At 36.0% G+C, this 46,703-nt stretch carries 66 protein-coding genes; 42 read left to right on the top strand and 24 right to left on the bottom strand.

What is annotated here, in order from left to right:
• The 3 genes from GA0061080_RS06200 to metC all read right to left on the bottom strand — a co-directional run.
• On the bottom strand, positions 1-252 hold a 252-nt coding region (locus GA0061080_RS06200), incomplete at its 3' end, for a helix-turn-helix domain-containing protein (RefSeq protein WP_141683102.1).
• 107 nt (positions 253-359) lie between these two features.
• Positions 360-1,670, bottom strand: coding sequence for a tRNA lysidine(34) synthetase TilS (tilS, locus tag GA0061080_RS06195; RefSeq protein ID WP_091122689.1), 1,311 nt, complete (start codon positions 1,668-1,670; stop codon positions 360-362).
• Positions 1,671-1,727: 57 nt separating this feature from the next.
• A complete protein-coding gene (gene metC / locus GA0061080_RS06190) occupies positions 1,728-2,909 on the bottom strand; it encodes a cystathionine beta-lyase (RefSeq protein ID WP_091122686.1) in 1,182 nt (393 codons plus the stop codon).
• Between the two features lie 120 nt (positions 2,910-3,029).
• On the opposite strand from metC, the gene GA0061080_RS06185 reads away from it, so the two are divergent.
• Positions 3,030-3,647 carry a 4'-phosphopantetheinyl transferase family protein gene (locus tag GA0061080_RS06185; RefSeq protein WP_091122682.1) on the top strand — a complete coding sequence of 206 codons (618 nt, stop codon included), beginning with the start codon at positions 3,030-3,032 and terminating at the stop codon, positions 3,645-3,647.
• Positions 3,648-3,699: 52 nt separating this feature from the next.
• Here GA0061080_RS06185 and ftnA read toward each other — a convergent pair whose 3' ends face one another.
• On the bottom strand, positions 3,700-4,218 hold the full coding sequence (gene ftnA / locus GA0061080_RS06180) for a non-heme ferritin (RefSeq protein ID WP_091122678.1): 519 nt from the start codon (positions 4,216-4,218) through the stop codon (positions 3,700-3,702).
• A gap of 106 nt (positions 4,219-4,324) precedes the next feature.
• Positions 4,325-5,098, bottom strand: coding sequence for a tyrosine-protein phosphatase (locus GA0061080_RS06175; protein ID WP_091122675.1), 774 nt, complete (start codon positions 5,096-5,098; stop codon positions 4,325-4,327).
• A gap of 95 nt (positions 5,099-5,193) precedes the next feature.
• On the opposite strand from GA0061080_RS06175, the gene pepB reads away from it, so the two are divergent.
• Positions 5,194-6,480 carry an aminopeptidase PepB gene (pepB, locus tag GA0061080_RS06170; protein WP_369332954.1) on the top strand — a complete coding sequence of 429 codons (1,287 nt, stop codon included), beginning with the start codon at positions 5,194-5,196 and terminating at the stop codon, positions 6,478-6,480.
• 138 nt (positions 6,481-6,618) lie between these two features.
• Here the strand turns inward: pepB and GA0061080_RS06165 are convergent, their stop codons facing one another.
• Positions 6,619-7,182, bottom strand: a complete 564-nt coding sequence (locus GA0061080_RS06165) for a peptidylprolyl isomerase (protein ID WP_091122667.1) — start codon at positions 7,180-7,182, stop codon at positions 6,619-6,621.
• Positions 7,183-7,380: 198 nt separating this feature from the next.
• On the opposite strand from GA0061080_RS06165, the gene GA0061080_RS06160 reads away from it, so the two are divergent.
• From GA0061080_RS06160 to robA, 3 genes are all read left to right on the top strand, one after another.
• The gene (locus tag GA0061080_RS06160) at positions 7,381-8,052 is read left to right on the top strand and encodes a phosphoribosyltransferase family protein (protein WP_091122663.1); all 672 of its coding nucleotides are present in this window, start codon (positions 7,381-7,383) and stop codon (positions 8,050-8,052) included.
• A 111-nt stretch (positions 8,053-8,163) separates the two neighbouring features.
• On the top strand, positions 8,164-8,739 hold the full coding sequence (gene nfuA / locus GA0061080_RS06155) for a Fe-S biogenesis protein NfuA (RefSeq protein ID WP_091122696.1): 576 nt from the start codon (positions 8,164-8,166) through the stop codon (positions 8,737-8,739).
• Between the two features lie 84 nt (positions 8,740-8,823).
• Positions 8,824-9,741 (top strand): MDR efflux pump AcrAB transcriptional activator RobA, encoded by a 918-nt coding sequence (gene robA, locus GA0061080_RS06150; protein WP_091122659.1) that lies wholly within the window; start codon positions 8,824-8,826, stop codon positions 9,739-9,741.
• A gap of 50 nt (positions 9,742-9,791) precedes the next feature.
• On the opposite strand, the gene trpR is transcribed toward robA, so the two are convergent.
• A complete protein-coding gene (gene trpR / locus GA0061080_RS06145) occupies positions 9,792-10,079 on the bottom strand; it encodes a trp operon repressor (protein ID WP_209435755.1) in 288 nt (95 codons plus the stop codon).
• A gap of 11 nt (positions 10,080-10,090) precedes the next feature.
• Entirely contained in the window at positions 10,091-12,028 is a 1,938-nt protein-coding gene (sltY, locus tag GA0061080_RS06140; RefSeq protein WP_091122650.1) for a murein transglycosylase, read from the bottom strand.
• 162 nt (positions 12,029-12,190) lie between these two features.
• On the opposite strand from sltY, the gene iscR reads away from it, so the two are divergent.
• The 35 genes from iscR (at position 12,191) to rplQ (ending at position 31,513) form a co-directional block, all read left to right on the top strand.
• Positions 12,191-12,646 (top strand): Fe-S cluster assembly transcriptional regulator IscR, encoded by a 456-nt coding sequence (gene iscR / locus GA0061080_RS06135; RefSeq protein ID WP_091122646.1) that lies wholly within the window; start codon positions 12,191-12,193, stop codon positions 12,644-12,646.
• A 38-nt stretch (positions 12,647-12,684) separates the two neighbouring features.
• Complete coding sequence (locus tag GA0061080_RS06130) at positions 12,685-13,899, top strand: IscS subfamily cysteine desulfurase (RefSeq protein ID WP_091122644.1); 1,215 nt, start codon at positions 12,685-12,687, stop codon at positions 13,897-13,899.
• Between the two features lie 15 nt (positions 13,900-13,914).
• Positions 13,915-14,301, top strand: coding sequence for a Fe-S cluster assembly scaffold IscU (gene iscU / locus GA0061080_RS06125; protein WP_034911174.1), 387 nt, complete (start codon positions 13,915-13,917; stop codon positions 14,299-14,301).
• Positions 14,301-14,624, top strand: a complete 324-nt coding sequence (gene iscA / locus GA0061080_RS06120; RefSeq protein ID WP_065561024.1) for an iron-sulfur cluster assembly protein IscA — start codon at positions 14,301-14,303, stop codon at positions 14,622-14,624. Before iscU ends, iscA begins: the two co-directional genes overlap by 1 nt.
• A gap of 15 nt (positions 14,625-14,639) precedes the next feature.
• The gene (gene hscB, locus GA0061080_RS06115; protein ID WP_091122640.1) at positions 14,640-15,158 is read left to right on the top strand and encodes a Fe-S protein assembly co-chaperone HscB; all 519 of its coding nucleotides are present in this window, start codon (positions 14,640-14,642) and stop codon (positions 15,156-15,158) included.
• Positions 15,159-15,194: 36 nt separating this feature from the next.
• Positions 15,195-17,054 carry a Fe-S protein assembly chaperone HscA gene (gene hscA, locus GA0061080_RS06110; protein WP_091122630.1) on the top strand — a complete coding sequence of 620 codons (1,860 nt, stop codon included), beginning with the start codon at positions 15,195-15,197 and terminating at the stop codon, positions 17,052-17,054.
• A gap of 14 nt (positions 17,055-17,068) precedes the next feature.
• Entirely contained in the window at positions 17,069-17,407 is a 339-nt protein-coding gene (gene fdx / locus GA0061080_RS06105) for an ISC system 2Fe-2S type ferredoxin (protein ID WP_065605936.1), read from the top strand.
• Between the two features lie 367 nt (positions 17,408-17,774).
• Positions 17,775-18,086 carry a 30S ribosomal protein S10 gene (rpsJ, locus tag GA0061080_RS06100; protein WP_006120582.1) on the top strand — a complete coding sequence of 104 codons (312 nt, stop codon included), beginning with the start codon at positions 17,775-17,777 and terminating at the stop codon, positions 18,084-18,086.
• A gap of 31 nt (positions 18,087-18,117) precedes the next feature.
• Positions 18,118-18,744: a 50S ribosomal protein L3 gene (rplC, locus tag GA0061080_RS06095; RefSeq protein ID WP_034911162.1), complete on the top strand. Its 627-nt coding sequence runs from the start codon at positions 18,118-18,120 to the stop codon at positions 18,742-18,744.
• A gap of 16 nt (positions 18,745-18,760) precedes the next feature.
• Positions 18,761-19,363, top strand: a complete 603-nt coding sequence (rplD, locus tag GA0061080_RS06090) for a 50S ribosomal protein L4 (RefSeq protein ID WP_034911160.1) — start codon at positions 18,761-18,763, stop codon at positions 19,361-19,363.
• Positions 19,360-19,662 carry a 50S ribosomal protein L23 gene (gene rplW, locus GA0061080_RS06085; protein WP_034885052.1) on the top strand — a complete coding sequence of 101 codons (303 nt, stop codon included), beginning with the start codon at positions 19,360-19,362 and terminating at the stop codon, positions 19,660-19,662. Before rplD ends, rplW begins: the two co-directional genes overlap by 4 nt.
• Before the next feature lie 18 nt (positions 19,663-19,680).
• Positions 19,681-20,505: a 50S ribosomal protein L2 gene (gene rplB / locus GA0061080_RS06080; protein WP_065561019.1), complete on the top strand. Its 825-nt coding sequence runs from the start codon at positions 19,681-19,683 to the stop codon at positions 20,503-20,505.
• A 19-nt stretch (positions 20,506-20,524) separates the two neighbouring features.
• Positions 20,525-20,803: a 30S ribosomal protein S19 gene (gene rpsS, locus GA0061080_RS06075; RefSeq protein WP_024496505.1), complete on the top strand. Its 279-nt coding sequence runs from the start codon at positions 20,525-20,527 to the stop codon at positions 20,801-20,803.
• 13 nt (positions 20,804-20,816) lie between these two features.
• Positions 20,817-21,149: a 50S ribosomal protein L22 gene (gene rplV, locus GA0061080_RS06070; RefSeq protein WP_034947997.1), complete on the top strand. Its 333-nt coding sequence runs from the start codon at positions 20,817-20,819 to the stop codon at positions 21,147-21,149.
• Positions 21,150-21,163: 14 nt separating this feature from the next.
• Positions 21,164-21,901 (top strand): 30S ribosomal protein S3, encoded by a 738-nt coding sequence (gene rpsC / locus GA0061080_RS06065; RefSeq protein WP_065561018.1) that lies wholly within the window; start codon positions 21,164-21,166, stop codon positions 21,899-21,901.
• Positions 21,902-21,913: 12 nt separating this feature from the next.
• A complete protein-coding gene (gene rplP, locus GA0061080_RS06060) occupies positions 21,914-22,324 on the top strand; it encodes a 50S ribosomal protein L16 (protein ID WP_034911153.1) in 411 nt (136 codons plus the stop codon).
• Positions 22,325-22,516 (top strand): 50S ribosomal protein L29, encoded by a 192-nt coding sequence (rpmC, locus tag GA0061080_RS06055; RefSeq protein ID WP_034902373.1) that lies wholly within the window; start codon positions 22,325-22,327, stop codon positions 22,514-22,516.
• A 1-nt stretch (position 22,517) separates the two neighbouring features.
• Positions 22,518-22,778: a 30S ribosomal protein S17 gene (gene rpsQ / locus GA0061080_RS06050; RefSeq protein ID WP_091122626.1), complete on the top strand. Its 261-nt coding sequence runs from the start codon at positions 22,518-22,520 to the stop codon at positions 22,776-22,778.
• Positions 22,779-22,973: 195 nt separating this feature from the next.
• Positions 22,974-23,345 carry a 50S ribosomal protein L14 gene (gene rplN, locus GA0061080_RS06045; RefSeq protein WP_025314392.1) on the top strand — a complete coding sequence of 124 codons (372 nt, stop codon included), beginning with the start codon at positions 22,974-22,976 and terminating at the stop codon, positions 23,343-23,345.
• Positions 23,346-23,355: 10 nt separating this feature from the next.
• Positions 23,356-23,670 (top strand): 50S ribosomal protein L24, encoded by a 315-nt coding sequence (gene rplX / locus GA0061080_RS06040; protein ID WP_065561017.1) that lies wholly within the window; start codon positions 23,356-23,358, stop codon positions 23,668-23,670.
• A 17-nt stretch (positions 23,671-23,687) separates the two neighbouring features.
• Entirely contained in the window at positions 23,688-24,227 is a 540-nt protein-coding gene (gene rplE / locus GA0061080_RS06035; protein ID WP_025314394.1) for a 50S ribosomal protein L5, read from the top strand.
• A gap of 11 nt (positions 24,228-24,238) precedes the next feature.
• Positions 24,239-24,544 (top strand): 30S ribosomal protein S14, encoded by a 306-nt coding sequence (gene rpsN, locus GA0061080_RS06030; RefSeq protein WP_025314395.1) that lies wholly within the window; start codon positions 24,239-24,241, stop codon positions 24,542-24,544.
• Between the two features lie 17 nt (positions 24,545-24,561).
• Positions 24,562-24,954 carry a 30S ribosomal protein S8 gene (rpsH, locus tag GA0061080_RS06025; RefSeq protein ID WP_034911147.1) on the top strand — a complete coding sequence of 131 codons (393 nt, stop codon included), beginning with the start codon at positions 24,562-24,564 and terminating at the stop codon, positions 24,952-24,954.
• Between the two features lie 11 nt (positions 24,955-24,965).
• A complete protein-coding gene (gene rplF, locus GA0061080_RS06020; RefSeq protein ID WP_091122623.1) occupies positions 24,966-25,499 on the top strand; it encodes a 50S ribosomal protein L6 in 534 nt (177 codons plus the stop codon).
• Positions 25,500-25,508: 9 nt separating this feature from the next.
• Positions 25,509-25,862, top strand: a complete 354-nt coding sequence (rplR, locus tag GA0061080_RS06015) for a 50S ribosomal protein L18 (protein WP_025314398.1) — start codon at positions 25,509-25,511, stop codon at positions 25,860-25,862.
• 14 nt (positions 25,863-25,876) lie between these two features.
• The gene (rpsE, locus tag GA0061080_RS06010; RefSeq protein ID WP_025314399.1) at positions 25,877-26,377 is read left to right on the top strand and encodes a 30S ribosomal protein S5; all 501 of its coding nucleotides are present in this window, start codon (positions 25,877-25,879) and stop codon (positions 26,375-26,377) included.
• A gap of 6 nt (positions 26,378-26,383) precedes the next feature.
• Positions 26,384-26,563 (top strand): 50S ribosomal protein L30, encoded by a 180-nt coding sequence (gene rpmD, locus GA0061080_RS06005; protein WP_025314400.1) that lies wholly within the window; start codon positions 26,384-26,386, stop codon positions 26,561-26,563.
• A gap of 5 nt (positions 26,564-26,568) precedes the next feature.
• Entirely contained in the window at positions 26,569-27,003 is a 435-nt protein-coding gene (rplO, locus tag GA0061080_RS06000; RefSeq protein ID WP_091122621.1) for a 50S ribosomal protein L15, read from the top strand.
• An 8-nt stretch (positions 27,004-27,011) separates the two neighbouring features.
• Positions 27,012-28,349: a preprotein translocase subunit SecY gene (secY, locus tag GA0061080_RS05995; RefSeq protein ID WP_091122617.1), complete on the top strand. Its 1,338-nt coding sequence runs from the start codon at positions 27,012-27,014 to the stop codon at positions 28,347-28,349.
• 26 nt (positions 28,350-28,375) lie between these two features.
• On the top strand, positions 28,376-28,489 hold the full coding sequence (gene rpmJ, locus GA0061080_RS05990) for a 50S ribosomal protein L36 (protein ID WP_025314403.1): 114 nt from the start codon (positions 28,376-28,378) through the stop codon (positions 28,487-28,489).
• A gap of 169 nt (positions 28,490-28,658) precedes the next feature.
• Positions 28,659-29,015, top strand: a complete 357-nt coding sequence (rpsM, locus tag GA0061080_RS05985) for a 30S ribosomal protein S13 (protein ID WP_091122614.1) — start codon at positions 28,659-28,661, stop codon at positions 29,013-29,015.
• 15 nt (positions 29,016-29,030) lie between these two features.
• Positions 29,031-29,420: a 30S ribosomal protein S11 gene (rpsK, locus tag GA0061080_RS05980; RefSeq protein ID WP_025314405.1), complete on the top strand. Its 390-nt coding sequence runs from the start codon at positions 29,031-29,033 to the stop codon at positions 29,418-29,420.
• Positions 29,421-29,461: 41 nt separating this feature from the next.
• Entirely contained in the window at positions 29,462-30,082 is a 621-nt protein-coding gene (gene rpsD / locus GA0061080_RS05975) for a 30S ribosomal protein S4 (protein WP_034948031.1), read from the top strand.
• 25 nt (positions 30,083-30,107) lie between these two features.
• Entirely contained in the window at positions 30,108-31,097 is a 990-nt protein-coding gene (locus GA0061080_RS05970) for a DNA-directed RNA polymerase subunit alpha (protein WP_091122610.1), read from the top strand.
• 29 nt (positions 31,098-31,126) lie between these two features.
• Positions 31,127-31,513, top strand: coding sequence for a 50S ribosomal protein L17 (gene rplQ, locus GA0061080_RS05965; RefSeq protein ID WP_091122606.1), 387 nt, complete (start codon positions 31,127-31,129; stop codon positions 31,511-31,513).
• Positions 31,514-31,705: 192 nt separating this feature from the next.
• Here rplQ and GA0061080_RS05960 read toward each other — a convergent pair whose 3' ends face one another.
• From GA0061080_RS05960 to fabI, 4 genes are all read right to left on the bottom strand, one after another.
• The gene (locus GA0061080_RS05960; protein ID WP_065635360.1) at positions 31,706-31,909 is read right to left on the bottom strand and encodes a SlyX family protein; all 204 of its coding nucleotides are present in this window, start codon (positions 31,907-31,909) and stop codon (positions 31,706-31,708) included.
• Positions 31,910-31,963: 54 nt separating this feature from the next.
• Complete coding sequence (gene radC / locus GA0061080_RS05955) at positions 31,964-32,635, bottom strand: RadC family protein (RefSeq protein WP_202112896.1); 672 nt, start codon at positions 32,633-32,635, stop codon at positions 31,964-31,966.
• A 171-nt stretch (positions 32,636-32,806) separates the two neighbouring features.
• Positions 32,807-33,379 (bottom strand): peptidylprolyl isomerase, encoded by a 573-nt coding sequence (gene slyD / locus GA0061080_RS05950; protein ID WP_091122598.1) that lies wholly within the window; start codon positions 33,377-33,379, stop codon positions 32,807-32,809.
• A gap of 167 nt (positions 33,380-33,546) precedes the next feature.
• Positions 33,547-34,335, bottom strand: coding sequence for an enoyl-ACP reductase FabI (fabI, locus tag GA0061080_RS05945; RefSeq protein ID WP_091122595.1), 789 nt, complete (start codon positions 34,333-34,335; stop codon positions 33,547-33,549).
• Positions 34,336-34,525: 190 nt separating this feature from the next.
• Between fabI and tehB the strand changes: the two genes are divergently transcribed.
• Positions 34,526-35,386, top strand: a complete 861-nt coding sequence (gene tehB / locus GA0061080_RS05940; protein ID WP_091122591.1) for an SAM-dependent methyltransferase TehB — start codon at positions 34,526-34,528, stop codon at positions 35,384-35,386.
• Between the two features lie 43 nt (positions 35,387-35,429).
• Here the strand turns inward: tehB and fmt are convergent, their stop codons facing one another.
• The 12 genes from fmt to GA0061080_RS05880 all read right to left on the bottom strand — a co-directional run bounded on the left by fmt (position 35,430) and on the right by GA0061080_RS05880 (position 46,311).
• Positions 35,430-36,392, bottom strand: coding sequence for a methionyl-tRNA formyltransferase (fmt, locus tag GA0061080_RS05935; protein ID WP_091122588.1), 963 nt, complete (start codon positions 36,390-36,392; stop codon positions 35,430-35,432).
• 247 nt (positions 36,393-36,639) lie between these two features.
• On the bottom strand, positions 36,640-37,035 hold the full coding sequence (locus GA0061080_RS05930) for a hypothetical protein (RefSeq protein WP_091122586.1): 396 nt from the start codon (positions 37,033-37,035) through the stop codon (positions 36,640-36,642).
• 80 nt (positions 37,036-37,115) lie between these two features.
• Positions 37,116-38,993 (bottom strand): SLC13 family permease, encoded by a 1,878-nt coding sequence (locus GA0061080_RS05925; RefSeq protein ID WP_091122693.1) that lies wholly within the window; start codon positions 38,991-38,993, stop codon positions 37,116-37,118.
• A gap of 140 nt (positions 38,994-39,133) precedes the next feature.
• Complete coding sequence (locus GA0061080_RS05920; protein WP_091122583.1) at positions 39,134-39,502, bottom strand: DUF6334 family protein; 369 nt, start codon at positions 39,500-39,502, stop codon at positions 39,134-39,136.
• Between the two features lie 102 nt (positions 39,503-39,604).
• The gene (locus tag GA0061080_RS05915; RefSeq protein WP_141683101.1) at positions 39,605-40,165 is read right to left on the bottom strand and encodes a hypothetical protein; all 561 of its coding nucleotides are present in this window, start codon (positions 40,163-40,165) and stop codon (positions 39,605-39,607) included.
• A gap of 147 nt (positions 40,166-40,312) precedes the next feature.
• Positions 40,313-40,891 carry a hypothetical protein gene (locus GA0061080_RS05910; RefSeq protein WP_091122576.1) on the bottom strand — a complete coding sequence of 193 codons (579 nt, stop codon included), beginning with the start codon at positions 40,889-40,891 and terminating at the stop codon, positions 40,313-40,315.
• A 253-nt stretch (positions 40,892-41,144) separates the two neighbouring features.
• Positions 41,145-41,477 (bottom strand): hypothetical protein, encoded by a 333-nt coding sequence (locus GA0061080_RS05905; protein ID WP_091122572.1) that lies wholly within the window; start codon positions 41,475-41,477, stop codon positions 41,145-41,147.
• A 2-nt stretch (positions 41,478-41,479) separates the two neighbouring features.
• A complete protein-coding gene (locus GA0061080_RS05900; protein WP_091122568.1) occupies positions 41,480-42,184 on the bottom strand; it encodes a HEAT repeat domain-containing protein in 705 nt (234 codons plus the stop codon).
• 5 nt (positions 42,185-42,189) lie between these two features.
• Positions 42,190-43,788 (bottom strand): polymorphic toxin-type HINT domain-containing protein, encoded by a 1,599-nt coding sequence (locus GA0061080_RS05895; protein WP_091122564.1) that lies wholly within the window; start codon positions 43,786-43,788, stop codon positions 42,190-42,192.
• Between the two features lie 121 nt (positions 43,789-43,909).
• On the bottom strand, positions 43,910-44,764 hold the full coding sequence (locus GA0061080_RS05890) for a hypothetical protein (RefSeq protein WP_091122560.1): 855 nt from the start codon (positions 44,762-44,764) through the stop codon (positions 43,910-43,912).
• Positions 44,765-44,806: 42 nt separating this feature from the next.
• Positions 44,807-45,655 carry a hypothetical protein gene (locus GA0061080_RS05885; protein WP_091122557.1) on the bottom strand — a complete coding sequence of 283 codons (849 nt, stop codon included), beginning with the start codon at positions 45,653-45,655 and terminating at the stop codon, positions 44,807-44,809.
• A gap of 95 nt (positions 45,656-45,750) precedes the next feature.
• Entirely contained in the window at positions 45,751-46,311 is a 561-nt protein-coding gene (locus GA0061080_RS05880) for a hypothetical protein (protein WP_091122553.1), read from the bottom strand.
• Positions 46,312-46,462: 151 nt separating this feature from the next.
• Between GA0061080_RS05880 and GA0061080_RS05875 the strand changes: the two genes are divergently transcribed.
• The coding region (locus tag GA0061080_RS05875) for a transposase (protein WP_141683100.1) at positions 46,463-46,703 on the top strand (241 nt) is incomplete at its 3' end.

The following is a 46,703-nucleotide window of genomic DNA, read 5'->3' as shown; positions in this document are numbered from 1 at the left end:
AGCTGGATATTCATAGGCCATATTGACAACGGCTTGTTCTATATGTGGCTCTACCCGATTTTTTTCGATAGGCTTTTTACGACTGATTTCTTGAAGCGCAAGCTCACCCCCTTGCTCATACAGTTTTTTAAAGCGATAATAGCTATCTCGACTGTATCCCATGACTTTGCAAGCTTGTTGAACGTTACCGAGTTGCTTAGCTAATTCTAGTAGTCCTAATTTAGGTTTAATGATTTTGGCGGTTTGATTCATTTCTGACTCTCCTTTTTGTGTTATAAAATAACTTAAATGTCAGATTAAGTAAAGACTATTACAAATCAAGGGGGCGAATTTGCCTCCTTATTTGTTTTGGTTTGATACTAGATGATTAGCTTAAAACCGATTTGTGAACCCAGCCCTTGTTTAGTAACAAAAACGCCTACTGCGCAAATCAGTTGTTCGTTGTAGTAAATCAGAGGGATTCGAGTTCGCATCCATGGTGGAATATTATGCTCTTGCCATAGTTTTTTTATTGATCGCGAACCATGACGATTAACAATTTGAAATTTTCCTTGAGCATGGAATCGTACGGTGATTTTTTCATCTGCTTGTGGTAATCGGCAACATAAATCAGTTTGATAATTAACTTGTAATTTACCAACATTATCTGGAAGTGTTAATGCCAATGCTAAATCCCAGTTTAGGATTTGCTGTTCAATATCTTGATATAATGGTAACAAATAGAGTTGATTTTGATAACGGCGAACTTGTTGGTTATTAAAGATAAATTGCGGATTGGCATCTTCTTTTGCTAATACAACGGTTTGCCAAATTAATGTTATTTGTTGGCGTGTTGGCATATTAATATGATTGTGTTTAAACCACATGCGTAAAATTGCATTTCGTTTATACTCGGAATAGTCCATTAATGGTGCAATAGCCAGTTGATTTTGTTCGGTGATAACTTGCTTAAACTCTGCCAATAATAACTCATTGATTAACGTTTCTTGTTGTTGACATAATTCCGCACTGCGTGCAACCATTTGCGAAAAATGTGGCCAGCGTTGATTAAGGATTGGTAAGACTTTTAAGCGTAAAAAATTACGGTCGTAGTGATCATCTTGGTTGCTTTCATCTTCTATCCAATTGAGTTGATGTTTATTCGCATAAGTTTCAATTTGTGATCGTGATATTGTTAATAAAGGTCGAAGATGTTGTTGATTTTCCTGTGGCATAGCGGACAATCCCGCAGGTCCACTACCACGTTTCAATGCCAAGAAGAAAGTTTCACATTGATCATCAAGATGTTGAGCTGTGCATAACGTTTCATTATCTTTTAGATGGCGATATATTGCTTGGTAACGTGCATTTCTAGCTTGCTCTTCAATATTACCCGCTATGGGATCAAGTCTGACTTTTTCAATAATTATTGGAACTTGCCATGTTTGGCATTGTTGCCAGCAATGCGTTGCCCAGTTGTCAGCATTGCAACTCAAACCATGATGAATATAGATCGCTCTTAGCTTTAAATTTGGTAACAATTGTTGTTTAAGCTTAACAAGCACATGCATTAATACCGTTGAGTCAACACCACCACTATATGCAACCAGTAGCGCTTTGTGGTGTTTTATATTATGAAAAACTGTTTGTTTTATTATTTCGTCACACGTGATTTGGTTTTGATTATTCATCTTCTACTTAATTATGCTAAACATTGGTAATGCATTGGCTTTATATAGATTCATTTTTTATTGCTTGATTCTGTCTAAACCAGCAGCAAGATCGGCAATTAAATCATCGGGATCTTCAAGCCCTATATGAAGACGAATTAAAGTTCCTTTAAAATCAATACCAGATACAGGTCTAATTTTTGCTAGTTCTTCGGGTTGATTAGCTAAAATTAATGATTCAAAACCACCCCATGAATAAGCCATTGAAAAATAAGTTAAATTGTCAATGAAATCAGATAATTGCTCGTCAGTTAATCGATCTTTGAGTACAAAAGAAAATAATCCACTTGCACCTGAAAAATCACGTTTAAAAAATTCATGCCCCTTACAACTTTCTAATGCTGGATGATTGACGGTAGCAACTTTAGGATGATTAGCTAACCATTTAGCAATTTTTATGCCACTTTCGTAATGTTGTTTTAATCGTATTGCTAATGTTCGCAATCCTCGTGTGGCTATATAAGCGGTATCCGCATCACACATTTGTCCCATTAAGTAAGAACGTTCGCGTAATTTTTCCCAACAGCGTTGGTTAGCAACAGCGGTGCCTATCATGGCATCAGAATGACCGATTAGGTATTTAGTACCTGCTTGTATTGAGATATCAATATCATGATCTAATGCTTTAAATAATACGCCAGCGCTCCATGTATTATCGATCATAATAATAATTTCTGGATTGACGCTGCGAATTGCTTTAACCATTGAAGGAATATCATGAATTTCCATCGTAATTGAGCTTGGTGATTCTAAAAATACGACTTTGGTATTGGGCTTAATTTGATTTTTAATATTGCGACCCACTAATGGCGTAAAGTAATCTGTTTCAACACCAAAATTTTTTAAAATTTGCTGGCAAAATTCTTGAGTAGGCTCGTAAGCGGCTTCAGACACTAATATATGATCGCCAGCTTGAACAAAAGCTAAAATGGCATTAGCTATGGCGGCTGCGCCACAAGGGTATAGATAGCAACCAGCTCCACCTTCGATTTCAACCATCGCATCTTGTAGCGCAAAATGAGTTAATGTACCACGGCGTCCATAAAATAATGCACCATTGGCACGGTTTTTGGTGGCTTCTTTTTTTGTTTCAATTGAATCAAAAACCAATGATGATGCACGTTGAATAACCGAATTAACAGCGCCTTGTGTATAACGCTTTTTACGTCCTGCATGAACTAATTTTGTTGGTAATGACATAATGATACACCCTTGCTACTATTTATTAAGGTTGATATTTTTATTAATTTTGATAACAGTTAGCATAGCATGCTGTTAAAATAGTAAAAAATAAATTTTATTAATATTTTCTTGCCAATTATGCTAATTGTTCAACTTGCTTGTCTTAAGGATGCTGACATTAATTTTTCACTGTTGCCTCAAACGCTTCTTAATGAAGCAAATAATTTAAGTGGACAACGTAAAAAACAGTTTTTAGTTTGCCGTTCAATTTTGGCTCATTTGCTTAAACAATACTGTGATATTTCGATGTTACCTGTTATTAAGGTTGGAGATAATGGTCGTCCCTCTTTTTTAGAGTCACACTTACCAGATTTTAATATTAGTCATAGCCAAGATTGGGTAGCAGTTGCGATTTCGTTAGTAGGTAAGGTTGGTTTAGATATCGAAGTAGCACGTCCACGAAAAAATTATTTGAAAGTAGCTAAAAATTTTTTTGCTGATGACGAATATCAATGGATGATTAAACAAGAGGATTCTTTAAAAGCTTTTTGGCAGCTTTGGACATTAAAGGAATCTGCATTAAAGTTATATGCTAAAGGCGTTTGGCAAATTAAGTCGGTTAATGTTGATTTAGATAAGAATATAATTAGTTCACCTTTTGCCAAGCATTTTTATTTTCAATATCAACAAATTGATGATGTTCACCTTGCAGTTAATTGTGATGTGCCAATTACACAATTGAAGTTGCAATCTTAAAGAATAGAACATTGCCACACCATTAATGTGGCAAATAGATACAATTTGTTGATTATTCGTTTGTGCTAAGCAAGCCTGACTCGCTTAAAGTTTTATTGAAATCCTTGTCCATAAAGAATAAATCGCGTTTATTTTCACCAACTAATTCAAGTTTATCGACAATACTTTTGAAGAGTTTTTCTTCTTCATGTTGTTCTGATACATACCATTGCAAAAAGTTAAACGTCGAAAAATCTTTTTGTGTTAAAGCATAATCAACCAACTCATTAATTTCTTTAGTAATTTTTAGTTCATGCTTATAAGCAACTTGGAAAACTTCTAATAATGATTTAAATTTTGATTCTGGTGCATCAATTTTGCCAATCAGTGCCAATGATCCACAATCTAAAACATAGTCAAATAAGCGTTCCATGTGTTGACGTTCTTCACCTGCGTGATCTCTTAAAAATTTACCAAAAGAAGGAAAATTTTGATCATCGCACCATGCGCTCATTTGTAGATAAAGATTTGAAGAATAGAATTCTAAATTTAACTGGTCATTGAGTTTTTTGACCATTTCTTTTGTTAACATCTGACTTACCTCACATTGCTATTTTTATTATTTCAATTTTCATTCACTTTTTTGAAAAGTCATCTTAAAATAAACCTAAGTTATTTACCTTCTTGGTTTAAATTTTTTAAATTAGATAAATATTTTGTAGGGTTTTTCTGTTGTTATTATCTAATTGATACTCCTGTGCTAGCCAATTATCTATGGTGTTATAACGTTGTTTGATTGCGGTAATGGCAGCGGTTAAATATTCTTTTTTGGCAGCAAAAATCATTTTTTGCTTTTCAAAATCTTCAGGTGTTAATTTACTTTTATATTGATTTAGTATTTCCTCACGAAAGTCATGTAATAGTTGTTCGGTGAGTAAATAATCTTGCATAACCTCTTCTTCGCTAACACCTAAAGCAAATAATACCAGTGCTACACCAATACCTGTTCTATCTTTCCCGACTGCGCAATGCTGCACTAGTGGTTGTCCTTCTGAGTTTAATAGTATTGAAACCAGTTGTCGATAAGCAGCATTATTAAAAGGTAATAGCTGATAAAGTGTTATCATAAAGTCGTAAGGTGACTTTTGCTTAAGTGTAAGAGAAGTGGTTTCTAACTCTGTGGTTAAGCTGGCAGTTACCGTATCATTTAATGGATTTGCGGGAACATTAATATAGTTGGCATTATGCCATAAATTATCAGGAAAACGGGCTAATTCGTCTTGGTCTCGGTAATCTAAAATATAGTGTATTTTTAGTTCATTAGATAAGAATGCTTGTTCGTCATCAGTGATGCGCGAAAACTCACCAGAGCGGTACAATAAACCCGATCGTATTTTGCGTCCATCCATTGTTTTTATTCCACCCAAGTCACGAAAATTAACACCATTTTTTATTGGTACAATCGATGCCATTACTTACCCTTATTTATTATTAACTTTGCTTGCTATATTAACATGTTTCTGATTAGAATTAAGTCATTGTTTTTGCTTTATCAATAATTGAGGTTATTACTATGTCAACGTTATCTATTTTACTTTCTGATAATCATGCTCCAAAACAATGGGGCTTAAATGCGCTACTGAGCTTTTCGGATGATACTATAACGGTTCACTATAAATCAAAAACTCGTTTAAGCGTAATTCAACAAGCAGGGCGCAAGTTAGATAACTTAGGCATTAAATCCGTTAAATTAAGTGGCGAGGGTTGGAATTTAGAGGCATGTTGGCATTTTTGGTTAGGTTATCGTAATGCCAAAAATAGTAACAAAGTTATGTGGGCAAAACTCAATAGCGAAGATAAGCAAGAATTGAAACACCGTTTGGCGATTATCGATTGGTGTCGAGATATTGTCAATCAACAAGCCGATACATTAAGTCCTGTTGAGTTAGCCACACGAGCAGCTAAGTTAATTAGTACTTACTCATCTGCTGTGACTTACAACATCATTTCAGGTGAAGCTTTAAGAGAGCAAGATTATATGGGTATTTATACGGTTGGAAAAGGTTCGGATCGACCAGCGGCTTTGCTTGAACTTGATTATAACCCGACCCAAAACCCTAATTCACCAATTACGGCCTGTTTAGTTGGTAAAGGTATTACCTTTGATTCAGGAGGATATAGTTTAAAACCAAGTAATTTTATGGAGTCAATGCGCTCAGATATGGGTGGGGCTGCGTTGGTAACAAGTGCATTAGCATTAGCCATTGCGCGCGGTTTAAATCAACGTATTAAGCTTTATTTATGTTGTGCGGATAATTTGGTGAGTGGCAATGCGTTTAAGCTAGGCGATATTATTCGTTACCGTAACGGTAAAACGGTTGAAGTTGATAACACGGATGCAGAAGGGAGACTAGTTTTAGCTGATGGTTTAATTTGTGCTGATAATGACCAACCTCATTATATTATTGATTGTGCAACACTGACTGGAGCGGCTAAGATTGCGGTGGGGAATGATTATCAGTCATTACTTTCGTTTGATGATAACTTTGCTAGCCAATTGTTAGCTAGTAGTGATATTGAGCATGAAGCTTTTTGGCGATTACCATTAGCCGAGTTTCACCGTTCGCAATTTCCATCATCATTTGCTGATATAGCAAATTCAGGTATACCTAATACTGCTGGGGCAAGTACTGCTGCGGCTTTCTTATCGCATTTTATTAAAAATTATCAAAAAAATTGGCTACATATTGATTGTTCTGCAACATTCCGTAAAAGTGCCACAGCTTTATGGGCAATAGGGGCAACAGGTGTTGGTGTGAGAACTTTGGCAAACTTACTAATAGCATTAAAGTAGCTTGGAGATGATAGTTGTAAATGTAGGCTAGCATTATTTGGATAAACACCTCTGCAGTTGTTTCATTTGCAGAGGTGTTTTGTTATTAGATCATTTCTTATTAAAAAAGTGCAATAATTATTTATAGTTGCTGTCTTATTATTCTTTAATAACAATGGTTTTTTTTATGTAAATTGACTCAATTGGAACATTTTGGTGAGGTCCTACGCGCTTAGTTTCTACGCCCACAATTTTGTCAACTACGTCCATTCCTTTAATAACTTTACCGAATACTGCATAACCATATTGCATTGGTGATTGGTAATTAAGAAAATCGTTGTTGGCGACATTGATAAAAAATTGGCTAGTAGCACTGTCTACTTCACTTGTTCTTGCCATAGCAATGGTGCCACGCTCATTTTTCAAACCGTTATTGGCTTCATTTTTAATTGCTGGATTAGTCTCTTTGAATTTTAATTGATCATCAGCACCACCTCCTTGAATCATAAACTCAGGTATAACGCGATGGAAAGTTAAATTTTCATAGAATCCACTATTTACATAATCAAGAAAGTTTTTGGTGGTAATCGGCGCATGTTCGCTGTCTAGTTCAATTTCAATGTCACCCATACTGGTTTGTAATAATACTTTGGTGTCAGCTAAAGTAATGCTAGAAAACAAAGTTAGCAATATGGTAATAAATAACAGTTTAATCTTTTTCATATATTAATTTCTTGCTCCAAAAAAAGGGTGGTTGATTATACCGAATATTTAATTATTTTGAATATTATTATGAAAAATCAGATGATTTTTTGTGTTATAGCTCGTAAAAATGTTGAATTGTATAAAATGGCAAAGCCAATTAGGTTATTGTATTGATGTTTCCTTAAACTTATTTTGCAAATAAATATATTGAATTTTATGCGATGTATTTTGTGTGATATGCCTTTATTTTTGCCTCATCACGGCATTTGTTGTCAATGTGTTAATAATTTACCAAAATTCAATAAAATTTGTCATCAATGCTGTCTGCCGCACTCTTTACCAACTGATATTTGTTATCGATGCCGTGTTAATAAGCCTTATTGGGATGAGCTTATTGCCGTTTCTGACTATGTTAATCCGTTAAAAAAATTAATTCATCATTTAAAGTTCTACAATAAAGTCGAATTAAGTACAGCATTAGCAAGATTGATGTTTTTAGCTTGGTATCAACGGCGAGAAAGCGATACTTTAGCTAAACCTGATTTGGTGACTTGTGTGCCTTTGCATCATATTCGTTATTGGTCTCGTGGTTTTAATCAAGCTGAGTTATTGGCAAAGCCAATTGCTAGATGGTTAAATCGTGATTTTTATCCTTATTTGTTGTTTCGGAATAAAAGTGGACAAGATCAAAAAAGGCTGTCTCTTACCGAACGGATTGGTAATGTTGACGCGCTTTTTATATGTCATCAAGATCTTTCAAATAAATCGATAATGCTTATTGATGATATTGTCACAACAGGTAATACAATAAATGTCATTAGCCAACAATTAAAAAAATGCGGTGCAACGAGCGTTCAAGTCGTTTGTTTATGCCGTACAGTATTGTAAAATCCTAAACAATGCCTATAATAACCAAGAAAGTTAGTCAACTATTATTATATTATAAATGATATTGGGTTTATTAATTACCTAATGACATTAAAGTGAGGGGTTATGTCTATTATTACTATTTCTGAGCCAGCTCAACAACACTTTAAAAAATTGCTTGCTAATCAACCTGATGGAACACAAATTCGGGTGTTTGTTATTAACCCAGGTACGCCTAGTGCTGAATGTGGTGTTTCGTATTGTCCTGCTGATACGGTGGAAGATAGTGATATTGAGGAAAAGTATACCGATTTTTCAGTTTATATTGATGAAATTAGTGCGCCATTTTTAGATGAAACTGTTATTGATTATGTGACAGATGAATTAGGTTCGCAATTAACACTAAAAGCGCCAAATTCAAAAATGAAAAAGGTCGCAGACGATGCTCCGCTTATTGAGCGTGTTAATTATGTAATCCAAGCGCAAATTAACCCTCAATTAGCTAACCATGGAGGGCATGTTAGTTTGGTTGAATTAACTGACGATAATTATGTTATATTACAATTTGGCGGTGGATGTAATGGGTGCTCAATGGTAGATTACACTTTAAAAGAAGGCATTGAGAAACAATTAATGGCAGAATTTTCTGAACTAGCTGGTGTAAAAGATATTACTGAACATCAATCTGGAACACATTCTTTTTGCTAAAATAAATTTTATTTAAGCCTTGCTTATTGCTAGGATTGAGTCATAATCGATCGGCATTTGCCATTGATATTGTGATGAGGTTTTATGAATCAAGTTAGTATTATTTCAGATCTTATCGTTTGGATTGAAAAAAATCTAGAGCAACCATTGTCTATCGATCATGTTGCCCAAAAATCAGGTTACTCTAAATGGCATTTACAACGTATGTTTAAAGAGGTAACTGGTCAGGTACTTGGTACTTATATCCGTCATCGCCGTTTAACTTATGCTGCGCTTGCTTTGCGCATGACAAGTAAGCCTATTTTAGATATTGCGATGCAATATCGTTTTGATTCTCAACAAACCTTTACTCGATCTTTTAAAAAACAATTTAATGAAACACCCGCAAGTTATAGGCGAGGTGAATTTTGGGATCCTACAGGATTAACACCTGCTATTGAGTTGAATAAAAATCAACTTTTATTACCTGAACCAAGATTTTTTAATATGCCCAAACAAACGTTTTGGGGTATTACATTTAAGAATAATTGTAATTTGAGCCAATTATTAGATGAAGAAAATAAGCTAAGAACTGAATTTTTTCATAATTATATATCACGCTGTAATAATAAATTTGAAAATCTACCTGATAAAATTTATGCTTTTAGTCGTATATTGAAAAGTAAAGATAATGCTAATGAACAAGAGTTATTTTATACAATTGCTTTAGATCATAATAATGATATTGAGCATATTGAGGAGTTTGTTAGTGAAGGGGGGATATATCTTTGTTTTAAATATATTGGTTCGCCAGACGAGTTTATTGATTTTATTTCTCGGGTACATTTATCGGCTATGCCAGCATTAAAAGTGCGTTTACGTTATTCTAGTTATATAATTGAAATTCATAAAAATCTTCATGATGGAGGTATCGAATCGGTTAAGGATATTAAACGTATGGAGTGCGATTATTGCGTGCCAGTTGTTGCTGATAGTGAAGTCAATATCCAATCAAGTTTATAACTATAATATGATATAAAAATCGGCTATTAGATATTGACTGAGTTATTTAGTTATCTGAGATTTAATAAAATCTTTTCTAACCACTTTTTAAATTCTGGAGTTGCTTCTTTTAGGCTATTAGAGCCTCTTGTTACTGTTGCAATACCAATTTTTAGTTGCTCTTTAAGTTGGCGTTGATTGATTGAACCATCAAGTAATGAATGTACGATTTTAACTCGAGTAATTAAAGCATCTCGCTCATCAGCGGTCATTAGTAATTTTAATATATCCAGTGAATAACCATCGTTAAATGCTTGGTGTAATAATTCAACTGTTTGTTTCCATTCGTTAGTTTTCATTATAATCACCATTAATATTGTTTATTAAATTCATTTGAACTAAGGAAATTGACACTTTTTTGCCCTAAGATTACTTGATAAATATAATCATATACCAATACGTTTTTGACGTAATTACGTGTTTCAGTAAACGGTATACTATCGATAAAAGCTACTGCATCAAGTTTTCCGTTACTCTTTTTTAGCCAGCGCTTAACATTATTTGGACCAGCATTATAAGAGGCTGAAGATAATATACGATTTTTATCATTTTGTAGATAAGCAGTGTTTAAATATGTAGTGCCTAACTGTATATTTGTTTGAGGATCAAACAATTGTGTTGATGAAATATAAGTTACTGAATTAACTTTTTTAGCTGTTTCTTTTGCAGTTGCTGGCATTAATTGCATTAACCCTCTGGCGCCGACAGGTGATTTGACAGTAGTATCAAGTGCACTTTCTTGGCGAGAAATAGCTAAAGCATAAGATAACCCAATAGCTTTATTTTTTAATGCATTGTTATATAAATCTTTGTACATAATTGGTAAACGTTCTGTCCAGTTATCCCAAAGTTTGCCAGCAATGGTTGCTTGAATACTAAGATCACCCCATCCTTTTTGTAAAGCATATTGAGCTAATGGCAAGTATTCATTTTTGTTTTTTTGATTATTTAGCATATATCGCCATTCGTAACTTGATTCTGAAAGCATTCCTAAATAACGTAATTCGTTAATTCTTTTTACATAAGGTTGATTATCGTATTTGTTTTTTAACGTTGATATTTCTGATTGTGTAATCTTTGGAGATTGGTTATTGATCGAATAAGGTTGATTAAGTGTTTGTGCACTTATCATGCCATAAAACCCACGTTTGGTTGTGAGTGTTTGCAAAATTTTGTTAGCTTCACTTTTCTTATTATTATTTAATAAAACTCTAGCTCGCCAATATTGCCAGTCTTCTTTTAGTTGATCTTCTGGCGATAGTTGTGCTATCCAATAAGCGATGTCATCGAAGTTATAGTCATCAATGGCAAGGCGGATACGCTTTTCAACTAAAGTTGTATCATGATATTTCGCTATATAGTTATCACGCCATTTTATTTGTTCGTCAGTTGTAGAATCTTTGAAGTAACTGTTAGCCAAACTTTTTTGTAATGCCACTTGCTCTGTTTTGTTTAAAGTTTGCTGTTTAACTAATTTTGGTAATAATGTTGCAGCTAAATTCATATCAGCTTTTACTAAGCGAGGGTATAATGCTAGTACAATTTTTTTAGTGAAGGAGCTAGCTTTAATATTTTTTGAAAAATCTTCTAATTTTTTAGGATTATTAAGAACTGCTAGTAAATTGATTTTGGTTGTTTTGTAGTTGTCATCAAGTAAGTTAGCTAAATGTTTGGCTAATTTCAAATTATTTGCTTCAATAGCAAGCTCAGTACGTAATAGTATTAAATTAGCTGTTCGTTTACCTGCTTGAGCCCAAGCGTCAAGTAATGGATCGCATGCAGAAGGAAGTTCTTTGCCTGTCATCCAAAGTGATTCAACAGTGCTAAAAACAACCTCGCTATTTCCTTGTTGTAGTAATGCATATTGATAACGACAATTAGATAGTGTGGAGTTATCTTTTGGGAACGAAACGATTGAATTCCAATCTTGGCGATTGCTTAATTCGGTTAAATAAGATTGTGTCAATGAAGCTGTTAGCGGAAAATCATTATATTGATTAACAAAACTGCTTATCATTTGTGGTGAAACGCTTTTAATATTATTCTGAAAAAACTGTACAGCAGCATAAGGATATAATGGGTAATCTTTTATGGTAGAGAGCAATGTTTGCTGTTCTTCAAAGTTAAGTGATTGATAGGAGTTAAGCCATTTTTGATAATTTTCTCGTCCATTTTGAGAACTATCTGCGTAAATGTTACCTGTGAACAATAGGCTAATTATCAAAAAATAACGTAATACTAATTTCATCCTTTAACTCCCATGTGAATTTATTTCATTAGATTAGCATATTAAGTTATGGTTCGTCGATAATGAACCGCAGTTTAATTCCTACTAAAATACTCAACTAAATACTTGACTAAATAGAAAGGATATATACAATAAGCATACTCACATATAGAGGAATGCTCAATGAAACTGACATCAAAAGGGCGATATGCGGTGACGGCAATGCTTGATGTTGCTTTACATGCAGATTCAGGACCGGTATCACTAGCTGATATTTCAGAACGTCAAGAAATTTCACTTTCTTATCTTGAACAATTGTTTGCTCGGTTACGAAAAAATGGTTTGGTGCGCAGTGTTAGAGGCCCTGGTGGCGGTTATATACTGAGTCGTTCTATGGATCAAATTGCTATTAGTTCAATTGTTAAAGCTGTCGATGAAACAGTGCATGCGACAAAATGTCACGGGCAAGATGGATGCCAAGGTGGTGTTAGGTGCTTAACCCATACACTGTGGAATGATTTAAGTGAACGAATTGAGGACTTTTTAACTAGCATTACATTGAGTGAATTGGTCAATGATAAAGAAGTTAAAGCTGTTGCTAGTCGACAAAGTAATATACATCACGTTCAAATTAATTAATAAAAATAGAATACAGAATTTTTCATTGGGAGTAATTAATGAAACTACCTATTTATATGGATTATGCAGCGACAACACCTGTAGATCCTAGAGTTGCTGACAAAATGATGCAGTATTTAACGCCAGGCGGTATATTTGGTAATCCAGCATCTCGTTCCCATAAATTTGGCTGGCAAGCAGAAGAAGCCGTTGATATTGCCCGTAATCAAATTGCCGATCTTATTAGTGCAGATTCACGCGAAATCGTTTTTACGTCAGGGGCAACTGAAGCAGATAATTTAGCAATCAAAGGTGCTGCTCATTTTAATCAAGCCAAAGGTAAGCACATTATTACTTGTAAAACTGAGCATAAGGCTGTGCTTGATACTTGTCGCCAACTTGAGCGAGAAGGTTATGAAGTGACTTATTTAACGCCAGAATCCGATGGTATCCTTGATCTTGATAAACTTGCAGCAGCTATGCGTAGTGATACAACCGTTGTATCAATTATGCATGTCAATAATGAAACGGGTGTAATACAAGACATCGAAAAAATTGGTGAGATGTGCCGCGAAAGAGGCATTGTTTTTCATGTTGATGCAACCCAGTCTGTTGGTAAATTACCAATTGATGTAGTTAACTTAAAAGTTGACTTAATGTCATTTTCTGGTCATAAGATTTATGGACCAAAAGGTATTGGTGGACTTTATGTAAGGCGTAAACCACGTGTTCGTATTGAAGCACAAATGCATGGCGGTGGTCATGAACGAGGTATGCGTTCTGGTACTTTACCTGTGCATCAAATTGTGGGCATGGGTGAAGCGTATCATATAGCTAAACAAGAGATGGCTACTGAAATGCCTCGTTTATTAGCCTTAAAAAATCGTTTATGGGATGGTTTAAAAGATATTGAAGAGGTTTATTTAAATGGTTCTTTAGAGCACAGTGTGCCAAATATCCTAAATGTGAGTTTTGCTTATATTGAAGGTGAATCGTTGATGATGGCTTTAAAAGATTTAGCTGTTTCATCTGGTTCTGCATGCACATCTGCGAGCTTAGAGCCGTCTTATGTATTACGAGCATTAGGGCTTAATGATGAGCTCGCTCATAGTTCAATTCGTTTTTCTATTGGTCGTTTCACCACAGAAGAAGAAATTGATTATGTCATTAAATTAATCAGAGAATCTATTGGGAAATTAAGGGATTTATCGCCGCTTTGGGAAATGTTTAAAGATGGTGTTGATTTAACAAAGATTAAATGGTCAGCACATTAAAATTGGGAGTAAATTATGGCATATAGTGAAAAAGTCGTTGATCATTATGAAAACCCACGTAATGTTGGTTCGTTTGATCAAAATGATCCTAATGTCGGTAGTGGTATGGTTGGTGCACCAGCGTGTGGTGATGTGATGCGTCTACAAATCAAAGTGAATGATAACGGTATTATTGAAGATGCTAAGTTTAAAACTTATGGTTGTGGTAGTGCAATTGCATCAAGTTCTTTGGTTACAGAATGGATAAAAGGTAAATCATTAGATGAAGCAGAAGCTATCAAAAATACGGATATTGCTAAAGAACTTGCTTTACCTCCAGTTAAAATTCATTGTTCAATTTTAGCGGAAGATGCAATTAAAGCTGCTATTGATGATTATAAAACCAAAAAAGGACAACGTTAATGGCAATCACATTGACTAATAGCGCAGCTGATCGTGTTCAAGCCTTTTTGGCCAATCGCGGAAAGGGTGTTGGGTTACGATTAGGTGTTAAAACATCTGGTTGCTCTGGTATGGCTTATGTTTTAGAGTTTGCCGATGTGATTAATGATGATGATAGTGTCTTTGAAGATAAACATGTCAAAGTTATCGTGGATAAAAAAAGCTTAGTTTATATTGATGGTACTGAACTTGATTTTGTTAAAGAAGGATTAAATGAAGGTTTCAAGTTTAATAATCCTAATACGAAACACGAATGTGGTTGTGGCGAAAGCTTTAATGTGTAATCGGACATAATAATTATGGTTAATTACTTCGAGCTATTTAGTTTGCCCATTCAATTGCCGGTGGATGTTGCTCAGCTAACAACTCATTATCAGCAATTGCAAAAGCAATATCATCCAGATAATTTTGCTGTTGTAAATGATATTAATAAAGTGGCAATTGTTCAAAAGTCAGCAACCATTAATGATGGTTATCGTACGTTAAAAAATCCAATTAAAGCTGCTGAGTATTTTTTATCTCTACAAGGTTTTGATGTAGCAACTGAACAAAGTATTATTCATGATACTGATTTTTTAATGGAGCAATTTGTTTTACGTGAAAAACTTGATGATATCGAAAGTAAAGATAATTTTGAATTATTAGATGATTTTTATGCTGAGATTGTTGCTCGTCAAAAGATAGTCTATAACGAATTATTACAATTTATTACTAATCAAGATTGGTCAAAAGCACTTAATCAGATCTATAAAATTCGCTATCTTGCCAGATTGATTGAACAAATCGAAAAGTTACAAGAAGAGCAATTTGATTTATAATTTAAGATAAGTAACGTATCGATAGAGATAGATTAAATGGCATTATTACAGATCAGCGAACCAGGACAAACTCCACTACCACATCAGCGCCGCCTTGCAGTGGGGATTGATCTTGGTACAACTAATTCATTAGTAGCAACGGTACGAAGTGGAAAAGTAGAGCTATTGCCTGATTTAGAAGGTAATCCGCTATTGCCATCTGTTGTGCATTATGGCATCGATCATGATGATAACTCTGTTATCACGATTGGGAAAAATGCCAAAGGTAATGCTGTGAATGATCCGAAAAATACAGTTAGTTCTATTAAGCGATTAATGGGGCGAAGTTTATCTGATATAGATTTATCACATTTTCCTTATACTTTTTCACAAACTGAAAATGGTGTTCCTTTATTAAATTTGCCTAATGAGCAAGTAAATCCAATACAAGTTTCATCAGAAATTTTGACAGCGTTAGCTGAGCGAGCAAAAGAGAGTTTGCAAGGTGAAATTGATGGTGTGGTTATTACTGTACCAGCTTATTTTGATGATGCACAACGGCAAGCAACAAAAGATGCTGCTAAATTAGCCGGTTTGCATGTGTTGCGACTACTTAATGAACCAACGGCAGCTGCGATTGCGTACGGTTTAGATTCAGGAAAGGAAGGTATAATCGCTGTTTATGATTTAGGTGGTGGTACTTTTGATATTTCTATTTTACGATTAAATAAAGGTGTTTTTGAGGTTCTAGCAACTAGTGGTGATTCAGCTCTTGGTGGTGATGATTTTGATCGGTTACTTGCTGACTATATAAAAGAGAAATTAGGATTAACTAATAATATAGATCCTTATATTAATCAAAAAATTAGTAACCAAGCTGTCGAAATAAAGATTTTACTAAGTGAGCAAGATTTAGCTGTATTTTCTCTGAATAATCAGTCTTTAACTATTACTCGCCAGCAATTTCAACAATTAATTGAGCCATTGGTTAAACGCACTTTAGCTGTTTGTCGCCGTGCATTAAAAGATGCCGAGATTAATGTGGATGAAATCGTTGAAGTTGTTATGGTTGGCGGCTCTACTCGTGTGCCATTAGTGCGAGAATTAGTAGGACATTATTTCAAAACTAATCCCTTAATATCTATCGATCCTGATAAAGTAGTTGCTATTGGTGCAGCTATTCAGGCCGATATTTTGGTTGGCAATAAAACCGATTCAGATATGTTATTGCTTGATGTGATCCCATTGTCGTTAGGCATTGAAATCATGGGGGAGTTGGTTGAAAAAATTATTCCTCGTAATAGTACGATTCCATGTGCAAGAGCTCAAGAGTTTACCACTTTTAAAGATGGTCAAACTGCGATGATGGTTCATGTTTTACAAGGAGAACGTGAAAGGGTTGCTGATTGTCGATCTTTGGCTCGTTTTACTCTGCAAGGTATTCCACCAATGCCAGCCGGTGGTGCACACATTAGGGTGACTTTCCAAGTTGATGCTGATGGTTTATTAAGTGTAACAGCAATGGAAAAATCAATGGGTATTGAAGCTGCTATCCAAGTAAAACCTTCATATGGACTGACTGATAATGAAATTGCCAATATGATTCAAGATTCAATCAATTACGCACAGCAAGATAAACAGATTAGAATGCTTGCTGAACAAAAAGTTGAGGCAGCCAGAGTGCTTGAAAGCTTGCAAAGTGCTTTAGATAAAGATGCTGACTTATTAGATGAAAGTGAACTAAACCATATTTTAATTGCTAAGCATCAATTACAAACTGTAAGTGAGTCAAATGACAGTTATGCAATTGAAAAACAAATTAAAATTGTTGATAAAGTAACACAAAATTTTGCAGCTAAGCGAATGGATAGGTCAATTCGACATGCGTTAACTGGCCATAACGTTGATGATATTTAACTAACGAGATTATTATGCCAAAAATTACTTTTTTACCGAATGCGGAGCTTTGTCCAGATGGAAAAACTGTTGATGCCCAAGAAGGCGAATCCATTTTAGAAGTGGCATTGCGCAATGATATTGAAATCGAGCATGCTTGTGAAATGTCATGTGCTTGTTCAACATGCCACTGTATTGTGCGTAAGGGATTTGATTCGCTTGAAGCAAGCGATGAGCAAGAAGATGATATGTTAGATAAAGCCTGGGGAGTTGAACCGCATAGTCGTTTAAGCTGTCAAGCTCGTGTCACGAATGAAGATTTAGAGGTCGAAATCCCAAGATATAGCCTTAATCATGCCAAAGAAGATCATTAGTAAGTTATCATAATGATTATCCATTATGGGTTAATATAAAAATAACATTAAATCTGGTTATTTGATTGAAATTTGGTAATTGTAAATTAATAACCAGAAAAAGCTTCCCATCTTTAAACCCAAATATCTGTATTTATTTCTTGCCGTTAGTTAACTAACAGAGTATAATCGGCTCACTTTGTTTATTGCCTTTATGTAAGCAAATGAGAAAAAGATATAATTGTTATATAAAAAATAGCTAATTATATCAACAATACTCCCGATTTGGGGGTTACGAAAAAGAACGGATTACACTCTCCTGTCAATCGAAACAGGGTAAGAGGAGTAGTCTTTTGTTATAACTTTTAAATAATGGAGCTCTGGTCTCATGTCGAACCAAAGAATCCGTATCCGGTTAAAAGCGTTTGATCATCGTTTGATTGATCAATCAACTGCTGAAATTGTAGAAACTGCGAAGCGCACAGGTGCGCAAGTTCGTGGTCCTATTCCATTACCGACACGCAAAGAGCGTTTCACTGTATTGATTTCTCCACACGTAAATAAAGATGCGCGTGATCAGTACGAGATTCGCACTCATAAGCGTCTAGTTGATATTGTTGAGCCAACTGAAAAAACAGTTGATGCTTTAATGCGTCTAGACCTTGCTGCCGGTGTTGATGTGCAGATCAGTTTAGGTTAATCCTAAGCTGAATGATTGAGAGGTCGAAACAATGATTGGTTTAATCGGTCGTAAAGTAGGAATGACGCGTATCTTCACTGAAGATGGTGTTTCTATTCCTGTCACCGTAGTTGAAGTTCAAAGCAACCGCATTACTCAAGTTAAAACACTTGAGAATGATGGTTATCAAGCTATTCAGGTTACTACTGGCAGCAAAAAAGCAAGCCGCGTAAACAAACCTGAAGCAGGTCATTTCGCTAAGGCTGGCGTTGAAGCTGGTCGTGGTCTATGGGAATTCCGTTTTGAAGAAGGCGAATTTTCTGTAGGTCAAAGTATTAACGTTGATATCTTCGCTGACGTTAAGAAAGTTGATGTTACTGGAACATCTAAAGGTAAAGGTTTTGCTGGCGTTACTAAACGTTGGAATTTCCGTACTCAAGATGCGACTCATGGTAACTCTTTGGCACACCGTGGTCATGGTTCTATTGGTCAAAACCAAACTCCGGGTAAAGTGTTTAAAGGTCGTAAAATGGCAGGTCACCTAGGTAATGAACGTGTAACCGTTCAAAACTTAGATATTGTACGTGTTGATGCTGAACGTAATCTTTTATTAATTAAAGGTGCAGTTCCTGGCGCAATCAATAGTGACGTAATTGTTAAACCGGCAATCAAGGCTTAACGTCGAGGAGATAGAGATGGAATTAGTAGTAAAAGACGCGAAAGCGCTTTCTGTTTCCGAAACTACCTTCGGACGTGAGTTTAATGAAGCGTTAGTTCATCAAGTAGTTGTTGCTTATGCATCTGCTGCTCGTCAAGGTTCTCGCGCACAAAAAACTCGTGCAGAAATCGCTGGTTCAGGTAAAAAACCATGGCGTCAAAAAGGTACCGGTCGTGCTCGTTCAGGTTCAATTAAGAGCCCAATCTGGCGCAGTGGTGGTGTAACATTTGCAGCAAAACCACAAGATCATAGCCAAAAAGTTAACCGTAAAATGTATCGTGGTGCATTAAAGAGTATTTTCTCTGAATTAGTGCGTCAAGAACGTTTAGTTGTGGTTGAAACATTTACTGTTGAAGCACCTAAGACTAAATTATTAACTCAGAAATTAAACGATATGAATCTTAATGATGTTCTTATTATCGCTTCTGAAGTTGATGAAAATCTTTTCTTAGCAGCACGTAACTTACATAAAGTTGATGTGCGTGATGTGGCAGGTATTGATCCAGTTAGTTTGATTGCATTTGACAAAGTGGTTATCACAGTTGATGCCGTTAAACAAGTAGAGGAGATGTTAGCATGATTCGTGAAGAGCGTCTGCTTAAAGTCCTGCGAGCACCACATGTTTCTGAAAAAGCATCTATTTCAATGGAAAAAACAAATACATTAGTATTGAAAGTTGCTAAAGATGCTACTAAGAGAGAGATTAAAGCCGCAGTTGAACAACTATTTGAAGTTAAAGTAGATGACGTTAATACACTTGTTGTTAAAGGTAAAGTTAAACGTCGTGGTCAACAAATCGGTCGCCGTAGCGACTGGAAAAAAGCTTACGTTACTTTAGCAGAAGGTCAAAATTTAGACCTTGCTGGCGTCGCTGAGTAATTCGGAGGAGTAAGAACAATGGCAGTTGTTAAGTGTAAACCTACATCTCCGGGTCGTCGCCACGTTGTTAAAGTGGTTAACCCAGAGTTGCATAAAGGTAAACCTTATGCACCGTTGCTTGATTCAAAAAGCAAAACTGGTGGTCGCAATAATAATGGTCGTATCACTACCCGTCATATTGGTGGTGGTCATAAACAACATTATCGTATTGTCGACTTTAAGCGTAATAAAGATGGTATTCCAGCAGTTGTTGAACGTTTGGAATATGATCCAAACCGTAGTGCAAATATTGCATTGGTTTTATATAAAGACGGTGAACGCCGTTATATTTTAGCGCCTAAAGGCTTAAAAGCAGGTGATCAGATCCAATCTGGTGTTGATGCAGCAATTAAAACAGGTAACTGTTTACCAATGCGCAATATTCCAGTCGGTTCTACCGTGCATAATATTGAAATGAAACCAGGTAAAGGCGGACAGCTTGCTCGCTCTGCTGGTAGTTATGTTCAAATCGTTGCGCGTGATGGTGCTTATGTAACATTACGTCTACGTTCAGGTGAAATGCGTAAAGTATTATCTGATTGTCGTGCCACTATTGGTGAAGTTGGTAATTCAGAGCATATGCTTCGCGTATTAGGTAAAGCGGGTGCAACGCGTTGGCGTGGTGTTCGTCCTACTGTTCGTGGTACAGCAATGAACCCGGTAGACCATCCACATGGTGGTGGTGAAGGTCGTAACTTTGGTAAACATCCTGTGTCTCCATGGGGGCAAAAAGCCAAAGGATTGAAAACGCGTAGCAACAAACGTACTGATAAGTATATTGTTCGCCGTCGCAATAAGAAATAATTAATATAGAGGATTAGCTATGCCACGTTCTCTCAAGAAGGGTCCTTTTATTGACCTACACTTGCTGAAGAAGGTAGAGAAAGCGGTGGAAAGCGGGGACAAGAAACCAATTCGTACTTGGTCCCGTCGTTCAACGATCTTTCCTAACATGATCGGTTTGACCATCGCTGTCCATAATGGTCGTCAGCACGTTCCAGTTTATGTTTCCGACGAAATGGTTGGTCATAAATTGGGTGAATTCGCGCCGACTCGTACTTATCGCGGCCACGCGGCTGATAAGAAAGCTAAGAAGAAATAAGTAGGAGAAAGAGATGGAAACAATTGCAAAGTACCGCCACGCTCGTTCTTCTGCACAAAAAGTTCGCTTAGTTGCAGATCTTGTTCGCGGTAAGAATGTGTCTCAGGCACTAGATATTTTAACGTACACCAATAAAAAAGCGGCTGTACTTGTTAAAAAAGTATTAGAGTCTGCTATTGCTAATGCAGAGCATAACGATGGTGCTGATATTGATGATCTAAAAGTTGCGAAGATTTTCGTAGATGAAGGCCCAACCATGAAGCGTATTATGCCTCGTGCGAAAGGTCGTGCAGATCGAATTTTGAAGCGTACGAGTCACATCACCGTGATCGTTTCAGATCGCTAGGCTGGAGAATAGCAATGGGTCAAAAAGTAAATCCAAATGGTATCCGATTAGGCATTGTCAAGCCTTGGACATCTACATGGTATTCGGGTACAAAGACATTCGCTGATAATTTAGAAAGTGATTTTAGAGTGCGTGAATTCTTAAATAAAGAATTATCTCAAGCGTCAATCTCTAAGATTGTGATCGACCGTTCAGCAGAAACTAACGTTCGTATTACTATTCACACTGCTCGTCCGGGTATCGTGATTGGTAAAAAAGGCGAGGACGTTGAAAAATTACGTAATGCCGTAGCTTCTATTGTCAATAAATATAAAGACAAAAGAGAAAAACGTGATGTTGCAGTACAAATTAATATTGCTGAAGTTCGTAAACCAGAACTTGATGCTAAATTAGTTGCTGATAGCATTACTTCTCAGTTAGAACGCCGTGTTATGTTCCGTCGTGCTATGAAACGTGCGGTTCAAAATGCAATGAAGGCGGGTGCTAAAGGTATCAAAGTCGAAGTAAGTGGTCGTTTAGGCGGTGCTGAAATTGCTCGTAGCGAATGGTATCGTGAAGGTCGTGTACCTTTACATACATTACGAGCTGATATTGACTATGGTTTATCTGAAGCATTAACTACCTATGGTATTATTGGTGTTAAAGTGTGGATCTTCAAAGGTGAGATCCTTGGTGGTATGGCTGCCGTTGAACAAGCAGAAAAACAACCTGCTGCTCAACCGAAAAAGCAGCGAAAAGGCCGAAAACAATAAGGAGCGTCGCTGATGTTACAACCAAAGCGTACAAAATTCCGTAAAGTGCACAAGGGCCGCAATCGTGGTCTTGCTGTAAGTACTGACGTTAGTTTCGGTACATTCGGTCTTAAGGCTGTAGGTCGTGGTCGTTTGACTGCGCGCCAGATCGAAGCAGCACGTCGTGCAATGACTCGTGCAGTTAAGCGTCAAGGTAAAATCTGGATTCGAGTTTTCCCTGATAAACCAATTACCGAAAAACCACTTGCAGTGCGTATGGGTAAAGGTAAGGGTAACGTTGAATACTGGGTTGCTCAGATTCAACCAGGTAAAGTCCTTTATGAAATGGACGGTGTACCGGAAGAAGTTGCTCGTGAAGCATTTGCGTTGGCAGCTGCAAAACTGCCAATTAAAACCACCTTTGTGATTAAGACGGTGATGTAAATGAAAGCAAAAGAGCTACGCGAAAAAAGCGTTGAAGAGTTAAATACTGAACTTCTTAATTTATTACGTGAGCAATTTAACTTACGTATGCAATTAGCTGGAGGTCAGTTAACACAGACTCATATGTTAAAACAAGTGCGTCGTAATATTGCACGTGTTAAAACATTATTAACTGAAAAGGCGGGTGCGTAATATGACTACTGAAGTAAAAGTTCGTACTCAGCAAGGTCGTGTTATTAGCGACAAAATGGATAAATCTATTACTGTAGCTATTGAACGTAAAGTGAAGCATCCGTTATATGGTAAGTTCATTAAACGTACGACTAAATTGCATGTACATGATGAAAACAATGAGTGTGGTATTGGTGATACTGTAGAAATTAAAGAGTGTCGTCCATTATCAAAAACCAAATCTTGGACTCTTGTTCGAATCGTTGAAAAAGCAGTTATTTAATCTTTTTTGATTAAAAACTGTACATAATATGATAAACGGCTCAACGGCCGTTTATTTTATGCTATCCATTTTATTTGAGTGGTGTTATACTATACGCCCTCACGTAAGTGGGTTTTTGGTTGTCTATTCTTATCCATGGTAGTTGAGGTGGATGAAGGTAGATTAGACAATAATTAATTTATACGGAGCATTAAAATGATCCAAGAACAGACTAGGCTAGATGTTGCCGATAACTCTGGTGCACGTAGCGTAATGTGTATCAAGGTTCTCGGTGGATCGCACCGTCGTTATGCAGCAGTAGGCGATATCATCAAAGTTACCATTAAAGAAGCAATTCCACGTGGTAAAGTTAAAAAAGGTGATGTACTTAAAGCTGTTGTTGTGCGCACTAGAAAAGGTGTTCGTCGCCCTGATGGATCTGTCATTCGTTTCGATCGTAACGCTTGTGTTATTTTAAATAATAACAGTGAGCAACCGATTGGTACGCGTATTTTTGGACCGGTCACTCGTGAACTTCGCTCTGAGAAGTTTATGAAGATCATTTCATTAGCACCAGAAGTACTGTAAGGAGCGGGTAATGGCAGCGAAAATCCGTCGAGAAGATGAAGTTATCGTGTTAACTGGTAAAGATAAAGGTAAACGCGGTAAAGTAAAGAGTGTTTTGTCTACAGGAAAAGTGATTGTTGAAGGTATCAATTTGGTAAAAAAACACCAAAAACCTGTACCTGCATTAAATCAAGAAGGTGGAATTGTTGAAAAAGAAGCAGCTATCAATGTTTCTAATGTGGCAATTTTTAACCCTGCTACAGGCAAAGCAGATCGCGTAGGCTTTCGTATTGAAGACGGTAAAAAAGTCCGTTTTTATAAGTCTACTAATGAATTAATCAATTAAGTAATTTGGAGTGTACGATGGCGAAACTGCATGATTACTACAAAGCACAGGTAGTAAATAAACTGCAAGAACAGTTTGGCTACAAATCTGTCATGCAAGTCCCTCGGATCGAAAAGATCACCTTGAATATGGGTGTGGGTGAAGCAATTACTGATAAGAAATTATTAGATAATGCTGTTGCAGATTTAGCAGCAATCAGTGGTCAAAAACCACTAGTCACTAAAGCACGCAAATCAGTTGCTGGTTTTAAAATCCGTCAAGGGTATCCTATTGGTTGTAAAGTCACTTTACGTGGCGAACGTATGTGGGAATTTTTTGAACGTCTAGTTTATATTGCTCTTCCTCGTACTCGAGATTTTCGTGGTTTAAGCGCGAAATCTTTTGATGGTCGTGGCAACTATAGTATGGGTGTTCGTGAGCAAATCGTTTTCCCTGAAATCGATTATGACAAAGTTGATCGTGTTCGTGGTTTAGATATCACTATCACAACGACTGCACAATCAGATGAAGAAGGCCGAGCTTTATTATCTGCCTTTAACTTCCCATTTCGTAAGTAAGGTAGGGCATAATGGCTAAACAATCAATGATTGAACGCGATAAGAAACGCGTAAAGCTAGCAGAAAAATATTTTGCAAAGCGTCAAGAATTAAAAGCGATTATCTCTGATCTTAATGCATCAGATGAAGATCGTTGGAATGCAGTGCTTAAATTGCAAACGCTTCCTCGTGATTCTAGTCCATCACGTCAACGTCGTCGTTGTCGTCAAACTGGTCGTCCTCATGGCGTCCTTCGTAAGTTTGGTTTAAGCCGTATTAAGGTTCGTGAGTCAGCCATGCGTGGTGAGATTCCTGGTCTTAAAAAGGCAAGTTGGTAATCAGGGGAGTGTTATAGATGAGCATGCAAGATCCTATAGCAGATATGTTGACCCGTATTCGTAATGGTCAATCTGCGAATAAAGTTGCAGTCACCATGCCTTCCTCTAAGCTAAAAGTGGCAATTGCCAATGTGCTAAAAGAAGAAGGTTATATTGGGGACTTTAAAGTTGTTGGTGACACTAAGCCAGAACTGGAAATTACTTTAAAATATTTCCAAGGTAAAGCTGTTGTGGAAAGTATCAAACGTGTTAGCCGTCCAGGTTTACGTATTTATAAACGTAAAGATGAATTGCCGAAAGTAATGGCAGGACTAGGTATCGCAGTTGTTTCTACTTCTAAAGGTGTTATGACTGATCGTGCAGCACGCCAAGCAGGTCTTGGTGGTGAAATTATCTGCTACGTAGCGTAAGGGAGAAAAGAATGTCTCGTGTTGCAAAAGCACCTGTCGTTGTTCCTGCTGGCGTAGAGGTAAGACTCAATGGTCAGGTAATTACGATTAAAGGTAAAAATGGCGAATTGTCTCGCACAATAAATAATGCTGTTGTGATTAATCAAGAAGAAGGACAAATCAAATTTGCTCCTCGTGATGGTTTTGCAGATGCTTGGGCTCAAGCTGGGACTGCACGCGCTTTGATTAATGCAATGGTTATTGGTGTTACTGAAGGTTTTACTAAAAAACTTCAGCTAGTTGGTGTCGGTTATCGTGCACAAGTAAAAGGTGATACAATTGGTTTATCTCTTGGATATTCTCATCCAATAGAACATCAATTACCTGCAGGTGTAACAGCTGAATGTCCTTCTCAAACTGAAATCGTACTAAAAAGTGCTGATAAACAGTTAATTGGACAAGTAGCTGCTGATATCCGTGCTTATCGTCGTCCTGAGCCTTATAAAGGTAAAGGTGTTCGTTACGCAGATGAAGTTGTGCGTACTAAAGAAGCTAAGAAAAAGTAAGGTAACACTATGGATAAGAAATCAGCTCGTATCCGTCGTGCAACTAAAGCGCGTCGTAAGATGCATGAACTACTTGCAACTCGCTTAGTGGTTCACCGTACTCCGCGTCATATTTATGCGCAGATTATCGCACCAAACGGATCAGAGGTACTGGCAGCAGCTTCTACATTAGAAAAAGCTATCAGTGAAAGTTTAAAATACACTGGAAACAAAGATGCAGCAGCAGCGGTTGGTAAAGCAATTGCTGAACGTGCATTAGCGAAAGATATCAAAGAAGTTTCATTTGATCGTTCAGGTTTCCAATATCATGGTCGAGTTCAGGCGCTAGCAGATGCTGCTCGCGAAGCTGGCCTACAGTTCTAAGGTAGGAGTTAAAGATGTCAAACATCGAAAAACAAGCTGGTGAACTGCAGGAAAAACTAATCGCAGTTAACCGAGTTTCTAAAACCGTAAAAGGTGGTCGTATTTTTAGTTTTTCTGCACTAACAGTTGTTGGTGACGGTAATGGCCGCGTAGGTTTTGGATATGGTAAAGCACGTGAAGTGCCAGCAGCAATTCAAAAAGCAATGGAAAAAGCACGTCGCAACATGATTAATGTTGCTTTAAATAACGATACTTTACAGCATCCAGTTAAAGGTGCTCACACAGGTTCTCGTGTTTATATGCAACCAGCATCAGAAGGTACTGGTATTATCGCCGGTGGTGCAATGCGTGCCGTTTTAGAAGTTGCAGGTGTTCGTAACGTTCTAGCTAAAGCATATGGTTCTACTAACCCAATTAATGTGGTTCGTGCAACAATTGATGGTTTAGAAAATATGAAATCACCTGAAATGGTTGCTGCTAAGCGTGGTAAAACCGTCGAAGAAATTTTGGGGTAATTAGCCATGGCAAAAACAATTAAAATTACACAAACTCGTAGTTCTATTGGTCGTCTACCGAAGCATAAAGCGACGTTAGTTGGTCTTGGATTACGTCGTATTGGTCATACTGTTGAGCGTGAGGATACTCCTGCGATTCGCGGTATGGTAAACCAAGTTTATTACATGGTTAAAGTAGAGGAGTAATAGTAATGCGTTTAAATACTTTATCTCCTGCTGAAGGTTCAAAGCATGCACCAAAACGTGTAGGCCGAGGAATAGGTTCTGGTCTAGGTAAAACTGGTACTCGTGGCATTAAAGGTCAAAAATCTCGTTCAGGCGGTGGCGTTCGTCGCGGCTTTGAAGGTGGTCAAATGCCTTTATATCGTCGTTTACCAAAATTTGGTTTTACCTCACGTAAAGCTCAAGTTACAGCTCAAGTTCGTCTTTCTGATTTAATGAAAGTTGAAGGCGATATTGTTGACCTAAATAGCTTAAAAGTTGCAAATGTGATCAACTCACAAATTGAATATGCAAAAATCATGTTATCTGGTGAAGTAACTAAAGCAGTAACAGTTCGCGGTATTCGTGTAACTAAAGGTGCTAAAGCTGCAATTGAAGCTGCTGGCGGAAAAATTGAGGAATAAGTAGAAAGATGGCAAAGCAACCAGGATTAGATTTCCAAAGCACACGAGGCGGTAGTGGTGAGCTTAAAAGACGCTTAATGTTTGTGCTTTTAGCGCTTATTGTTTTTCGTCTTGGTTCTTATATTCCGGTTCCTGGTATTGATACTAAAGCGTTATCGGATATGCTAGCAGCATCATCAAATGGCATTGTCAATATGTTCAATATGTTTTCTGGTGGTGCTTTAAGCCGTGCTTCAATTTTTGCATTAGGGATAATGCCTTATATTTCGGCATCAATTATTGTGCAGTTATTAACGGCAATTAGTCCTAAGTTAGCAGAATTAAAGAAAGAAGGTGAATCAGGTCGTAAAAAGATTAGTCAGTACACTCGCTATGGCACATTAGCTTTAGCGATAGTGCAAGCTGTTGGTATTGCGACTGGTTTACCAAACATTCCTGGTTATGGTGATGTTGTTATTAATCCGGGATTTTCTTTTTACTTTATTGCATCGGTTAGCTTAGTTACTGGTACTATGTTTCTTATGTGGCTAGGCGAACAGATCACAGAGCGAGGCGTAGGTAATGGTATTTCAATCATTATCTTTGCTGGTATTGTGGCGAGTCTTCCTCATGCTATATATGAAACAATTGAACAAGCTCGTTCTGGTTCATTGCATCCGATTTTATTATTAGTGGTCGCAGCTTTAGTGGTAGGTGTTACTTACTTTGTTGTATTTGTTGAACGTGGTCAACGACGTATTGTTGTTAACTATGCGCAACGACAACAAGGTCGCCGTGTGTATGCTGCACAAAGTACACATTTACCGTTAAAGATCAATATGGCTGGGGTTATTCCTGCAATATTTGCTTCAACAATAGCTATGTTACCATCAATGATGGCTTCTTGGTTCCAAGGAGATGGTGAGGGATGGAGATATATTATTGTCCTTATAAACCAATATTTTTCTCATGATCAACCGTTATACATTATCTTTTTTGCGGCGGCGATTATCTTCTTTTGTTTCTTCTATACGGCATTGGTTTTCAATCCAAGAGAAACAGCAGATCAGCTTAAAAAATCAGGTGCATTTATTCCAGGTATCCGTCCAGGTGAACAAACATCTAAGTATATTGACAAGGTAATGACTCGTTTGACTCTAATTGGTGCAATCTACATTACTTTTGTATGTTTGGTTCCAATGTTTATGACAAGCGCAATGAAAGTTCCAGTTCAATTTGGTGGAACATCATTATTAATTGTTGTTGTTGTAATCATGGATTTTATGGCACAAGTACAGACTTTAATGATGCCAAATCGTTATGAGTCAGTGTTAAAGAAAGCGAACCTTAAAGGCTATGGCCGATAAGTTAGCCAGAAGTTACGGAGAAAAAAATGAAAGTTCGTGCTTCAGTCAAGAAATTATGCAGAAATTGTAAAATCATTAAACGTAATGGCATTGTTCGTGTTATTTGCGTTGAAGGTAAACACAAACAACGTCAAGGTTAATTTATTTAACTGGAAAGTTTAGCTTTTGCATATTTTTCTTGCCAAAGTATAGTAAAGCTGGCTAGAATAGCCAGCCTAGATTTATTTGTAAATTCACTGTTTGAGTATCCTGAAAACGGGCTTTTCAGTATGGTGAGTTTGCTAAACATTAACAATAAAGGAGTGCATAGTGGCCCGTATAGCAGGCATTAACATTCCTGATCAACAACATGCTGTAATTGCTTTACAAGCAATTTATGGTATCGGAAATACACGAGCTAAGACAATTTGTGCTGAAGCAGGTATTGCTGAACATGTTAAGATCAGAGAACTATCTGAAGATCAGATTGAAAAGTTACGTGAACAAGTCGCTAAATTCACTGTTGAGGGTGATTTACGCCGTGAAGTAACTATGAGTATCAAGCGTTTATTAGACCTTGGTTGTTATCGTGGCATGCGTCACCGTCGTGGACTTCCTGTTCGCGGTCAACGCACAAAGACTAACGCTCGTACCCGTAAGGGACCGCGTAAGCCAATCAAGAAATAATTGAGGTATAATTAAATGGCAAAGACACCTGTTCGTACACGTAAACGTGTAAAAAAGCAAGTTTCTGATGGTATAGCTCATATTCACGCATCATTCAACAATACAATCGTAACTATTACCGATCGTCAAGGTAATGCGTTAGGTTGGGCAACCGCTGGTGGTTCTGGTTTCCGTGGCTCTCGTAAATCAACTCCTTTTGCAGCTCAAGTGGCCGCAGAACGTTGTGCTGAAGCTGTCAAAGATTACGGAATTAAGAATCTGGAAGTTATGGTTAAAGGACCTGGTCCTGGTCGTGAGTCAACAATTCGTGCATTAAATGCAGCGGGTTATCGCATCACTAACATTACTGATGTTACTCCGATTCCTCATAACGGTTGTCGTCCACCAAAGAAACGTCGTGTTTAATTTTTTAAACATTGAATGTTTAGGATTATTGGAGAAATAAAATGGCAAGATATTTGGGACCAAAACTCAAATTAAGTCGTCGTGAAGGTACAGATTTATTCCTTAAATCTGGCGTCCGAGCGATTGACAGTAAATGTAAGTTAGAACAAGCTCCTGGGCAACATGGTGCGCGTAAACCGCGTTTATCAGATTATGGTGTTCAGTTACGTGAAAAACAAAAAGTTAGACGTATTTATGGGATTTTAGAACGTCAATTCCGTAATTACTACAAAAATGCTGCGCGCATTAAAGGCAATACAGGTGAAAACCTACTTGGTCTTTTAGAGCGTCGTTTAGATAACGTTGTTTATCGTATGGGATTTGGTGCTACTCGTGCTGAAGCTCGTCAATTAGTTAGTCATAAAGCTGTTCTTGTTAATGGTCGTGTTGTGAATATTGCATCTTATCAAGTTTCACCTGAAGATGTGATTAGTGTTCGCGAAAAATCAAAAAAACAAGCACGTATTAAAGCCGCTTTAGAGCTAGCTGAACAACGTGAAAAGCCAACTTGGTTAGAAGTTGATGCTGGCAAAATGGAAGGCGTATTTAAGCGTCTGCCAGAACGCTCAGATTTATCTGCTGACATCAACGAACATTTGATCGTCGAACTTTACTCTAAGTAAAGTTTAGCACTTAAGAGAGGACATAATGCAGGGTTCTGTAACAGAGTTTTTAAAACCTCACCTAGTTGATGTTGTTCAATACAGCCAAACACATGCTAAAGTGACTTTAGAGCCACTTGAGCGAGGTTTTGGTCATACTTTAGGTAATGCACTACGCCGCATTTTATTATCATCTATGCCGGGATATGCAGTAACCGAAGTTGAAATTGACGGTGTTCTGCATGAGTATAGTACTAAAGAAGGCGTCCAAGAAGATGTACTTGATATTCTGCTTAATTTGAAAAAATTAGCAGTGCGCGTACATACTAAAGATGATGTTATGCTGACTTTAAATAAATCAGGCATTGGTGCAGTGACTGCATCTGATATCACTCATGATGGTGATGTTGAAATTGCTAATCCTGATTTAGTGATTTGTCATCTTACTGATGCCAATGCTTCAATTAGTATGCGTATTCGTGTACAACGAGGACGTGGTTATGTCCCTGCTTCTGCTCGCGTTAAGTCAGAAGATGAAGAACGACCAATTGGTCGTCTGTTAGTTGATGCATGTTATAGTCCTGTAGAGCGCATTGCATATTCTGTTGATGCGGCTCGTGTGGAACAACGTACAGATTTAGATAAACTCGTTATCGATATGGAAACCAATGGTACTATCGATCCAGAAGAGTCTATTCGTCGTGCATCAACTATTTTGGCTGAACAACTTGAAGCTTTCGTTGATTTGCGTGATGTACGTCAACCAGAAGTGAAAGAAGATAAACCGGAATTTGATCCAATTCTATTACGTCCAGTAGATGATTTGGAATTAACTGTTCGGTCTGCTAATTGCTTAAAAGCAGAAGCAGTTCATTATATTGGTGATTTAGTACAACGTACTGAAGTTGAGTTACTTAAAACCCCTAATCTTGGTAAGAAATCACTTACTGAAATTAAGGACGTACTCGCATCTCGTGGTTTATCTTTAGGCATGCGTCTTGAGAACTGGCCACCAGCAAGTATTGTTGAAGACTAAGATAAAATTTATATAAGAAGGATAAAGTTATGCGCCATCGTAAAAGTGGTCGTCAACTGAACCGAAATAGCAGCCATCGTCAAGCAATGTTTCGTAACATGACTAGTTCACTTGTTGAACATGAAATCATCAAAACTACATTGCCTAAAGCAAAAGAGTTGCGTCGTGTTGTTGAACCGTTAATTACGCTAGCCAAAAGCGATAGCGTAGCTAATCGCCGTCTGGCTTTTGCTCGTATCCGTGATAAAGATACAGTTAAAAAATTATTTTCAGATTTAGGTCCACGTTTTGCTACTCGCCCTGGTGGTTATGTACGCATTTTAAAATGTGGTTTCCGTGATGGAGATAATGCTCCAATGGCTTATATCGAATTAGTTGATCGCCCTGCAGTAGAAGCAGAAGCAGTAGCTGAATAGTTTTAAATCATTGTGCATCAAAACCGGCTTTATGCCGGTTTTTTATTGTCTAATTTAATTCTTGTTAACTTTAATGACAAATTGATAGCTTACTTAAATTCGGAATCAATCATCAATTCTTTATTATTTAGGCAATACTTATCATTAAAAAGCCATTAAATAGCAGTGCTGATTGCCATCATACAGCTGTTATTAATAATGAGGTGGCGGTGTTTCTTCAGATAAGCTAGCAATATTTGATGGCTGTGTTGCTTGTAATTTTTGTGATAATAACGTTAATTGTTCTTTCAGCCTACTTACATCAGCTTGTAAATTGGTTACCATTTGATTAAGTTCTTCAATGGTGATTTCTTGAAAAGCCACTTTGGTTTCAAGTAATTCTAATTGTTGGTTCATAAAAAAGATTCATATATAGTTTAATTGGTTAAGCTACATTGTAAGTAAAAACAACTACAAAATCCATCCGCGCTCAGCAAAAGAGACATATTCGCCTTTTCCGATAACAATATGGTCTATAACTCTAATATCAACTAATTCGCAAACCTCTTCTATTTTTTGAGTAAGATGGCGATCTGCTTGACTCGGTTCTGCCATGCCTGAAGGGTGATTATGCGCTAAAATTAATGCGGCAGCATTATGTTGTAGTGCGCGTCTAGCAACTTCACGCGGGTGGACTTCTACACAATTATAGGTGCCAACAAACATCTCTTCCGACGAAATAACATGATGCTGATTATCTAAAAAAATCACCATAAAAATTTCACGATCTTTATTGGCTAAACGGCTAGCTAAATAGTGATGCGTTACAGACGGTGAAGAAAGCGAATTTTCGTGCGTCATTTTCACTTTCAAATAACGAGATGAAAGCTCAACAACTGCTTTTAATTGCGTATATTTAGCGGTACCTAAGCCATGATTTTGGCAAAAATCTTCGTGACTTGCATTAATTAAATTATATAAAGAACCAAAATCATTTAATAGACTTTGTGATAACTCCAAAACAGGTAAATTGCGAGTACCTGTTCGTAAAAATAGCGCCAATAGTTCAGCGTCACTTAATGCTTCAACACCAAATTTTAATAGCTTTTCACGGGGCATTAATTGAGGATATTCTAAGGACATTGTACTTTTATTTAGTAATTAAAAGTAAATTATGAATGAACGATTAATTTACTAAACCCCAAAAATAAAAGATTTCGAGCTATTTCACAAAAAAATAAACCGTTTTGCACAACTTTACAAAAAAAGAAAAAGCGCTATAAAAGCGCTTTTAAATATCAATTAGTGATAAAACTAGTGACATCCACATCCGCCATGATCACCGCCACAACAACCATGATCTTCATCGTCTTCTTCATGATCATGATTGCCACAACCGCAACCACCGTGCCCATGATCGTGCCCGTGAGCGCCATGAATATGGCCGTGTGCAATTTCTTCTTCTGTTGCTTCACGAATTGCTAAAACTTCAACGTTAAATTGTAAGTCTTGGCCTGCTAACATATGATTACCATCGATGGTTACAGTATCACCATCAATAGCGGTAATTTCAACAGGTAAAGAACCTTGATCTGTATCAGCAAAAAATCGCATACCAACTTCAAGTTCATCTACACCAACAAAAACGTCACGCGGAACATTTTGTACAAGAGCATCATTAAAATCCCCATAAGCATTAATTAGCTCAACGCCAAATTTGTCGCCAACTTGGTGACCATCTAATGCGTTCTCAAGATCTTGTAGCAAGTTACCTGCACCATGTAAATATTCTAATGGTGCTGCCGTAGTTGCTTCATCAACTAAAACACCGTCTTTAGTGCGAACTTGGTATGCTAAACTAACCGCTGTATTTTTTGCTATTTTCATTTTTTCTCCAACAAACTTTTATTGAGCAAATTACATTAGATTTTAACGGAAAAAAGAGTATAAGTATTCTAAATTTTATATTTTTGTTCAAAACTTACCAAAAAATAAAATAAAAAAGGCGCAAACATTTATGGTTTAGCGCCTTTTTCACACACACTGAGAACAGCTTATTTAAGTTCTAACTCATTCATTGCCGCAATGCTAAATCCACCATCGACATGAATCACTTCACCAGTAATACCAGATGAAAGGTTTGAACATAAGAATGCTGCTGAATTACCCACATCTTCAATTGTTACAGTACGACGGATTGGTGTTACTGATTCACAGTGAGATAACATCTTTTTAAAATCTTTAATACCAGATGCTGCAAGTGTACGAATTGGACCTGCAGAAATCGCATTAACACGAACGCCCTGAGGACCCATAGCATTTGCCATATAACGCACATTTGCTTCTAGTGAGGCTTTAGCAAGTCCCATTACATTGTAGTTAGGAATTGCACGCTCAGCACCAAGATAAGAAAGTGTCACTAATGCTGAATTTGGATTTAGCATTGAACGACATGCCTTAGCCATAGCCACAAAGCTATAAGAGCTAATATCATGAGCAATTGAAAAACCTTCGCGAGTTACAGCATTAACATAATCGCCATCTAATTGATCACCTGGTGCGAAAGCAATAGCATGAACAAAACCATCAAATTTATCCCAAGTTTTTGCAAGTTCAGAAAATAGTTCAGAGATGCTTTCATCATGAGCAACATCGCAAGGTAAAACGATTTTAGAACCAAAATCAGCGGCAAACTCTTCAACGCGTGTTTTTAATTTATCATTTTGGTAAGTAAAAGCGAGTTCAGCGCCTTCACGATGCATTGCTTGTGCAATACCGTAAGCAATTGAACGATTACTTGCAACACCAGTAACGAGTATACGTTTACCTGTTAAAAATCCCATAAATTATTCCTCTAATTTTCACTATATAGTCTAGGATGGTGACGATTATATGTTGATCAAGCCAACTTCGCTACTATAAATTTATTTTCGTTGATAGGTTTTTATTTTATTGTCTAAAATAAATGATTGTTTACCATATTAATATCCTACTATAATAGTCAACTATTATTTTTTTATAGGAGGTATCAATTTGAATAATTTAGTTTGTTACAAAACATTGCCTATTTGGAATGCTGATACATTACCTGCGTTGTTGCGTCAAAAGCATAATACCCAAATTGGTACATGGGCAAAGTTACAAATTTTAAAAGGAAGTGTTGGTTTTGAAATGTTAACCGAACAAGGCGAAGTGATCACTAAGCATTGTTTTGATACTCAGCAGCAACCACCATTCATATTGCCACAGCAATGGCACCGCATTGTCGAAATATCTGATGACTTACAGTGTCAGCTAGCTTTTTATTGTTTGCCTGAGGATTATACCCAAAAAAAATACCAAATGACCAAAACCCACTCCGAGGTACTTAGCGCAACAAAGATTATCCAAGCAGGAAAGGCATTAGATTTAGGTTGCGGTTCAGGTCGCAACTCACTCTATTTGCAGTTACAAGGCTTTGATGTTACCGCTGTTGATAAATCAGAACTCAGTATTGGAAATTTACAAAAAATCATTAATGATGATAACCTTAAGCATATTAATACAATGGTTTATGATATCAATCAAGCAAATTTACAGGGCGAATATGATTTTATCCTTTCGACCGTTGTTATGATGTTTTTACAACCCGAAAGAATTCCTGCTATTATTAATAATATGCAAAAAATGACCAAATCAGGAGGATATAATTTAATTGTCAGCGCCATGTCTACGCCTGATTACCCTTGCTCTGTTGGGTTTTCATTTACTTTTAAAGAAAACGAGTTGCACCAATATTACCAAGATTGGGAAATACTAAAATATAATGAGGATGTTGGACAATTGCATAAAACGGATATACATGGAAACAGAATCAAATTAAGGTTTGCAACCTTATTGGCTAAAAAACGATAACAATTACAGGATATAGCATCCTGTAATTTTATACATTGATCGATTAACGTGTATTTAATTTTTCACCGACCGTAAACCAAGCCTTGCGTGAGTTTAACAAATCTTGAGCAGGCATCGGTTTTTTGCCTGCAGGTTGTAAAAGTGTCATATTCAATGCGCCATTGCTGGTTGCAATACAAATACCATTTTTATCGGCTTGCAAAATTGTGCCAGCCGGCTGTTTTGAATCCATTTTTACCACATGGGCTTGCCATACTTTTACAGGCTCACCATTAACCTCAAAATAACTCACTGGCCATGGATTAAAAGCCCGAACGCAACGCTCAAGTTGCACTGCAGGCAAATTCCAATCAAGTTTAGCTTCTTGCTTTGATAATTTTTCGGCATAAGTTGCTTGTGATGGATCTTGCTTTTCGGGTTGGATTTTTTGTTCAGTGAGTAATGTCAACGTATCAAGCAACGCTTGCGGTCCTAATTTTGCCAGTTTTTCATATAACGATGCGCTAGTATCGGTCTGCTCAATTGGGCAGGTCAGCTTATATAGCATATCGCCCGTATCAAGCCATGCATCCATCTGCATAATGGTAATGCCTGTTTGCTCATCACCTGCCCAACATGCACGTTGAATTGGCGCTGCACCACGCCAACGAGGTAATAACGAACCATGCACATTTAAACAACCCAGTTTAGGCATATCTAATACTGCTTGTGGCAAAATCAGTCCATAAGCAACCACAATCATAATATCGGCATTGAGATCGGCAATGATCTTTTGATTCTCTTCTTTTTTTAGTGTGGCAGGTTGATAAACGGGCAAATTGTACTCGATTGCAAGTTGCTTAACTGGGCTTGCTGTTAATTTATTACCACGACCTGCAGGGCGATCGGGTTGCGTAAAAACGGCAATCACATTATGTTCCGAACCAACAAGCGCCTTTAAATGAGTAGCAGCAAAATCGGGCGTACCAGCAAAAATGATATTTAAAGGTTTAGTGACATTAGGCATAAGTATTCGTATCCATAATCGAAAAATAACCTCAATTATACCCGAAACTTAATTAAGAATCTTTAATCAAAAAAGAGGCTATTTTATCTTTGGCGGTTTGTTTTTTAGCAAAAAATCGGTCAGGAAGTATTTTGATTTTATTGAAGTTTTCATGAGGTGTTTTTATCAAACAAAAACAAACTATAATTGATACACTAATCAGAATAGCGATATTGTCATCATTATAGTTTAAATTGATGAGTGAAAATTATAAAGGTAAATTACGTTTAATCATGCATTGTTTATAAACATCAAAAGCTTTTTGATTTAATTTCATACCATACCTATAAAGAATGCCGTAGCACAAAAATGCAAAAAAAACATTATCTTTGTATTTTTTTAACATATTATAGTGTTTCATCAATATTTTATCACTTATTTTATCTGATTTTACTTGCTTTATAATTACGTTACATAGCAATTGAATAAATAAGCCTACAAAAGTCAACAATCCGATAATTAATGTAGCAAAAACTGCAAGTTTTACTTGCTTTATAATTACGTTACTTAGCAATTGAATAAATAAGCCTACGAAAATCAACAATACGGCAATTAATGTAACAAAAAATGCACGTCCTATAATATCTTGTAAAACATCCATCATTTTTTAATTCTCCTATTTCTCAATTTAATAAAATATGTTTGTCTATTAGGATTATTTTCAATCATTACCATAATTAGGCTTTAAAACGGAAAAAACACCGGTACTAAAGCAATATTTACTGCCATTACTAAAAACGTTAACGGCACGCCAATTTTGACAAAATCTCCAAAACTATACCCACCAGGCGCAACGACCATAGTTTTAATTGGCGATGATACTGGTGTAATAAATGATGCCGATGTAGCAATGGCAACTGTCATGGCAAAAGGATGGGGTGAATAACCAAATTTTAATGCTAAATCAATGGCGATAGGTGCAATTAAGATTGCGGTTGCGGTGTTGGATATGAATAATCCGACAGTTGAGCAGAGTAAGAAAATAAATGTTAGCACCATGTATGGACCAAAGCTGCGTAGATGAACTTCAAGCCAAGCTGATATGAGCGAAATACCACCCGTTTTATTGAGTGCTAATGCAAATGGCATCATACCGATAATTAATATTAAGGTTGGCCAGTGTATGGATTTATAGGCATTGGTCATATCAATACAGCGTGTCGCGCCCATTAATAGGCAGGCAATTAACGCAGCAACCACATTGGGCACAATGCCGGTCACCATTAACGTAATCATAATCGCTAAGTTTATTAATGCCATTGGTGCTTGTGAACTTGCCGGTGCGATATCATCAATATCCGATGGATAGTCTAATACCACAAAATCATTGGTGCGAGTTTGTAACTTTTGAATCGAGCCCCAGTCACCACAGACTAATAATGTGTCGCTCATTTCTAATCGTTCTTGGAATAAGTTGTTGGTTTCAACTGGTGCGTGATTGCGCCAAATTCCGATAACGGTTAGAAAGTATTTCCCTCTAAAATCAATTTCGTTTAGAGTTTTACCGCAAAGTGTTGATTCAGGAAGTAGGGCAACTTCGGCCATGCCGACTTCTTTAACTTGTTCAGAAAAATATTCGCCTCGTAAAACTTTGGGCTCAAGGTTATTGGTAGTTAAAAAAGTGCGGTAATCGGCTTCGGAGTGCGACATATCAAGTAGCAAAATATCATTTTCTCGAAACTCAGTTGAGCCATTAACAGGAATTAAGACTTTTTGAAATTTACGCCAACGTTCAATACCAATAACGTTAACACCATGTTCACTGCGTAAATGTAATGCATCAATAGTACGGCCAACAAAAGGAGAGCCTGCTAATATTTGTGCTCGATGTGCTCGGCCAATTAATTTATAGTCTCGAATCAGATCGGTTATTTTTCGTCTTTTTGGTGGCGTGTTTGTTGGTGAGGCTTGCTCAGTAGAAAGTAACCAATTTCGAGTCAATATACAATAAATTACACCAACAGCTAATACGCCTAAACCAATTGGAGTAATGGAAAAAAAACTAAACTCTTTTAATTTGAAGTGATTTAGCTCACTATTGACAACAAGGTTTGGCGCCGTTGCAACTAGTGTCATCATGCCACTAATTAATGCTGCAATACAAAGCGGCATCATTAATTTTTTAACGTGTATGCCTGTGTGATTAGCAATGCTAATGGCAACAGGGATGAAAATGGCAACTACTCCTGTTGAACTCATCACTGAGCCGAGTAATGCAGCGCCTAACATGATATAGATAATAATACAAATATCGTTTTTGCCAGCTATTTTAAGGATATATTCGCTCATTTTGTACGAGATACCGGTTCTAACTAAGCTTTCCCCAATAATAAATAATAAAGCAATTAAGATGATATTGGGATCACTAAAGCCAGCTAATGCCTCCGATGGTGTTAACACGCCACTAATGGTGATAGCTGTAATGGTGAGTAAGGCAATGATATCCATTCTTAATTTGCTGAATGAAAATAACAAAATAGCGATAAATAACAGTGAGCAAACAATAATGAGTGGGTAATGTTGAATTAAGTAATCAGGTAAAAAAGCAGTAATTGATGACATAACGCCATGATGAGATGACAATTGTTCCACAAAAATAACTCTATGAGGTAGATTTTATTTTAGACATAATACCTTGATTTATTGTGGTAGGGAATATTTTCAATTTATTTGGCTGCGGTTTTTTATCATTTATTTTCTTGTTATTTCCCATAATTGACTAATCCGACTTTTATTTCAGAAGCTAAAGAAGAAAAAACGATACTAGGTATTACTTCATCAATACCTAGACAGAGTAAATCAGAATATCCTTTTTCATTTTCAATGCGCCAAAGTTGCATAAGGGATTTATTTGTAAAATTATTTGCCCAATCTGGAATAAAATATTGGTTAGTTTCTATTAGGGAAGGAATGTGAACGATAAGTTCATCGTTATCATCATTCACAGTAATTTGTAAATAATAGTTAGATATTTGCACTACTATTTCAATATAACCTGTAGTATTGAAATCAAATTTTTTACAGAAAAACTGCGTTATGGATAATCCTATTAAATTTTCCACTTTTATCATAATAATTTTCTTAATTCTTTTTAGCACATTTTAAAACCTCTTCGAAAATTTTCCGCATTAGGTTCGGGGTTTTTAATAACTAAAAGAATGCACAATAAAATATTATGGTAAATCTAAATATTCAGGTTTTAAAATGTTTTGATAATCAAATAAGTATTCGTAGTCTGTGTAATTTTGGGGTTTTCTTAGCCAATTATGTGATAAGTTTACTTGGGTTTCTTTTTCTTCATAATTCATTCTAAACTCCGGTCTTTTTGTTTTTGTAATGGTCTTAACATTCATAATGCCATTATCTCTAAAAAGAACTTTGTTGATTATTCTTTTATCTGCATCTTCATCATATAACTCAATCTGACGTAAAAATATCTTTCCATCCACATCCTTATTATGCGATCCTTTACCTTTATCGTAGACCATATAAAGATAAATAAACAATTCACCATTATGATAAGTTAGAAAAGTTACACTTATCGTTTCAAAATAATTATTTACGCATGCTATAGGCTCACCATCTTTAAAAAAGGTGACATAGTATTCTTTATCATTATCAAAAGCATATTTAGCCCAATCTTCTGCATTCTTGAGATGTTTTTTGTCTTCTGCTGTTGGTTTATTCTCAAGCCAAATTGTTAATATATTGTCTAAAGTATCTTCTTCAGACATTACTTCTTTCATAGTGTTATTGTATTGTGCGAATTTTAATGTGTACATATATTTAATATTATTAATTAATTTTATAATCCGGGTAATTTAGAAATATCATCTAGTATACGTACAGCTTTATCAGATGCCTATTTTTGATTTGTTATATCAAGAAATAATATCATTCAACACCTGGCGTTCGAGTTGGATTATGCCTTCGTATTGTCCAAATTCGGGATATTTTTCGTATAAGCCTGAAAAGTCGAGTTTTTGATTGCCTTCGTAATCTTCGTATTTCCCCTTAGAATCGATATATTTTCGGGCAGCATAGTTTCCGTCCTGATCAAATGCAAAGTGCATACGGTACTCTTCGTCTTCGCTGCTGTTTCCTGCAATGTATTGCGTAAACCAAACTTCTTCTAAAAATAGGGTGCGGTCTTCTTTTACTTCATCGAAAAGATATTTTAAATATGTTCTTCCTTCATTATCGATAAAATGAACGCCAACATGTTTATTTCTAGGCACTATAGTAACGTAACAATAGGGGTAAAGTGATTTTTCGGAGTGTAATACGCAAAACTCATATCCCAATAAATGCTCGTGGTTATATTTAGCTACTTCTTCAGAGGTGAGTTTGCCTTTTTCTACTTTTTTCTCAAATTTAGTATTATTCCATGTGTCCCAACAACCAACTGCAAGATATTCTTCTCTTACTTTTTTTCGGAAGTAATCTGTATATTTTATCATAATTTGCTTCTTTTAATTTAATATGTTTCCGTTTATATCTCTTATTGTAACTTTTTTATTTGCCGCGTACTCTAAAACTTCTTTGGAAATTTTTTCTGTTTGTCTAGGTACTTCTAAAATCATCTTTCCTTTCAATTTGTCTCCTCCTCTTGCAATGGCTTCCGCATTGCGTTTGGGTTTTTTAATAACTAAACGATCAAGTTTAAGCTACTACAATTAAATCAAATTTCTTAATGTTATATTTAATATGAGATTAATCATTGATTTTCCTTAATTCTACTTTTTTCATTCCTGAAAACTGGACTATTTCTTTTAATTCATATACTTTTTTGATCATATCTACACATTCATCATAATCTGCATATTTTTGTAAGCTATAATTTTCGGCAACACGGGGAATGTCTGCTAACCATTTATTGTCGGAAACAAATAGAAACTGAATACATCTATCTTCATCATCTATAATTCCTAAAAAAGAGTCTTCCTCTTCCGACAGGTAATAAAATTCATCTAATACTTCATCTAATGCATATTCTTCGGGTTCTATTTCTTCGTCTGTTTCAATGTCATATAAAAATAGTTTCATCTTTAACTCAATATTTTATCTAATTCTTTAATACATTTTTCTTTTGCTTTGGTAACATCTCCCGATAGATCGCCATAATGACTTTCTTTAATTCCTAATTTCTTTCTATATAAATCTTGAATCGTGATAATCATGCCGGTTAAAGCATCGGGATTTGTTTCATTTCTTATCGCACTATTGATATATTGGGTTATTTTTAATTTCGTTGATTTATGACGAAACCAAATTTGCCTCATCGCAGCAGCTCCACATTGACGTAATGTTCCTTCCGGATCATTTAACATACGTTCATTTAAATACCCTAAGTCTTTTGAATTACCAATCCAGCCCAATACAATGATACTGGCATATCGTAATTCATATTCAGGAGATTTTATTTCTTTTACGGCGAGTTCTTCTGTTCCTGAATATTTTATTTCTCCTAGAATTTTTATTATTTCACTTTTTAGAGATACATTTTGTTCTTTATCATATTTTTTTACTAAAAAATTACCTACTTTGTTTTTATCTTTTCTTTTTACGAAAAAAGTTAATAAATCTGTAAGTAAATATTTATCTTTTGTAGATTTTATTATTTCATAATGAAATTCTAAAACCTTTTCATCATCAGATTCTAATAATAGATCACCAAAATCGAATATACCGTCATCAGTATCTTCCATTTTTATTAATTCTAAATATTTTTCCTTTAATAAATTAATATTCATATGCTTTATGGTTTAGGATTTTTGGGTTTATTTGCTGGTCCATATTTATGGTATTGATCACCACAGAATTTATGTCTATCTCTATGAACCGATTTTCTTTGTGTTTTCATATATTTCGCCTTATCTAGTTTTCTTTTACCCGCATGTGTAGTTCTTATATAAAGAGGTTTTTCATGTGAAACTTCATAACCTTCTGGAACTTTTTTCCCTTTTGAATCCAATATTTGTCTTCTAGCTCTATTACTCAATCCACTTTTGGGGTCTTTCGCATCTCTTAAAAGGGCTTTTCTTCTTTCTTCCATATTTCTCCTATAACTTGGAGCTTTAATTTTCTTGTTAGGGTCTTTGATGAAACGCCCTGTTTTACTATTATGTAGTCTTCCATTTATATCCCTAAAAGTACCTACTGGGTCTTTTACAACTTTTTTAATTGTATCAGTAAAGCAAGGTTGTGCGTTATGCACCCACCAAGCGAGTTTGCCAACAAAGTAGGTGTGCCAGTCTTCTACTTCAAAATTATAGACTTTTTTCTTAGTATAAAGAAAGTTTTGTCTTTTTACGCGGTACCATTTTTTATTTTTGGTTTGTATGTGGTCTTGTTCGGTAAGGTCGGCGGCATCTTTCCAGCCTTGTTTGGTGTAGAAGGGGTGTTCGGCGGTGGTTTCTATGGTTTCGCCTTCCAGTTCTATTTGTACGGTGGTGTCTATCTCTTTGCGGATAATGGCGGTTACTTTTTTCAGGCTTATTTCGCCACCGGTTGGGTTTTGCGACCATACCCGATCGCCCTCGCGTATTTGTTCTATTTTTTTTATGCCTTGCTGTGTGTGAACAGGCGTTCCGGCAGGAAAACAGGCAAATACGCATACTTTGCCGTATCGTGTGGCTATGTCGTCGGCTTTTTTGGCAAGGGCTTTGGCTGCTGCTTTAGCACTTGCTTTGGTTAGCAGTTTTCCGCCTGCGGTTAGGGCGGCTTTACTTATTTTGGAAGCTGCCTTGCCTACTTTACTGGCCACTTTGGCCAGTTTTGCTGTTTTTACTGCTGCTGAAGCGGCATTTCCTGCGCCTAAGGAAAATACTCCTCCTATATCTAGTGCTAAAGAGGCTGCGCTCAATCCAAATCCTACCCAGTCTCCTTTAATTCCCGAACGTACCATACCGACCACACCGCCTGCAAAGGGTACCATTTCTACTGCATCCCACCAACTTAAGCCTTCTTCTTCTTGCGGCGGGTCTTCGGCGTTTTCTTCGGTCAGTTTATCTAAGTCTTCTCGGCTTACGGGGATTTGTCCGCTGGTTATAAATTCTATTTTGCCGCCTAAGCTGCACGGTAAGGTGCTTTTATAGAGTAGGGTTTGGTTGCCTTTGACTTTTACTTTATAGGTGTCTTTCCATTCTAACGGAACCGGTACGCAAGGTTGTTGCGTTTTTTGACATATCCCAAATGCGGGTATATTGGTTATTGGGATTTTATCGGCGGCGGTACAGACTTTACATCCGTTTATTTTTACATTGGCATTATGCGTGCCGTTAAAGTAATCGGGTTTTATTCCTTCGTCGCATAGCATGACTGCCTGATCGACTATGTATTCTAATTCATGCGGCATATTCCTGTGTTTGGGTTAGGTTATGTCGGTGTCGGGGGGGGGTATTGGCTAGTGAGTTCATCAATATATTTTTTTGCTGTTCTTTCTGTTACTTTCCCTAACTGTGTAAATTTCTGGCTTACTATTTCTTTACTGGGTAATAATCTAGTCCTTTTATATTATTATTTTTTAAAAGTTGATATAGCTTTTGCGATACAAAGACTTCTTTATAATTGGCATGACCGGAACCAAAATTTTCTTGAGATACAAAAAAATCAAAATTTCCAGGATGATTTTCAAAAGACGGAAAAAATCCTTTATTGTTTAAATGAAACCTAGTCATTTCCCACTCTGGGATATGTGTTTTCTCATCTATATTATTATCATTTATATTTAATTTAGATGAGGATATTCCTTGTGGTAACAATTGAACTACTGTAACTAGAGGTTTTTGATTACCATACTCAATTACACTTTTGCTTTGTATATTCAGTGGTTTAAATATATTTTCATAAATTGAAGGTGTAGTAAAAAATGTATCTTCAAGCCAATATATTGTTCCTATACTTTTTTTATTCCATTTAGGTTCGCTTAATAGTGAGATACTTCCAATTTGCTTCCCTCTAATAATTCCAAAATTTTCACTTCTTTTTGTTATTTCAAATACGTTCTTTAAATAAGGAAAAACATTAAAAGGAAATTTTTCCAATTCATCATTTCCAACTAAGTCTTCTGGTTGAGGATATCCCAATATTTTACTAGACTTAATTGATAAATAATCGGCATTAATTCTTTCGTTTTCTGAAAATTCTGTTTTGACAACAGTAATATAGTTTTTATAGTTGCTTCCGAATATGGATTGAAGTTGCTCGTTCATTTCGTCATTTTCATAGAATGTAAAAGCATCACATCCCACATCGACATAAATATTTATATTTTTTAATTTGGAAACTTCTTTTAAGGAAAAATTTTTAAAAAATCGATATTTTATTTTCATATTGATTAAACCTATGTATCATTTTTTTTATACTTTTTTCTATCATTCTTTCATAGGATAATAATTTAAACCTTTAATATTGTTAGTTTTTAATATGTTATAAAGTTTTTTTGAAATTATTGTATTTCTTTCAGTTAATCCTCCTGTACCAAAATACTCATGAGTATAAAAAAAATCAAATTCACCGGGTGAAGAATCAAAAGATGGATAATAAGAATCATCGCTTAATACATATTTATCAATATCCCAATTTACAATATGTGTTTTTTCTTTGACTTGAGTTTTATTAATAATTAAGTGAGATTTACTGATTCCTTGTTGAACTATTTGTACAACATTTTCTAATTTGGTTTGAGTTTTATAGTTTATAACTGGCAAAGATTTAATATTTAAAGGTCTAAATATTTTTTCAAAAACTTCGGGTTTTACAAAAAAAGCATCTTCAATGTTATTTGCCGATGCAATTTCATTTCCTCTCCAATTAGGTTCATCTTCTAAAGAATAATAGCCGATTTGATTTCCTCTTAATATTCCAAATTGTTTGTCAGTATTAATTATTTCAAAGACACCTTTGTAATAAGGGTATATATCAAATGGATATTCGTATTCATCTACAATAGATTCGTCATCTGGTTTTGCATATCCCAACATTTTATTTGCATATATATTTAAATACGGGGCTAATGATCTATCTTTTTCTGAAAAATAACCTTTCTTTTGAGCAACATTATCCCAATCCTTATGCAACATATTTTTTATTGGTTCAAAATTTTGATTATTTTCCTCGATTTCAAATGAATCCCACCCTTCTGATACATTAATTCCTAACCTTTCTAATTCATCTTGTTCTTCTTTATTAAAATTTTTAACAATTCTATATTTTATTTTCATAACTTTAATATTGCTGAATATGCTTTCCTGCTCTTGCAATGGCTTCAGCATTACGTTCGGGGTTTTTAATAACTAAAAGAATGCACAATAAAATATTATGGTAAATCTAAATATTCAGGTTTTAAAATGTTTTGATAATCAAATAAGTATTCGTAATCTGTGTAATTTTGGGGTTTTCTTAGCCAATTATGTGATAAGTTTACTTGGGTTTCTTTTTCTTCATAATTCATTCCAAACTCCGGTCTTTTTGTTTCTGTAATGGTCTCAACATTCATAATGCCATTATCTCTAAAAAGAACTTTGTTGGTTATTCTTTTATCTGCATCTTCATCATATAACTCAATCTGACGTAAAAATATCTTTCCATCCACATCTTTATTATGTGAATCTTTTTCTTTATTATAAATCATATAAAGATAAATAAACAATTCACCATTATTATAAGTTAGAAAAGTTACACTTATCTTTCTAAAATAATTATTTACGCATGCTATAGGCTCACCACCTTTAAAAAAGGTGACATAGTATTCTTTATCATTATCAAAAGCATATTTGGCCCAATCTTCTGCATTCTTGAGATGTTTTTTGTCTTCTGCTGTTGGTTTCCTATCAAGAGCACGATCTACTATATTCTCTAAAGTGCCTTCTTCAGACATTACTTCTTTCATAGTGTTATTGTATTGTGCGAATTTTAATGTGTACATATGTGCTTAATATTAGGGCGTGTTGATCTTTCGTAATTATTTTTTAGACGGCATAATGTGAGTTATAATCATTCTGCAAAAAACAACCATAACTCGATTCATCATGCCAAGAACAATGCTAACAGATAAACGGTGGGAAAAGCTACTACAAATAATGAAAAATACCGGCCGAGTTTATAATAAATCCGAGCATCGGATGACGTTTGAAGGGATCCTTTTCCGAATGAGAACCGGAATTCCTTGGCGAGATTTGCCAAAAGAGTTTGGTGAATGGAGCACCGTCTATAGACGATTTAATTTGTGGTCTAAAAAAGGAATATTAGTTGATATTTTCAAACATTTAT

Origin of the sequence: Gilliamella intestini, assembly GCF_900094935.1 — a bacterium.
In the GTDB taxonomy this organism is placed as follows: domain Bacteria; phylum Pseudomonadota; class Gammaproteobacteria; order Enterobacterales; family Orbaceae; genus Gilliamella; species Gilliamella intestini.
This window is presented reverse-complemented; position numbering and strand designations above follow the sequence as displayed.

Coding starts and splice junctions, on each gene's coding strand:
- tilS (WP_091122689.1), bottom strand. CDS start 1,670: ATGAATAATCAAAACCAAATCACGTGTGACGAAATAATAAAACAAACA.
- metC (WP_091122686.1), bottom strand. CDS start 2,909: ATGTCATTACCAACAAAATTAGTTCATGCAGGACGTAAAAAGCGTTAT.
- GA0061080_RS06185 (WP_091122682.1), top strand. CDS start 3,030: ATGCTAATTGTTCAACTTGCTTGTCTTAAGGATGCTGACATTAATTTT.
- ftnA (WP_091122678.1), bottom strand. CDS start 4,218: ATGTTAACAAAAGAAATGGTCAAAAAACTCAATGACCAGTTAAATTTA.
- GA0061080_RS06175 (WP_091122675.1), bottom strand. CDS start 5,098: ATGGCATCGATTGTACCAATAAAAAATGGTGTTAATTTTCGTGACTTG.
- GA0061080_RS06165 (WP_091122667.1), bottom strand. CDS start 7,182: ATGAAAAAGATTAAACTGTTATTTATTACCATATTGCTAACTTTGTTT.
- GA0061080_RS06160 (WP_091122663.1), top strand. CDS start 7,381: ATGCGATGTATTTTGTGTGATATGCCTTTATTTTTGCCTCATCACGGC.
- robA (WP_091122659.1), top strand. CDS start 8,824: ATGAATCAAGTTAGTATTATTTCAGATCTTATCGTTTGGATTGAAAAA.
- trpR (WP_209435755.1), bottom strand. CDS start 10,079: ATGAAAACTAACGAATGGAAACAAACAGTTGAATTATTACACCAAGCA.
- sltY (WP_091122650.1), bottom strand. CDS start 12,028: ATGAAATTAGTATTACGTTATTTTTTGATAATTAGCCTATTGTTCACA.
- iscR (WP_091122646.1), top strand. CDS start 12,191: ATGAAACTGACATCAAAAGGGCGATATGCGGTGACGGCAATGCTTGAT.
- GA0061080_RS06130 (WP_091122644.1), top strand. CDS start 12,685: ATGAAACTACCTATTTATATGGATTATGCAGCGACAACACCTGTAGAT.
- iscU (WP_034911174.1), top strand. CDS start 13,915: ATGGCATATAGTGAAAAAGTCGTTGATCATTATGAAAACCCACGTAAT.
- iscA (WP_065561024.1), top strand. CDS start 14,301: ATGGCAATCACATTGACTAATAGCGCAGCTGATCGTGTTCAAGCCTTT.
- hscB (WP_091122640.1), top strand. CDS start 14,640: ATGGTTAATTACTTCGAGCTATTTAGTTTGCCCATTCAATTGCCGGTG.
- hscA (WP_091122630.1), top strand. CDS start 15,195: ATGGCATTATTACAGATCAGCGAACCAGGACAAACTCCACTACCACAT.
- fdx (WP_065605936.1), top strand. CDS start 17,069: ATGCCAAAAATTACTTTTTTACCGAATGCGGAGCTTTGTCCAGATGGA.
- rpsJ (WP_006120582.1), top strand. CDS start 17,775: ATGTCGAACCAAAGAATCCGTATCCGGTTAAAAGCGTTTGATCATCGT.
- rplC (WP_034911162.1), top strand. CDS start 18,118: ATGATTGGTTTAATCGGTCGTAAAGTAGGAATGACGCGTATCTTCACT.
- rplD (WP_034911160.1), top strand. CDS start 18,761: ATGGAATTAGTAGTAAAAGACGCGAAAGCGCTTTCTGTTTCCGAAACT.
- rplW (WP_034885052.1), top strand. CDS start 19,360: ATGATTCGTGAAGAGCGTCTGCTTAAAGTCCTGCGAGCACCACATGTT.
- rplB (WP_065561019.1), top strand. CDS start 19,681: ATGGCAGTTGTTAAGTGTAAACCTACATCTCCGGGTCGTCGCCACGTT.
- rpsS (WP_024496505.1), top strand. CDS start 20,525: ATGCCACGTTCTCTCAAGAAGGGTCCTTTTATTGACCTACACTTGCTG.
- rplV (WP_034947997.1), top strand. CDS start 20,817: ATGGAAACAATTGCAAAGTACCGCCACGCTCGTTCTTCTGCACAAAAA.
- rpsC (WP_065561018.1), top strand. CDS start 21,164: ATGGGTCAAAAAGTAAATCCAAATGGTATCCGATTAGGCATTGTCAAG.
- rplP (WP_034911153.1), top strand. CDS start 21,914: ATGTTACAACCAAAGCGTACAAAATTCCGTAAAGTGCACAAGGGCCGC.
- rpmC (WP_034902373.1), top strand. CDS start 22,325: ATGAAAGCAAAAGAGCTACGCGAAAAAAGCGTTGAAGAGTTAAATACT.
- rpsQ (WP_091122626.1), top strand. CDS start 22,518: ATGACTACTGAAGTAAAAGTTCGTACTCAGCAAGGTCGTGTTATTAGC.
- rplN (WP_025314392.1), top strand. CDS start 22,974: ATGATCCAAGAACAGACTAGGCTAGATGTTGCCGATAACTCTGGTGCA.
- rplX (WP_065561017.1), top strand. CDS start 23,356: ATGGCAGCGAAAATCCGTCGAGAAGATGAAGTTATCGTGTTAACTGGT.
- rplE (WP_025314394.1), top strand. CDS start 23,688: ATGGCGAAACTGCATGATTACTACAAAGCACAGGTAGTAAATAAACTG.
- rpsN (WP_025314395.1), top strand. CDS start 24,239: ATGGCTAAACAATCAATGATTGAACGCGATAAGAAACGCGTAAAGCTA.
- rpsH (WP_034911147.1), top strand. CDS start 24,562: ATGAGCATGCAAGATCCTATAGCAGATATGTTGACCCGTATTCGTAAT.
- rplF (WP_091122623.1), top strand. CDS start 24,966: ATGTCTCGTGTTGCAAAAGCACCTGTCGTTGTTCCTGCTGGCGTAGAG.
- rplR (WP_025314398.1), top strand. CDS start 25,509: ATGGATAAGAAATCAGCTCGTATCCGTCGTGCAACTAAAGCGCGTCGT.
- rpsE (WP_025314399.1), top strand. CDS start 25,877: ATGTCAAACATCGAAAAACAAGCTGGTGAACTGCAGGAAAAACTAATC.
- rpmD (WP_025314400.1), top strand. CDS start 26,384: ATGGCAAAAACAATTAAAATTACACAAACTCGTAGTTCTATTGGTCGT.
- rplO (WP_091122621.1), top strand. CDS start 26,569: ATGCGTTTAAATACTTTATCTCCTGCTGAAGGTTCAAAGCATGCACCA.
- secY (WP_091122617.1), top strand. CDS start 27,012: ATGGCAAAGCAACCAGGATTAGATTTCCAAAGCACACGAGGCGGTAGT.
- rpmJ (WP_025314403.1), top strand. CDS start 28,376: ATGAAAGTTCGTGCTTCAGTCAAGAAATTATGCAGAAATTGTAAAATC.
- rpsK (WP_025314405.1), top strand. CDS start 29,031: ATGGCAAAGACACCTGTTCGTACACGTAAACGTGTAAAAAAGCAAGTT.
- rpsD (WP_034948031.1), top strand. CDS start 29,462: ATGGCAAGATATTTGGGACCAAAACTCAAATTAAGTCGTCGTGAAGGT.
- GA0061080_RS05970 (WP_091122610.1), top strand. CDS start 30,108: ATGCAGGGTTCTGTAACAGAGTTTTTAAAACCTCACCTAGTTGATGTT.
- rplQ (WP_091122606.1), top strand. CDS start 31,127: ATGCGCCATCGTAAAAGTGGTCGTCAACTGAACCGAAATAGCAGCCAT.
- GA0061080_RS05960 (WP_065635360.1), bottom strand. CDS start 31,909: ATGAACCAACAATTAGAATTACTTGAAACCAAAGTGGCTTTTCAAGAA.
- radC (WP_202112896.1), bottom strand. CDS start 32,635: ATGTCCTTAGAATATCCTCAATTAATGCCCCGTGAAAAGCTATTAAAA.
- slyD (WP_091122598.1), bottom strand. CDS start 33,379: ATGAAAATAGCAAAAAATACAGCGGTTAGTTTAGCATACCAAGTTCGC.
- fabI (WP_091122595.1), bottom strand. CDS start 34,335: ATGGGATTTTTAACAGGTAAACGTATACTCGTTACTGGTGTTGCAAGT.
- fmt (WP_091122588.1), bottom strand. CDS start 36,392: ATGCCTAATGTCACTAAACCTTTAAATATCATTTTTGCTGGTACGCCC.
- GA0061080_RS05930 (WP_091122586.1), bottom strand. CDS start 37,035: ATGATGGATGTTTTACAAGATATTATAGGACGTGCATTTTTTGTTACA.
- GA0061080_RS05925 (WP_091122693.1), bottom strand. CDS start 38,993: ATGTCATCAATTACTGCTTTTTTACCTGATTACTTAATTCAACATTAC.
- GA0061080_RS05920 (WP_091122583.1), bottom strand. CDS start 39,502: ATGATAAAAGTGGAAAATTTAATAGGATTATCCATAACGCAGTTTTTC.
- GA0061080_RS05915 (WP_141683101.1), bottom strand. CDS start 40,165: ATGTCTGAAGAAGATACTTTAGACAATATATTAACAATTTGGCTTGAG.
- GA0061080_RS05910 (WP_091122576.1), bottom strand. CDS start 40,891: ATGATAAAATATACAGATTACTTCCGAAAAAAAGTAAGAGAAGAATAT.
- GA0061080_RS05905 (WP_091122572.1), bottom strand. CDS start 41,477: ATGAAACTATTTTTATATGACATTGAAACAGACGAAGAAATAGAACCC.
- GA0061080_RS05900 (WP_091122568.1), bottom strand. CDS start 42,184: ATGAATATTAATTTATTAAAGGAAAAATATTTAGAATTAATAAAAATG.
- GA0061080_RS05895 (WP_091122564.1), bottom strand. CDS start 43,788: ATGCCGCATGAATTAGAATACATAGTCGATCAGGCAGTCATGCTATGC.
- GA0061080_RS05890 (WP_091122560.1), bottom strand. CDS start 44,764: ATGAAAATAAAATATCGATTTTTTAAAAATTTTTCCTTAAAAGAAGTT.
- GA0061080_RS05885 (WP_091122557.1), bottom strand. CDS start 45,655: ATGAAAATAAAATATAGAATTGTTAAAAATTTTAATAAAGAAGAACAA.
- GA0061080_RS05880 (WP_091122553.1), bottom strand. CDS start 46,311: ATGTCTGAAGAAGGCACTTTAGAGAATATAGTAGATCGTGCTCTTGAT.